Source organism: Pseudomonas sp. PAMC25584 (assembly GCF_058135675.1).
On record NZ_CM176870.1, the window covers coordinates 2,246,380 to 2,304,050 of the forward strand.

Sequence of the window (57,671 nt, forward strand, 5' to 3'; positions counted from 1 at the left end):
CCCAGCCCGTTACGGCCGTTCAAGTGCATGTCGCCGGTCTGCGTCAGTTGCCCGGCGGGGCCCTGGAATAACAGGATAAAGTGCTCGCAGCCCTGGGTACTGGTGACGCTGAAGGGTTTGCCGCAGTCGACCAGGAGCATTTCGTCCGGCGCGACGCTGCTGTTTTGCTGACCTTGCTCGAAGTGGCTGACGCCGGCGACTTGCAGTATCAACATCCGCGGCGTGTCGACGACATCGAGCGCCTTGCTCAGGTGGCGTGAATAGCGATGGGCACTGGCGGTCAGGCGGCAGAAACGCAACTGGCCCAAGTCACCGTATTCCAGGCGGCCCTGGAAGTTGCCGTTGTGCAACGGGTCGATGTTGGTGGACTCCAGGCGCTTTATATACTCCGGCGTGCGACCCAGGTGATCGCTCATGAACTCCTTCCACTTCATCAGCCGATCAGAGCGAACGACCTGATCGGTGGACACGCAGGCTAGATTATTCATTGTTTCGCCTTTTGTTTTTTGTTTTGGGCTGAAGGGGCAAGGTGTGAGCCTTGCCCGCTCCGGACAGACGATCAGAAAGGGTAATTATGGCTCCCGGCTTGCCAGGTGACCCAATGGGCCCGGGTAAACTCATCCAGGGCATAGTGACCGTTGAAGCGCCCAAGGCCGGAATTCTTTTCGCCGCCAAACGGTGCGTTGGGCTGATCGTCGACGGTGATGTCGTTGATATGGGTCATGCCCGCCACGATGCCACGGGCAAAACTCAGGCCGCGCGCCATATCACGGGTAAACACCGCGCTGGACAAACCGTACTCGCTGGCGTTGGCCAACGCCAGGGCATGGGCCTGGTTGTCGGCGATCAGCAGCGGCAGCAACGGCCCGAAGGTTTCATCGCGGGCCAAAGCCTGGTCGGGGCTCACTTCGCCGAAGACATGGGCCGGCAGCACCAACCCGCGAGCCTGGCCGCCACACAACTGCTTGAGGCCGGCGCGCTCGGCGGCCGCGATCTTCCCCAACAGACCGTCGAGCTGGCTCTGGTTGACCACCGGCCCGATCACCGTGTCGGCCTTGGCCGGGTCACCGGTCTTGAGTTTGCGTACACGCTCCACCACCAGGGCCGCGAAGTCGGCATACAGCGAGCGGTCGACAATGACCCGGTTGACGCTCATGCAGATCTGGCCCTGATGCAGGAAGCGTCCGACGACTGCGGCATGCGCCGCTATCTCGATGTCCGCATCTTCCAGCACCACCAGCGGCGCGTTACCGCCCAGCTCCAGGGCCACGCGCTTGATGTGCTTGCCGCCGGTGGCGATGCGCCCGACATTGCGTCCCACATCGGTGGAGCCGGTGAAGGAGATCAGGCTCGGTATCGGGTGCTCGACGAACGCATCGCCAATCTCCGAACCCGCGCCGACCACCACGTTCAGCGAGCCCGCCGGGAACCCGGCCTCTTCGAACAGATGGGCAATCAACAGGCCGCCGGTAACCGCCGTATCACTGGCGGGCTTGAGCACCACGGTATTGCCCAGCGCAAGGGCCGGCACCACCGAGCGCATGCTCAGGTACAGCGGGAAGTTCCATGGGCTGATCACACCGACCACCCCCAGCGGCTCGCGAAACACGAAGCTCTGTTCGCCAGGCTTGTAGCTGGTCAGGATCCGGCCTTCAACCTGCATCGGCAGCGTTGCACACTCGCGAACCAGGTTGAGGGTGAACTGCCATTCCATGCCCGCCTTGATGCGGGTACTGCCGGACTCGCGGATCAGCCAGTCGATGATTTCTTCGCTGCGGTTCTGGATGACCTGGGCGAGTTTTTCAAGCTGCGCACTGCGCTGGGTCGGGTGCAGCGCTGCCCAGTCGGTTTGCGCGCGCTGGGCAGCCTGGTACGCGTCATCCAGGTCGGCCACCGAGGCCAGGGGCATTTCCAGCAAGGGTTCGTCATTGAAGGGGTTACGGTCGTCCAGGCGTCGTGCAGAACGACCTGCACGCCAGGTGCCGTTGATGTATTGATCGCCGTTGATGGCGTAGGCCGCGAGTATTGGAGTTGTCATAGTCTTACCTTAGAGGCAGGTAGCCGCGTCGATTGAGGGTGGGTGAGGGCAGACCCTTTAGGTTGTGCGTATTCAGCTTCGGATCCAGGCGCGTCCCCAGGAGTTGAGGGTGTATTCCTCCTGCGGCCAGACGCCAGGCGGGCGCGTGGCCTCGGTAATCTCCAGCTCGGCCGAGAACTCCAGGCGGTTGCGATCGGCATCGACCACCATGAAGAACAGGTTGTTGCCTGGGCCATGGCGACCCGGGCCGAAGAACAAGGTGATCCGTTCCTTGGCGAAGCGGTCGCCCCAGTCGCGAATGTCGTTCCATTCGTTGGTTTCGTAACAGTGGTGATCCCACTCGTTTTTCGACCCACGGAAGAACGCCAGCGAATGGTGTTCGTCGTCCGAACGCAGGAAGCAGGTGGTGAGCTGGCCGCTTGGCTCGTCGACGACATTGTCCGAGACGGTGAAGCCCACGGTGTTGACGTAGAAGTCGATCATCGCTTCCAGCTCCGTGGTCTGGAACACCACGTGCTGCAGGCGGCCCGGCATGCCGTTGCGGTCGAGCGTGGACGCGCCGCGAGACACGCCAAATACGGTTTGCCGACCCTGGGGGTCACGGATTTGAAAGGCGCCCGCTTCCAGCAGCGGCGAGTCGAGCGCTTCGACGTTACAACCGTTGCCGAGCAGGCGCGTGCGCAGTGCGCTCAAGTGCGCTTGGCTGCCCAGGTCATACGCCGCCGCGAGCAGGCCGCTATGGTCGGCGGGCGAGATCAGCATGGCCCGTTGAGGCCCCTGGAGCAGCCAACTGCCGTCAGCCTGCGCCAGGCCGTCCATGTCCAGCAGGCGCCGATAGAAGTCGACTTGCTGCTGTGGATCTTTGCTCGCCAGGTGCAGGTAGCACAGGCGGGCGGGGGTGGAAGTCTGCAAGGTTTGCATAAACACCTCTGGGTCTGAAGGTTCAGGGGTAGACGGGCGCCATGCCCGGCTCAGCTGCGCAGTGGCTTGTCAGCGTGATGCCGAACAACGCCTGCAAGGATTCGGCGACCTGATCGTGCGTGGTCCTGTCGAAGATGGCGGCGACATAGCGATCCGGGCGCAGCAGCAGAAACTTCTGGCTGTCGCCGAGCAGGTCCTTGAGCGCACTCTCACGGTCTTGCAGCACGGTGCAGCCGGGGATCGACGGCAGCGTCTGAACGTGCGCGGGCAGGATCAGGATGCGTTTGGCCTCCAGGTGGTCCCACAGACCGTGCCGTAGTTCATCAAGGCGTTGGTGGGTCGGGTCGCCATAGTGGATCAGGGCAAAACCGGCACCGATGGTCGTGTCCAGCAGTTGTGTGTGGCCTTGGGCATCGGTCAGCAATGGCTGAGGAAACATTTGCCCGCAGGCCAGCTTCCCGGCCTTGCCTTCGGGCAATACCAGGCCTTTGGTAAACCGCGGTTTGGGCTTGAAGCGCATTTGCAGGAAATAGTCGCGCAGCGGCGGCACCAGGCCGATTAGCGCGAATGCCGTGCTGATCAGGCGAGCCCGCAGCACGGTGGCCGGCGCCATGACCACGCCAAGGTTCAGGGCCAGCTTGATCAAGGCCCAGGCATGGTCGCGCCGCTCGCTTTCGTAAGACAGCAGGGCGGTCGCGGCCATTTGGCCCTTGAGCACGGCGATCAGCTTCCAGCCCAGATTGTGCGCATCGCGAACGCCGCTGTTCATCCCTTGCCCGGCGTAGGGCGGGGTCAAGTGCGCGGCATCGCCGGCAAGAAATACGCGGCCGACCTGCCAACGCTCGGCGACGCGGGCATGAAAGGTGTAGACCGTCTTGCGCACGATGGACACCGGGGCATCGCCCTTGAACGGACGCAGCAGCGTGTGCAGGCATTCGGGGCTGAGCACCTGCGCATCGGTTTCGCCCGGCTTGAGCTGGAACTCAAAGCGCCGAGTACGGTGCGGGCCGGGCACTTCCACCACCGGGCGCCGAGCATCGCAATACACGCGGGTCTGCCAGAAGGGGTCGTCATCCTGGTCGGTATCGACCACCAGCCAGCGTGAGGAGAAGCTCGACCCTACCATCTCGACCCCCAGTTGCTTGCGCACTGGGCTGCGCCCGCCGTCGCAGGCGATCAGGTAGCTGGCCTTGACGTCGAGCAGTTGGCCATCGGCATCCTTGATCAACGCGCGCACGCCATGCGGGTCTTGAGTGAACTCGAGCAGTTCGTGATTGAAGCGCGCTGTCAGGTTTGCAAAACGTTCAAGGCCGACCTTCAGCGTGCTTTCGAACAGCGGCTGGCGAAACGCATTACGCTTGGGAAACCCATATAACCTGCCAGTGGGCTCGACCTTGCCGAAGCAACGCCCGCCCGCGCGGGTGAAGTAATGCACGCCATAACCGGGCACCACATCGCGCAACACGGCGTCATCCATCCCGATGGCTTGCATGGTGCGCAAGGATTCATCGTCGATCGAGACGGCGCGCGGTTCAGTCACAGTGCCGGGTTTGCGGTCGATGATCAGGGTGTCCACATTGGCCTGGCCGAGGAGGTTGGCCAGGGTCAGTCCGGTAGGCCCGGCACCGATGATCAAGACTTGGGTGCTGACGCTGTTGAGGGTTGTCATTGTTATTCCCTTCCAAAGTTTTCAGTCTGGCTACGCGGGGCGATGGGGGAGTGTCGCCATGCGCTGCGACAGGGCCTGCGCGAGGGCCTGCATGTGTGCCCCTTGTTGCGCTTCCTGTGCGTTGTCGCGCTCCTGAGTCGGACGAAGGCAACTGATGCTGCCGACCACCTTGCCGTCGCTGTCGAAGATCGGTGCCGCGAGGCCGTAGACGCCGGGATCAATTTCAGCCGCGCTGGCGACGTACCCCTGGCGGCGCAGTTGCTGCAGTGAGCGGCGGAACTGTTCCCAGGTCTGCCCCAGATGGCTGGCGCGCACTTCATCGGGGTTTTCCAGAAACAGCTGACTGTGCTGGCGCGACGTCATGTTGGCGAGGATCGCCTTCGAGGTTGCGCCAAGGAACAGCGGCCTGGGTGAACCACGGGAGTAGCTGACCTCGCTGAACAAGTCGCCATGCTGGTGGATACACACCACCTGGTCCTTGAACAGCCGGCAGATCAGCCACACCTGTTGCTTGCTCCAGCGTGGCAGGTCCTGCTCCAGGGCGTGTGCTGCGCGCACCAGAGGGTCGCTCAGGCGCAGTTGGCGATCCCAGGTGATGATCCGCGCGCCCAGCGCGTAGCGGCCTGCTTCGACCTGAAACAACAGGTTCGCCTCGGCCAACTCGCGTACGTAGCGGTAGATGGTCGACCGCGTGTAACCCAGCGCAGCGCCCATCTCGTCGACCGCCCAGATCGGGCTGGCCTCGGTAAATAAATCCAGCACCCGCAGCATGCGCTCCAGGCTTGAGCCTTTGCTATCGGCGTCCTGCTCGGGCAGGTGCTCTGATTCAGGCAATAGCTTCATGGCTTACTGCTCATCGGCGATGCTGTTGCGCAGGATGCCGATGCCCGAGATCTCGACCTCGACGGTATCGCCGGGCTTCATCCATACCGGCGGTTCGCGGAAGGCGCCGACGCCACCGGTGGTGCCGCTGACAATCACATCGCCGGGCGCCAGTTCGGTGAAGGTGGAGCAGTATTCGATCAGGTGACGCACGTCGAAAATCATGTCGCTGGTGCGGGTGTGTTGCATCACTTGGCCGTTCAGGCGCGTGGTCAATTCCAGGTCTTGCGGGTCGCCGATCTCATCACAGGTCACCAACCAGGGACCGAAGCCGCCGGTGCACGGGAAATTCTTGCCCGGCACGAACTGGATGGTGTGCTTCTGCCAGTCGCGGACGCTGCCATCGTTGTAGCAGGCATAACCGGCCACATACTCCAGCGCATCCGCGGCCTTGACGTGGCGCGCGGTTTTGCCGATGACCACGGCGAGTTCGCCTTCGAAATCGAGCTTATGCGAAGCCTTCGGACGAATGATCGGTTGCAGGTGCGCAACCTGGCTGTCGGCGAAACGCGTGAAAATCATCGGGTAGGTCGGCATTTCACGACCGGTTTCACGCACATGGGTGGCGTAGTTGATGCCAATGCACAGCACTTTGCCCGGGTTCTCGATCACCGGCAGGAACGTTACGTCCGCCAATGCGACGCGTGGCAGCGGGGCCAGGACGGCTGGCGTCAGTTCACCCAGGCGATTGATGGCGATGGCCTGCTTGAGGTCGGTGCCAAAGGTGGTTTTGACCGATTCCAGGTCAATCACCTGATCAGCTTCAACCACGCCGTAGGTGGTACGGCCTTGAACGATAAAACTCGCGAATTTCATGAAGTGTCCTCTCGGAAAGGGGAGCGGGGATGGGCTGCAATGGACTTAATCTAGTCTTGCGAATTAATCCTGTAAAGTGAGATTTTTGTATAAATCCTGCATTTCGGAATAAGTATGATTTTTCTGTTCGGTGATCGGATCGCGGCCTGAAACGCCAAACAGCCCGTGCCATTCCAGCAAGTGGATGGCTACGGGCGTGGCGATTGGAGGAGGGGGGGAACGCTATGCCGCTTTAGCGCGGTGCCCAGCAGCCGTGCAGCGACATGCGCATACGGAATGGGACTTTGATGCGGGCGATGGGGCCGGCCGCCATGTCAGTGGCGTCCAGCACCACCAGCTCGCTGCGGCCTTCGGCAATGAGGTTGAGCAGGCAGACCACGTAGCCATCGCCTTCAGCGGCCTCAGCTGTGCGTGGAATGAAAATGGGTTCCTGAAAGCACCCGCTGTCACCGGGAAACCAGGCATCGGTGACGCCGGTTGTCAGGTTGATGTGCGCCAGCAGGTTAAAGAATTGAAACGGCATCGGTCCATTCGCCGAGTTGTAGGGGCGCTGCGGATCAAAGGCGAGCAGGAATCCGTGTTCATACTTGCGACCTATGTAACGGTCATCGCAACGGGGAAATTCACAGGGATAGTCCGTCAGCGCCTGCGGTTGCAGTTCGTCCTGTGCGCTGCTCAGGTCAAAGACCCAGCGCATCAGGCTGGCCGCCAGGGTTTCCGGCGGCGGTACGAAACCGTCCGCCTGGGGGAAGAAGTAGAAGATGTTGCCGCCGGTGACCGGCATGTCCAGATAGACCTTACCGTCTTCGTCGAACGCATTCAGGGTATGGCCTTGGAAGCCGTCCTTGGGCCCTTTGAACCACCGCACGTCGCGCGCGTCGCCGTGGCGCGGCACCACGGCAAACAGTTGGGGCAGCTCTGGCTGCCACTGGAAATGCTGGCCGCCTTTTTTCATGCGCTCGACGTCCACCGTCAGGGGGATCAGCGGGAACACCACATAGTGCTCGGTGACCGCGAAGTCGTGGACCATAGCGGCGTAGGGCGCCTGGAACCAGATCTCGTGCAGCAGTTTGCCTTGCGGCGAAATTTCGAAATACGCCATGTCCGGTGTGCCGTCGCCTTTGGCTTCGTAGCTGAAGGCCAGCAGGTTTCCGGTCAGCGGGTCGAGCTTGGGATGGGCGGTGAAGGTGGCTGAGTCGATCTGCCCGTCGAAATTCCACTCGCCGAGGGTTTCCAGCGTCTGTGGGTCCAGCGCCCACGGCATGGCATCTTCCTTGAGTGCCAGCAGGACGTTGTTGTGCGGGATCACGGAGGTGTTTGCCGTGGTGTTGTTTTTTGCCGCCAGCGGGTCATTGGTGTAGGCATTGCGATAGACGCCGTTGAGCGAACGCCCTTCACGGCGCTGGGCGACCAACCGATCGGTGAGCACATAGCGCCGACGCAGCGAGACCCGGCCATCGGCAAAATAGAAGCCGCTGACCATGGCGTCGCCGTTGAAGAAAATATCGGTGCCCAGCATGGGCGGGTATTGCGGGTCCGGCGAGACTTGATAAAAGGTACCGCAGATCGCTTCAGGCACAACGCCTTCGATCTCCAGGTCGAACACCTCGCCCTCTACGCGGCTGGGGGCGTACAGCGCGCCGGAAAACTCGGGGGTTTGGGGAAATGGAATATTCATTGCGTCATCTCATTGATCCAGTGGGTTCACGTCAGGGCAGGGTATTCAGGCAGATTGCGGCGACAGGGCCGGTGTGCGCGGTTTTACGCCTCGACGAAAGCACGCCACCACCAGGCACGAAATGATCAAGGCCACGACATACGCCGAGGCTGCCAGCCATCCCACCGCCCGAAAATGCCCTTCGCCGACCACCAGCGCGGCGCCAAACGGGCCCAGCCCTTGACCGACAAAAATCGCCGCATTGCCCAGGCCGGCCAATCGACCGGAAGGGTCCAGTTCGGCCGCCATCGACAGCAGGTAGGGCAGGCTGAAAAACCACACCATATGGATCAGGCACGCCGTGGCGGCAAACGCGACGGTACTGTCGCCGTAGACCATGACCAAGGTCGCCAACAACGCAGTACCAAAGCTCAGCAGTTGCGGAAACAACAGACCCAGGCGGCGCCCCAATAGCCCGGAGAGCCCGGCGCCCAGAGCACCGGCAAGGATGCTGCCGCCGAGGATGGCGCCGATTTGCTGGGGTTCCAGGCCAATGCTTTTGCCAATGCGTTCCTGATACACCCACAGCGCGGAGTGCCCGAAAAACAACAGTGCAAACAGCATGATCAGCAGCACGGCGGTCAGCCCGAACGGCTGAGCCGCACCATGGGCGATGCGATGGGCATCGGGGTAGTGCCTGGGGATTTTCCAGCAACCCAGCGCCGCGAGCAGGCTGGTGATGGCCAGCAAGCAAAACGCGCCCTGCACACCAAACGCCTGCAAGAGCGTGGGCATGGACGTCACCAGCAGCATGCCCCAGAGCAGGTTACCGATATTGATCACGGCAAACGTCGCGTCTTTCGACCTGCGCAGCGCAGCGGTCGCATACACCACCGCCATGACCGCGCCACCGCTGGCGCCGCAGATGATCCTGAACACCACCAGCCAAGCCTGGCTGTGCAGTTGCGTGCTTGCCAGGTTGCCGGCGGCCAGGATCAGCAAGGCAACCAGCGCAAAGCGGCGGCGGTCGACCCGTGCCATAAACAGCGCACAGACGCCGCAAGCCATGGCCATCGCTATCAGCTCGGCGGCGAAGATCGCGCCGATGGCATTGAGCGGCAGCCCCAGTTGATCAATCAGCGCGCCGCCCAGGATCGGCTGGATCTGCAGCGTTCCCAGGGAAATGACCATCATCAGGCAAATAGCGCCCAGTGATTTCTTGCTGTCGATGGAGTCGAGCGCATTCATCACACATCACCTCAGTCAGAACTTGTGAACATAGCGGACTTGCACGGCGTAATCCGTTTTGCTGCGGTTTTCCACGCCGGTCTCTTTATAGGTATTGAGCCAGAAGGCCTTGTCTTCGGTCATTTTCCAGAACAGGCCAGGGCCAATGCCCAGGACTTTTTCGCGAGAATTACTCAGGCGGTCGCCGTTGACCTGGTCATCCGAAATCTGCCTGAAGTAATAGCCGTTGATCCCGACTGAAACCTTCGGGAACACCTCATACGAAGCCGTAAAGTTGGCCCAGGCCGATTGCCCTGATTGGGTGTCGTGCACCGGCCGTCCTTCAAAAACCTGCGTCGAACTGCTTGCCGGGTCGTTGTTCTTGAAGTTGTACAAGTAATTCAGGCGCCAACTCACTTCCCAGCGCGGTGCCGGCATCAAGGTCGCGGCCCAGTAGGGGTTGAAGGAGAAGTAATTGGAGCCGGGATTCAAGTCCTTGTGTTTGTCGTACTTGCCGGTGGGCAGGATCGTATCGAACGCCACGCGCTGCACAAACACCGGCCGGCCTTCGGCGTTGACGATCGGATCGAACTGGATCTGCGGGCCGACGGTGACGTCACCCAGGCCGACGCCGTTGTCCTTGAGCTTGACGCCGTTGTCGCCAAAGTTTCCGTCCAGGGAGACCACCGGTACCAACAGGCTCCAGCCCAAGTGCGCGCCGCCGCCGATGGTGTCGGGTGAGTAATAGCTGAACTGGTTGATCAAGGTAATGACATTGATCGTCGGGTTATCGAAGTTGCGGTTGTCCTTGCCGCCATTGTCACGAATGCTGCTGGCCGTACTGAACTTCAGATAGGTCTGATGCGTCAGCCCGGGTGGTCCGGCGAACCCGTCGTAGAAGCTGGTGCCGCCTAGGTTGATGCCGCTGGGTTGGCTGACCGTGGGCGGTGGTGGGCCATCGGCGGCGTGCACGGTAAAGGCGATGAGGCTGAGTGCCAGGCAAGCCGGCAGGGATCGAGTCAAGTTCATTGCGATGGCTCTATTATTGGAATTGTGAGCGGGGGTTAACACCCCTGGCACTTCGACTGTAGTGCCCGGACACACGCAATGCTTGAGTGCAACGGCCAGATTTGACTGAGCGTGCCACCGGCAGGCGGTAAAACGCGCAGGCACTGGCGCCTGCGGTAGAGAGCGTGGTTGAGGCGGCGACTGGTTGACGCGGATCACCGACCCGAAGGGGGTGGGCACGCCGCCAATGAGCGTTGAAAAAAGGTCTGGGCCACTGGCCCAGACCTGCTCGACGTCATCTACTAGTAAAACGTCCTGTCGCTGAACGCTGACTGCGAGCAACCGGCTGATATCCGCACCGAGGGCAACCAACGGCTGCTCGATTGGCCACGCACATTCTAGGCTTTAGTGTGCCCGGCAGTGCCAAGTTCGGGCAGGTTCAGTGGCGCCTTACGCACCATGACGGTGATGATGGCCAGCGCCGCGATCGCCACCCCGGGGGAGGTCGCCAGCAGGACTCCCGTGGTGCCCGCACCTGCGGCGAGCAGTTGTCCAGCCGCCAGCGGTCCGGCCACCGAGCCCAGCCGGCCGATGGCCACGGCTGCACCGACGCCGGTGGCACGCACCGCCGTTGGATAGGAAGGCGGTGCCGACGCATAGAGCACCAACTGCGCGGCCATCACGAACAAGCCTGCGGCGAAACCCGCGATGGCCATGGGCACGATGCCCACCGACAGCCCGACCCCGGCCAAGGCGGCGAGCAACCCGGCATACACGAACAGCACCACTTTGAAGGGATTGCAGCGGTCCAGCAGGACACCGCCGAGCAGTGAGCCAAGGGCGCCGCCAATGTTGAACAGCATCTGCACCATGCCCGCCTGGGGTTTGCTGAAACCTTGTTCGAGCAACAACGACGGCAGCCAGTTCAGCAGCATGTACATCACAGTCAGGGTGAAGAAGTAGCTGAGCCACAACGCCAGCGTGGTGCGTGCGCGGCCTTCGCCGAACAGCGCCTGGCGGGTGGAGGGGCGAGCACTGAGGGTCTTGTCGAGCTGTTGGCGAAAGGCGTTGGACTCGGGCAGCAGCAGGATCATCAGTGGCACGGCCAGCAAGGGCGCCAGGCCGCCGATGATAAAGGTGGTCTGCCAGTGTTCACTGGAAAACATCGCCACCAACGCCGCCAATGCGCCGCCCAATGGCACGCCGCAGTACATGACACTGATGGCGGTGCCACGGTTGCGTTCGCTGGCCGCTTCGGCGCACAGGGCGATCAGGTTGGGTAGCGCGGCGCCCAGCCCCAGGCCGGTCAAAAAACGCACCAACAGCAGGCTCGAGTAGCTTTCGACAAACGCGGTGCAAAGGGAGAACAGCCCGAACAGCAGCACGGCGATCACCAGGATTTTCTTGCGCCCGATTCGGTCGGCGACCCAGCCGCCGAAGAACGCCCCCGGCAGGAGGCCAATGATCCCGATGCTGAATACCCAGCCGAGCATCTTTGGGTCCAGGGCAAAACTCTGACGCAACCCTGCGGCGGTGGTTCCGGCGGCTTGCAGATCGAACCCCTCGATCAGCGCAACGATAAAGCACAACGCGATAGTCAGCGTCGAACGACGCGATGGACTGTCCATGGGCAAACCTCATTGTTGTTGTTTTTGTTGTGGTGGCAAGCGCAAGTGGCTGCTGCGATTAAGATAACAAATATAACTAAAAAATGAATGGCGTATTAAAAATGCAAAAATCGATAAATAAGTACTTTAAATTCATAGTGTTGAGATATGTATCTGTGCTGATCTGAAAAGTAGATAGCTTTATTAATGTTCGATTATCGGTCATTTGCGGTTGACGAGCACCGTCGGCTGTTTCCATTCTCTGTTCGCGAAGCCGACTGGGCCGAGCGTGTGTCACCCCAAAAACAACAACAACAAATGGACAATGAACATGCCAAAACTCCCTATGAAGGACGCCGTTGCTGTGGCGTCCGTCTCCTGTGTGTCGAACCCCAAGCCGAGCCTGGTCATGGCGTTGCTGGCCTTGAGCGTGCTGCCCACCCAGCTGTGGGCGGCAGGGTTTGTCGACGACAGCCACGGCACCCTGACCCTGCGCAATTACTACCTGGACCGCGACTACAAGGACGACGGTGCGAAGACCGCTGCGCGGGAATGGGCTCAGGCGTTCATCCTCAACCTGGAATCGGGATACACCCCAGGGCCGGTGGGCTTTGGCCTGGATGTGCGCGGGCTGATGGGGGTCAAGCTCGACTCTTCGCCGGACCGCAGCGGCACCGAGTTGTTGCCGGTGTCGGCCAGCGACAAGCGTGCCGCCGATGAATACTCGCGCCTGGCGCCGACCGCCAAGCTGCGGTTTGCACAAACCACCGTGAAGACCGGTGACGTGTCGATCTTCCTGCCGTTCGCCTTTGCCAGCCCGTCGCGCCTGCTGCCGCAAACCTTTCGCGGCACCACCTTGAGCTCCAAGGATATCGACGGCCTGACCCTTAATACGGGCTACATCGACCGCATCAACAAGCGCGACTCCACCAACTACGAGGCCATGACCATCGCCTCGCCCAACCGGCGTTTCAATGCCACCGCCACCACCTCGCACCTGGCTTACGTCGGCGGTGACTACCAGGTCAACAAAGACCTCAGCCTGCGCGTCTATCACTCGCAGATCGCCGACCTCTACCAGCAGGACACCCTGGCGTTGCTGCACACTATGCCTCTGGGCGATGGCGTGCTCACCAGCGACCTGCGCAGTTTCTTCAGTCGCGAGGACGGCAGTGCCAAGGCGGGGAACGTGGATAACCGCAATCTCTCGGCGTTGTTTGGCTACCGCCTGGGCGGTCACAAATTCAGCCTGGGCTACATGCATTCCAGTGGCGAGACGGCCACGCCCTATATCTCGGGGACTGAGCTGATGGGCATGAGCGAACTGACCATGAGTTCGGACTTTCTCAATGCCAAGGAACGCACCTGGCAGGCGATCTACGACTATGACTTCGCGGCATCCGGTTTACCGGGCCTGAAGGGCCGGCTGCGTTATGTGCGCGGCGATAACATCGAGCTGGCGGCGTTCAATGCCGAGGATCGCAAGGAGCGCGAGTTCCAGATGGAACTGGGCTACGTGATCCAGAGCGGCCCGCTGAAGAACGTCGGGCTGATGGCGCGCAAGTCGATCTATCGCAATGACTTCCCGAGCGGCGCGGCGTTTCGCGATGAAAACCAGACCCGTTTCCTGGTGCTCTACACCGTGGCGCTCTGGTAGGCCTGTCAGTCCTGATACACCTTCTTCAGCAAGCGCAGCAGCTCTGCACGTTCTTGACCGTCCAGGGCTGCGGTGGCGTCAAGGTCACTCTGTGCGGCGATCTCTTTGAGCGTCTTGAGCAGGGTTTCGCCGGTCTTGCTAAGGAAGATCCCATACGAGCGCTTGTCCGGCTTGCAGCGCACACGCACGGCGAGGGCGCGGCTTTCCAGCTTGTTCAGCAGCGGCACCACCTGGGGCGGCTCAATCGCCAGGGCGCGGGCCAGGTCGGCCTGCATCAGGCCGGGATTCTGCTCGATGATCGCCAGGGCCGAGAACTGAGCCGGGCGCAGGTCGTGTTCGGAAAGTCGACCGATCAGGTTCTGGAACAGCTTGAGCTGGGCGCGACGCATGGCGTAACCGATCAGGTCGTCCAGGGCCGAATCCAGCGGCGCGCGCCCCTCGGTGGTGTCGGGCAGGGCCAGGTTGGCGTCGGCGAGGTTGGAAGGCTTGGCCATTGACAGTGCAATCCTCAGAAGGTGGAGGTTAAGAAAGCTATCTAGTTTGCCGAGGTTGGCGAGCCATGGCTATGCCGGCTTTTCATAACACCCGAGCAGCTTAGGTTTTACAGGGGCAGAATATTTGTTATCAAGGTTAATAGTTAATTGACATAACTATATTTGCGGTTTAATTTCGAATCATCTTCCAACCCAGAACAAGAGCGTACCGTCATGAGTAATTACGAAGGCCGTTGGACCACCGTCAAGGTTGAAATCGAGGAAGGCATTGCCTGGGTCATTCTCAATCGCCCGGAAAAACGCAACGCCATGAGCCCGACCCTGAACCGCGAAATGATCGACGTTCTGGAAACCCTGGAGCAGGACCCTGCCGCTGGCGTGCTGGTCTTGACCGGTGCCGGCGAAGCCTGGACCGCCGGCATGGACCTCAAGGAATACTTTCGCGAGGTGGATGCCGGCCCGGAAATCCTCCAGGAGAAAATCCGCCGCGAAGCCTCGCAATGGCAATGGAAACTGCTGCGCATGTACGCCAAGCCGACCATCGCCATGGTCAATGGCTGGTGCTTCGGCGGCGGCTTCAGCCCCTTGGTGGCGTGCGACCTGGCGATCTGTGCCGACGAAGCGACCTTCGGTCTCTCGGAAATCAACTGGGGCATCCCACCGGGCAACCTGGTGAGCAAGGCCATGGCCGACACCGTAGGCCATCGCCAATCGCTGTATTACATCATGACCGGCAAGACCTTCGGCGGGCAGAAGGCCGCCGAGATGGGCCTGGTCAACGAAAGCGTGCCGCTGGCCCAACTGCGCGAAGTGACGATTGAATTGGCGCGCAACCTGCTGGAGAAAAACCCGGTGGTGCTACGGGCGGCCAAGCATGGCTTCAAGCGTTGCCGCGAACTGACCTGGGAGCAGAACGAGGATTACCTCTACGCCAAGCTCGATCAGTCGCGTTTGCTCGACACCGAAGGCGGCCGCGAGCAGGGCATGAAGCAGTTCCTCGACGACAAGAGCATCAAACCCGGCCTGCAGACGTACAAGCGCTGAGGCTTGCCGGCGAATAGCGGGCCGCATCCCGCTGTTCGCGGCCTCACGCTGGCGCTACTGTGACATCGCTTGAATGCATTCCCCATAAAGACAATAAAGAGGAATCACCATGCTGGACGTGCCCCTGTTGATCGGCGGCCAGTCGTGCCCCGCCCGTGACGGTCGAACCTTTGAGCGTCGCAACCCGGTGACCGGTGAAGTGGTTTCGCGGGTTGCCGCCGCGACCCTGGAAGATGCCGACGCCGCCGTGGCGGCGGCCCAGGCGGCTTTCCCCGGCTGGGCCGCACTGGCGCCCAATGAACGCCGTACCCGCTTGCTCAACGCTGCCGAGCAATTGCAGGCGCGCAGCGCCGAATTCATCGCCGCCGCCGGCGAAACCGGCGCCATGGCCAACTGGTATGGCTTCAACGTGCGCCTGGCGGCCAACATGCTGCGTGAAGCGGCGTCGATGACCACCCAGATCACCGGTGAAGTGATCCCCTCCGATGTCCCCGGCAGTTTCGCCATGGCCCTGCGTCAGCCTTGCGGTGTGGTGCTGGGTATCGCGCCGTGGAATGCCCCGGTCATCCTCGCCACACGCGCCATCGCCATGCCGCTGGCCTGCGGTAATACCGTGGTGCTCAAGGCCTCGGAGCTGAGCCCGGCGGTGCATCGCCTGATTGGCCAGGTGTTGCAGGATGCCGGCCTGGGCGACGGTGTAGTCAACGTCATCAGCAATGCCCCGGCCGATGCCGCCGCGATTGTCGAACGGCTGATCGCCAACCCGGCCGTGCGCCGGGTCAACTTCACCGGCTCGACGCATGTCGGACGGATTGTCGGCGAACTCTCGGCGCGTCACCTCAAGCCGGCCTTGCTCGAGTTGGGCGGCAAGGCGCCGTTGCTGGTGCTCGACGACGCCGATCTGGATGCGGCGGTTGCCGCAGCGGCGTTTGGGGCCTATTTCAACCAGGGCCAGATTTGCATGTCCACCGAACGCCTGATTGTCGATGCCAAGGTCGCCGATGCGTTTATCGCCAAGCTGACCGCCAAGGTCGCCAGCCTGCGCGCGGGTGACCCCGCGGCGGCGGATTCGGTCTTGGGTTCGCTGGTGGACGCCAGTGCCGGCACACGCATCAAGGCGCTGATCGACGATGCCCTTGCCAAGGGCGCCCGGCTGGTCGCGGGCGGCCAGTTGGAGGGCAGCATCTTGCAGCCGACCCTGATCGATGGCGTCACCGAGCACATGCGCTTGTACCGCGAAGAATCCTTCGGCCCGGTGGCGGTGTTGCTGCGCGGTGACGGTGATGAAGCACTGCTGCGCCTGGCCAACGACTCCGAGTTCGGCCTGTCGGCGGCGATCTTCAGTCGCGACACCGGGCGTGCGCTGGCGTTGGCGCAGCGGGTGGAATCGGGCATTTGCCACATCAACGGCCCGACCGTGCATGACGAGGCGCAGATGCCCTTTGGCGGGGTCAAGTCCAGCGGTTACGGCAGCTTTGGCGGCAAGGCGTCGATTGAACACTTCACGCAATTGCGCTGGGTGACCTTGCAGAACGGGCCGCGGCATTACCCGATCTGAGTCGGCGGCGCCGCTTCGCGTTGGCCATACCTAACAATAACAAGGCGGCAGCCTCAGGCTGCCCAGCCGCGCCACGAGCCGCCCCCAACCGGGTGCCCGTAGACGTGCCTTGATGGAGGAGAACCCTGTGAGTTCCGAATTCAGACCGCAACCCCAGCCCGAGCCGCGTGCGCCGCGCTACCGCGCGGTGTCCATCGGCCATGCGCCGGTGGAGGTCACTGAAGAACAGGGCGTGTTGCATATGCGTTCCCTGGAGCCATTGGCCGAGTTGCCGGCGCGCTTGCTCGATCGTCTGGTGCATTGGGCTCGGGTACGTCCCGAGCAGACCTTTATTGCCGCGCGCCAGGCCGATGGTGACTGGCGTCGCGTCAGCTACGCGCAGATGCTCGAGAGTGTGCGGGCGATTGCCCAGGCCCTGCTGAGTTACGGCCTGTCGGCAGACAAGCCGCTGGCGTTGCTGTCGGGCAACGACATCGAGCATTTACAGGTGGCCCTCGGCGCCATGTACGCCGGTATCCCTTATTGCCCGGTGTCGCCGGCGTATTCGTTGTTGTCCCAGGACTTCGCCAAGCTGCGGCATGTCTGCGACCTGCTGCAACCAGGGCTGGTGTTCGTCAGCGATGCAGCGGCCTACCAGCGTGCGATCGACGCGGTATTGCCGGCCGAGACGCCGCTGATCAGCGTGCGTGGCCACGTGCCCGGACGCGCCCAGGTCAGCTTCGCGAGCCTGCTGCAAACCCCAGGCGGCAGTGCGGCCGATCAGGCGTTCAATACCACCGGCCCCGACAGCATCGCCAAGTTTCTGTTCACCTCGGGCTCGACCAAGTTGCCCAAGGCGGTGATTACCACGCAACGCATGCTCTGCGCCAACCAGCAAATGCTGTTGCAGACATTTCCGGTGTTCGGTGAAGAGCCGCCGGTGTTGGTGGACTGGTTGCCGTGGAATCACACCTTCGGTGGCAGCCACAACGTCGGCATCGTGCTCTACAACGGTGGCACCTTTTACCTCGACGCTGGCAAGCCCACGGCCCAGGGGTTTGCCGAGACCCTGCGCAACCTCAAGGAGGTGTCGCCCACGGCCTATCTGACGGTGCCCAAGGGCTGGGAAGAATTGGTCAGCGCCCTGGAGCAGGACGCCGAGTTGCGCGAGTGCTTTTTTGCGCGGATGAAATTGTTTTTCTTCGCCGCCGCCGGCCTTTCGCAAAGTGTCTGGGACCGGCTCGACCGCGTGGCCGAGCAGCACTGCGCAGAACGCATCCGCATGATGGCCGGGCTGGGCATGACCGAAGCCGCGCCGTCCTGCACCTTCACCACCGGGCCGCTGTCCATGGCCGGGTATATCGGTTTGCCCGCGCCGGGCTGCGAGGTGCGCCTGGTGCCGGTGGACGGCAAGTTCGAAGGGCGCTTTCGCGGGCCGCACATCATGCCGGGGTACTGGCGGGCGCCCGAGCAAACCGCCGAGGTGTTCGATGAGCAGGGGTTCTACTGTTCGGGTGACGCGATCAAGCTCGCCGATCCGAATCAGCCGCAACTGGGGCTGATGTTCGACGGGCGCATTGCCGAGGATTTCAAACTGTCCTCCGGGGTGTTTGTCAGCGTCGGGCCGTTGCGCAATCGTGCGGTGCTGGAAGGCTCGCCCTATGTGCAGGACCTGGTGATTACCGCGCCGGACCGCGAATGCCTGGGCGCCCTGGTCTTCCCCAGGCTCTACGAATGCCGCCGGCTGGCGGGCTTGAACGCCGACGCGAGCGACGCCGAAGTACTCGCCAGCGCGCCGGTGCGCGAGTGGTTCGGCGACTGGTTGCAGCGCCTCAATCGCGACGCCACCGGCAATGCCAGCCGTTTGGAATGGATTGCCTTGCTCGACGAGCCGGCGTCTATTGACCGTGGTGAAATTACCGACAAGGGCTCGATCAACCAGCGTGCGGTACTGCAATGGCGCGCGGCCAAGGTCGAGGCGCTGTATCGCGGTGAAGATGTTGCGATCCTGCGCGCCGAGCCCAGGCCTTGAGCGGCGTCGGGCAGTATTCGGCGTTTGCCGACGTGGCGATTTACGCGGCGGTACGCACGCCGTGGGTCGACCTTGGTGGCGCCCTGGCCCAGGTGTCGCCCATCGACCTGGGAATCAAGGTCGGCCGTGAAGTCCTGGCCCGTGCCGGTGTCGACCCGCTGGCGGTGGACAGCGTACTGGCTGGGTCCATGGCCCAGGCCAGCTTCGATGCGTATTTGCTGCCGCGACATGTCGGCTTGTACAGCGGCGTGGCGCAATCGGTTCCGGCGCTGGGGGTGCAGCGCATCTGCGCCACGGGCTTCGAGCTGTTGCGCCAGGCCGCTGAGCAACTGCGCGACGAGGTGCAACTGGCCTTGTGCGTGGCCAGTGAGTCCATGTCACGCAACCCGATTGCGGCCTACACCCACCGGGATGGGTTTCGTCTGGGTGGCGAGGTGCAATTCAAGGATTTTCTCTGGGAAGCCCTTTACGACCCGGCCCCGGGACTGGACATGATCGCCACCGCCGACCACCTGGCGCGCCGCTATGGCCTGAGCCGCGAGGCCGTGGACCGTTACGCCTGCGAGAGCCATCAACGCGCATTGCAGGCGCAGCGTGACGGCGCTTGGGCTGAAGAGATCGTGACGGTCGATAACCAAGTGTTCGAGCTTGAGGGGTACCAGCCGCGAGGCATCAGCCTGGCGCGCCGGGCCGCTGCCGTCACCCAGGACAGCCACCCACGGCCCACCGACCTGGCGGCGCTGTCGCGCTTGCGCGCCGTGCATGCCAATGGGGTGCAAACCGCCGGCAACAGCTGCGCGGTGGTTGATGGCGCGGCGGCGGCTCTGGTCGGGCGCGCTTCGGCCTGCACGCGTCCGGCCCTGGCCCAACTGCTGGCCAGCGCGGTGGTCGGCGTGGCGCCGGAGTTCATGGGCATCGGCCCGGCACCGGCGATCCGTCTGCTGCTGCAGCGCAGCGGGTTGAGCCTGGATGAGATCGGCCGTTTCGAGATCAACGAAGCGCAGTCGGCCCAGGTATTGGCAGTGGCCCAGGAGCTGCAGCTCGACAGCGCTCGGCTCAACGTCCAGGGCGGTTCGCTGGCGGTGGGGCATCCACTGGCCGCCACCGGCCTGCGCTTGGTCATGACGCTGGCCCGGCAATTACGCCGGCACAACCTGCGCTACGGGATTGCCGCTGCGTGTGTCGGCGGTGGGCAAGGCATGGCGTTGTTGATCGAGAACCCGGCCTATCGCGGTTGAGCGTTCAACGGTGTAACTCCTTTTTATTCGATGAGGTTTGCCATGTGGAGCTATCAGGCGCCGCTGCGCGATATGCAATTTGTGCTTGAACATTGGCTGCAAGCCCCCGAGGTGTGGAGCCAATGTTCGGCGTTCGAGACGTTGGACATGTCACTCGCCGTGCAGGTGTTGGAGGAAGCGGCGCGCTTCAGTCAGCGGGTGCTGGCGCCCCTGAACGGCAGCGGTGATCGTCAAGGCTGTCGCTGGAACGCCGGCCAGGTCAGCACGCCGGACGGTTTCGCCGAGGCCTATCGCGCCTATGTCGACGGTGGCTGGCCGGCCTTGGCGTGCGCCGAAGGGCAGGGCGGCCAAGGGTTGCCGCAACTGCTCGACGCGGCGCTGCAAGAGATGCTCTACGCCAGCAACCACGCGTGGGCCATGTACACCGGGATCGCCCACGGTGCCTACCTCTGCCTCAAGACCCACGCCGCACCCTGGTTGCAGGCGCGCTACTTGCCCGAGATCGTCAGTGGGCATGCCTTACCCACCATGTGCCTGACCGAGCCCCAGGCCGGCAGCGATGTCGGGCTGCTGCGCTGTCGCGCGACCCCCGAGGGCGACGGCCGTTATCGCCTGCAGGGCAACAAACTGTTTATCTCCGGCGGCGAGCACGACCTCACGGCCAATATCCTGCACCTGGTGCTGGCGCGCCTGCCCGATGCGCCGCCGGGCAGTCGTGGCATTTCACTGTTCCTGGTGCCCAAGCTGCTGGACGATGGCCAGGCCAACGGTGTGCATTGCGACGGTATTGAACACAAGATGGGCATCAAGGGCAGCGCCACGTGCTCCCTGGTGTTCGACGCCGCCCAAGGCTGGCTGATCGGCGACGCCGACCGTGGCTTGGCGGCGATGTTCGTGATGATGAATTCGGCGCGCCTGCATGTCGGCCTGCAAGGCCTGGGGCATGTCGAGGCGGCTTGGCAGAACGCCCGCCAATACGCCGCCGAGCGCGTGCAAATGCGCGCGCCAGCAAGGCCGCAAGGGGTGCCTGCGCAAGCGGCTGACCCCATCCTTTATCACCCGGCCATGCGCCGCGTGTTGCTGGAGTTGCGCACAGCCAGCGAGGGGATGCGCGCCATCGGCTATTGGGCCGCGCATTTGCTCGATCAGGCCGAGCATGATCCCAACCCGCAGGCGCGGGAGCGCGCCGGCCAATTGGCGCAGTTGCTGACGCCGATCATCAAGGCGTTTTTCACCGAACAGGGGTTTCGTCAGGCGAGCAATGCGTTGCAGGTCTTCGGCGGTTACGGCTATGTCGCCGAGTTCGCCATCGAGCAAACGCTGCGCGACAGTCGCATCGCGATGATCTATGAGGGCAGCAACGAGATCCAGGCCAATGACCTGCTGCTGCGCAAGGTGCTGGGGGATGAGGGACGTGCCTTCGGCCTGCTGCTGGCAGTGCTGCGCGACGAGGCCGGGCAGGGCGGCCAATGCGCCGCGTGTGCAGGTTTCGCCCAGGCGCTGGACACCCTGTGTGACGCGCTGGCCAGTGTGGTCGAGGCCATCCGTGAACGGTCGCGGGAGGACAGCGAGTACCCCTATCGGGCCGCGCCGGACTTTCTCCAGTTATGTGGCGTGGCCCTGCTGGCCCTGGCATGGGCGCGGGCCGCACGGGTTTCCAGGGCATTGCCCGAAGACGATCCGTTGCGCGCCGCCAAGCTGCAAAGCGCCGGGTTCTTTTTCGATTACCTGCCATCCCGGTTGGCGCAGCACCTGGGCGCGATAGACGCGGCGCGCGCGGCGTTGGCGTTCGTCTGACGGGGGCGGATGCTTGCGGTACTACTTGCGGTACTACTTGCGGTACTACTAGCGGTACTATGGCGGCCCACGTTTTCTGGAAGTTGCCTGGATGAGTAAACCCGGCCAATTGGTGCTGGTTGCACTGCGCAAGATGATCGCCAGCGGCGAGTTGGCGGCGGGCGAGCGGCTGATGGAGATTCCCACTGCGCAACTGTTCGGTGTGTCACGCATGCCCGTGCGCATGGCGTTCCGCACCCTCGAGCAGGAAGGGCTGCTGGTGCCGTTTGGCGGGCGCGGGTATCAGGTGCGTTCGGTCAGCCCGGACGACATTGCCGGCGCCGTCGAAGTGCGTGGCGTGCTCGAGGGCCTGGCTGCGCGTCAAACTGCCGAGCGCGGTTTGTCCGACGCGGCGCGTGCGACGCTTGAGCGCTGCCTGGTGGAAGGCGATCAACTGTTCGACAAGGGCTACGTGACCGAGGACGACCTTGAGGTCTATCACGACCTGAACATGCGCTTTCACCACGTCATCGTGGAAGGCAGCCACAACCCGGCGATCGCCGATGCGCTGGCACGCAATGATCACCTGCCGTTCGCGTCGGTGACCGCACTGGCGGTGGATCGCGAGGACATGGTCCGCGAATACCGGCGTTTCAACTATGCCCACATGCAACATCACTCGGTCTTCGATGCCCTGGTCAATCGCCAGGGCGCACGGGCCGAAGCGATCATGCGCGAGCACGCCAACGCGACCTTGCGTTATGCCGAGATCTTCGGTTCGGCGACCGCCAACGCGCGGATGAAGGTCATTTTGCCCACGGCGTGACGCCTTTCAGAGATCGAGCACCAGCAGCGGGGTTTTTGCGCGCGAGCAGCAGGGGGTGAACTGGTCGTTCTGCGTTTGCTCCTGCTCGGTGAGGAACAGGTCGCGATGCTCCGGGATGCCTTCCAGCACGCGGGTCAGGCAGGTTCCGCAAATTCCTTGTTCGCACGACACGGCAATCTCGATACCGTGGCTTTCCAGGACCTGGACCACGCTCCGGTCGGCCGGTATGTCGAAGACCTGGCCGCTGCTGGCGAGCTTCACCGAAAAACTCCCGTCGAGGCGGCTATCCACTGGCGCCGCCGCGAAGTATTCGCGATGCAGGCATGCCTCCTGCCAGCCCTGGGCCCGAGCGCTGTCGAGCACATGCTGCATGAAACCGCCGGGGCCGCAGACATACAGGTGGACGTTGGCGTCGGGCGCCGCCAGCACCTGGGCGGTGTTCATTGCCGTAGGGGGCTGCTCGTCGAAATGCAGGAACACGCGCTCGGCGAACGATGCGTCCTTGAGGCGTTGCACAAAGGCTGCGCGTTCACTGGCGCGGGCACAATAATGCAGTTCGAAATCGGCGCCGACATGGGCCAGGCGCTCGGCCATGCACAGGATCGGGGTGATGCCGATGCCGCCGGCGAACAGCAGGCTGCGTCGGGCTTCGTGCGCCAGCGGGAACAGGTTGCGCGGTTCGCTGATCTGCAGGCGGGCGCCGGGGTGTATGTGTTCGTGCAGGCAGCGGGAGCCGCCACGAGAGGCTGGATCCTTGAGCACGCCGATCAGATAGCGATGCTGTTCTTCAGGGTGATTGCACAGGGAATATTGGCGGATCAGCCCGTCCGGCAGATGCACGTCGATATGTGCGCCGGCGCTGAAGGCCGGCAGCGCTTGGCCATTGACGCTGGCCAATTCAAAGCTGCAAATGTCCTGGGCTTCGTTGTTTCGCGATACCACCACCACATCGATCATGTTCAGTCCTCGTAGAGTTATCGCGCTGTTCAGGCGCTGGTGGTGGCGATCAGTTGCGCTGCGAGGGCGCGTTCCTTGGCGATCAGCCGCTCGAGGATCTTGCGTGACTGCACGCCGCCGGCATCGATATTGAGCTTGAGCAGATTGCGCGTCGGGTGGGCCAGCAGGTTTTGTTGCTGGCGTTCAAGCATCTCCAGGTCTTCGCTGAAAATCTTGCCCTGGCCTTCGCGAATGCTCGCGGTCAGTGCCGGGTCATGAGGATTGAAGCTGCGCGCCATGCCCCAGAAGTACCAGATCGACGTCTCGGTTTGCGGGGTGATGAAGTCCACCACGATACTCGCGGCCTTGTGCTCGGGCGCGGCGTGGTAGCCGCCCTTGCCAGCGTGGGCCACGCCGACTTCGATCAGTACGTGGCTGGGCGGGGTGAAGCGGCAGATCTGCCAGCGGTCCACCGGCACGTCATCGGCGAGGTTATTGCCACGCAGGGCCATGCGCCAGAACGGCGGGGCCATGATGTTTTCCATGTGGCGGGCGGTGACGACTTCATCGCCTTCGACTGTGGTCACGGGGGGCGCTTCGTCGATTTCCTTCTGGCCGATGCTGGAGGCGTGGACGTAGGTTTCGTGGGTCAGGTCCATCAGGTTGTCGATCATCAGGCGGTAGTCGCACTGGATGTCAAACAGGCCGCCGCCATAGGCCCACTGGTCACTCTCGGCCCATTCCAAGTGGTGGATCAGCGCGGGGTCGGCCAGCGCCTGATCGCCGGGCCACACCCAGATGAAACCGTAGCGTTCCACTGCGGCGAAGGTCTTGTTGCAGGGAAAACCGCGCACCCGCTGCCCAGGCATTTCGACGGTCTTGCCGTCGCCACCCATGACCAGGCCGTGGTAGCCGCAGACCAGCTTGCCGTTTTCGACATAGCCCAACGAGAGCGGCGCGCCGCGATGCGGACAGAAGTCCTCGACAGCCACGACGGCGCCTTCCAGCCCGCGATAAAACACCATTTTTTCACCGCAGATCTGCCGACCCAGCGGCTTTTGCGCGACTTCATCGGGGGTGCAGGCGACATACCAGGTGTTCTTGGGGTACATGGTGACTCTCCGGGCGAGTGATTGTTCTTATTTAATGGATCCATTAAATGAAGCGCGTCACGTCGAGTCAACATGTGGTGTGGTTTTATCGAGATTTATTTGGGCGATTATCGATCATCTTTGTATTTTTGGATCCATTGATTGCGTCTTCGCAGAATGAGTAACCCGGCGCGAGGCCGGGTTTTCTGTGCGTTCGCAAGGCCTGTGTGACGGACGAGTTCGAACGATCCACCTAGCCCAGGTGGATCACGGGGCATTCACTCACCAGAGCTTCCAGGTGTAATCGACATTCACCCGTAGCTCATTGTCATCCCGATGGCTGGCCTGGGCGATGAAGTCATTGCGGTACCAGGCGTTGCGCACACGCAGATTCAGGCCTTTAAGGGGCGTGCCCTGAAGCACATAGTTCAGTTCGATGTCTTTTTCGCTTTCCTTCAGGTTGCTGCCGCCCAGCTTGGGTAGCTCAATGTTGTCGCCGCTGACGTAGCGCAGCATGCCATTGAGCCCGGGCAAGCCCAGCGCGACAAAGTTGTAGTCATAGCGCACCTGCCAACTGCGCTCCTTGGGGTTGAGGAACTCCGAGCTCAGCGTGCCTTCGGTGATGACCAAGGGCTCTGTGCCGAACAGGTAAGGCATGGCGGTCTTGCCGGTCAGTTGCATGTAGCCGGCGCCGAACCTGTGCGCGCCCAGGCTGTAAGTCAGCATCAGCGCGGCGTTGCGGTTGTCCACCGGGCCGGCCTTGGCCGCGCCGTTCTCGCCGGTGACGAACAGGCGAACGTCGCTTTTCAGGCTGCCGGGGCCCATCGGGCGATTGTCGACGAAGCCGTAGAAATCCTTGCGGTAAAGGTCAGCCAGTTCGGCGTGGTAGTACTTCAACGTCAGTTGCGGCGACCAGGCATAGTCGCCGCCGAGGAAAGTAAAACGGTCGGATTCGGCGGCGCCTTTGAAGCGGCCGTTGGGCGAGGCTACCGACATTTTCTGGTAGTTGGTGGAGTCGCGCAGGTTGATGCGATCGAGCCAGCCGACGTGCAGGGTCAGGTTGTCGATTTCCTGGGACTTAAGGTACGCGCCGCGAAAAGTCTGCGGTAGCAAGCGGGTAGGGCTGGCGAAGGCGATTGGCAAAAACGTGCTGATGGTACCCAGTTGCAACTCGCTCTTGGAGGCCCGGGCCTTGGCTGTCAGGCCCAGCTCCGAATATTCACTGGCCGGTTCACGGGTCTGGGGGTTGTACGATAGCAGGCCGGTCCCCGTGCGCGCGGGCGAGGAGTCCAGACGGACCCCCAGCAAACCCTGGGCGTCCAGACCGAAGCCGACAGGCCCTTCGGTATAACCCGAGCGCATGTTGAGAATGAAGCCCTGCGCCCACTCGCGGGCAGCCGCCTGCGGCGTGGCGTTCACGTAATTGCGATCGAAGTAATAGTTGCGTATCGCCAGATCGGCATGGCTGTCGTCGACAAAACCGGCGGCGCACGCCTGGCCTACGGAAAAAACGCAGGTGCAGGCGCTGACGCCCCGAAAGAAATTCCTGAGCATGGCAGTGTTCACTTTTATTGTTGTTGGAGTAACCCCCGCGCCATCGTGGCGCGGAAGTGGAGTGCGAATTGGCGGTCAGTCAGCCGGCGAGCGGTTGCGGCGTACCGACAGGTAAAACATCGCCAGCGCCGCAATCACAATGCCGGGTGCCGAGGCCATCATCACGCCGGCGGTGCCCGTGCCCAGTGCGAGCATTTTGCCGGCCACCAACGGCCCACTCATCGCGCCCAGCCGGCCAATGGCGACGGCGCTGCCGACGCCCGTGGCGCGAATTGACGGACGATAGAAATGCGGGGCCAACGCATACAGCACGCATTGCCCGCCCGTGGCGAAGAAACCGGCGACGAAGCCGGCCGCGAGCATGCTGTGCCATTGGGTGGCCATGCCCAGGGCGGTCAGTGAGGCGAGAATGCCGAGGTAAATCAGCGCCGACAACGCCCAGGCGGGCAGACGGTCCATGACCCAGCCCAGCAACAACGTGCCTGCCGCCGCGCCAAATTGCAGCGCGAGCATCACCCAGCTTGCCTGAGAACCGCTGAAACCCTGGCCGACCAACAGGCTTGGCAGCCAGTTGATCAGGATGTAAACCACCATGAGCGTAAAGAAGTAGCTGACCCAGATCATCAAGGTCGGCCATGCCGCGCCCCCGCGGAACAGGCCGCTGACCACACTGATCGGCGCGGCGTCGCGCACGCTGCGAAACGCCGCGGACTCCGGCAGATAAAGGCCCAGCAGCGGCACGATCAGCAACGGCACGATGCCACCGACGTAGAACACCACTTGCCAGCCACCGGCCAGTTGCGCAATGCCAATGCTGGCCGCCAGCGCCGCGCCCAGGGGCACGCCGCAATACATCAGGCTCACGGCGCTGCCACGCAGGCGTGGGCCAGCCACTTCACTGCTCAGCGCGATCAAGTTAGGCAGCGCCGCGCCCAGGCCGACGCCCGTGAGGCAGCGGGCAACCAGCAGGCTGTTGAAGTCCCAGGCCATGGTCGTGACCAGCGAGAACAATCCGAACAGCGCAACCGAGGCCATCAACACCCGTTTGCGGCCGATCCGATCAGCCAGCAAACCGCCGAGAAACGCTCCGGGCAGCAGGCCGAAAATGCCGGCGCTGAAGACCCAGCCCATGTGTAGTTTGTCCAGTTGGAACGCGACCGCCATGCCTTGGGCGGCGATGCCCGAGGCTTGCAGGTCGAGGCCTTCCATCAGGGCGACGAGGAAGCACAGACCGATGGTCCGCGCCATGTACAACGGTGTCAGCACGTTTAGCGATGTCATGGGAAATACCCGTTTTATTGTTGTAATGGGCACAGCAAAACCGTCCGGTCGCTGCGTGGGCGACCGGACGGGGGGATGCACGGTTCAGCGTTTGAGCAGGTCCAGCGCGACGTCGACGATCATGTCTTCCTGGCCGCCGACCATGCGCCGTTTGCCCAGCTCGACGAGGATGTCCACGGTCTTCAAACCGTACTTGGCTGCGGCGATTTCGGCATGGCGCAGGAAGCTCGAATAGACCCCGGCATACCCCAGCGCCAGCGACTCGCGGTCGACCCGCACCGGCCGATCCTGCAACGGCCGCACGATGTCGTCCGCTGCGTCCATCAAGGTGTAGAGGTCGGTGCCGTGGTTCCAGCCCAGGCGTTCGGCGGCGGCGATGAACACTTCCAGCGGCGCGTTGCCGGCCCCGGCGCCCATGCCGGCAAGGCTGGCGTCGATGCGGTCGCAGCCTTCCTCGACGGCAGTGATCGAGTTGGCCACGCCGAGCGAGAGGTTGTGGTGGGCGTGCATGCCGGTTTCGGTGTCGGGTTTGAGCACGGCCTTGAACGCACGGAAGCGATCACGGATGTCCTGCATGTTCATCGCGCCACCGGAGTCGGCCATGTACACGCAGGTCGCGCCGTAGCTTTCCATCAGCTTGGCTTGGGCGGCGAGCTGCTCGGCGGGGATCATGTGGCTCATCATCAGGAAGCCGACGGTGTCCATGCCCAGTTCGCGCGCGTATTCGATGTGCTGTTTCGACACGTCGGCCTCGGTGCAATGGGTGGCGATGCGCACCACCCGGGCACCGGCGTTGTAGGCCGCCTTGAGGTCATGCACGGTGCCGATGCCGGGCAGCAACAGCGTGGTGATCTTGGCGTGGCTGATCACGTCGGCGGCGGCTTCGATCCATTCCAGATCGGTGTGCGCCGCGAAGCCATAGTTGAAGCTCGAGCCTTGCAGGCCGTCGCCGTGGGCGACTTCGATCGAGTCGACCTTGGCCTTGTCCAGCGCACGGGCGATGTCCTGCACGTTTTGCAGCGAATACTGATGACGCACCGCATGGCTGCCGTCGCGCAGGGTCACGTCGGAGATGTAGATTTTCTTACCGTTCATGTCGCTCTCCTCAGGCCTGTTGCATCGACTGCGCCATGCGCTCGGCGGTAGCCAAGGCAGCGGAGGTCATGATGTCGAGGTTACCGGCATAGGCCGGCAGGTAATGGGCGGCGCCTTCTACTTCGAGGAACACCGAGGTTTTCAGGCCGGAGAATTTGCCAAGGCCGGGAATGTTCAACGGCGCGTCTACCGGGATCACGTCGAACTGCACGCTTTGCTTGAGGCGATAGCCCGGCACATAGGCCTGCACGGCGGCGGCCATCTCGACGATGGAGGCTTCGACCAACGCCTGATCCGCCGCTTCGGACAGCACAAACACCGTGTCGCGCATGATCAGTGGCGGCTCGGCCGGGTTCATCACGATGATCGCCTTGCCCTTGGCCGCGCCGCCGATCACTTCGATGGCCTTGGAGGTGGTTTCGGTGAATTCGTCAATGTTGGCGCGGGTACCCGGGCCGGCGGATTTACTGGCGATCGAGGCGACGATTTCGGCGTAATGCACCTTGGCCACGCGCGACACCGCAGCGACCATCGGGATAGTCGCCTGGCCGCCGCAGGTGACCATGTTGACGTTGAGCTGATCGAGGTTCTGCTCCAGGTTGACCACCGGCACGCAGTACGGGCCGATGGCCGCGGGCGTCAGGTCGATCAGGCGGATGCCGGGTTTGATCGAGCGCAGGAACGCATCGTTCTTCACATGCGCGCCGGCCGAGGTGGCATCGAAGACGAAATCGATGTGCTGGAACACGTCCATGCGGGTCAGGCCTTCAACGCCTTCGTGGGTGGTGGCCACGCCCATGCGCTGGGCGCGGGCGAGGCCGTCGGAGGCCGGATCGATACCGACCATCACCGCCATTTCCAGGTGTTTGGCATTGCGCAGGATCTTGATCATCAGGTCGGTGCCGATGTTGCCGGAGCCGACGATGGCGACTTTGAGTTTATTCATTGTTATTGCCTCATATGCACGCAAGTCGCCGATCACTCGGCGCGACTGTCTACCGAGAAGTTCACACCAACCCGGCCAATGCCCTCGATCTCGGCCTCGAACCGATCACCGGCGGCGACCGCCACCATCGGCCCCAGCGCGCCGGTGAGAATGATGTCGCCGGCCCGCAGCGGATCGCCCAGGCGCGCCATGGCGCAGGCCAGCCAGACCGCCGCGTTGAGCGGATGACCGAGGCATTCGGCGCCACTGCCGCTGGACACTTCTTCAGCGTTGCGGGTCATCCGCATGCTGGCCTGGCGCAGGTCGAGCCCGTCGATACGTCGAGCCGGGCCGCCCAGTACGAAACAGCCGCTGGACGCGTTGTCAGCCACGGTATCGACGAAGCGGATGTTCCAGCCCTGGATGCGACTGCCGACGATTTCCAGTGCCGGGACGACCCAGCCGGTGGCCGCCATCACGTCGGCGAATGTGCTGTCGGCGCGGGGCAGGTCGCGTTCGAGGATCAGGGCGATTTCAGCCTCGATCTTCGGTTGCAGTACGCGGCCGGTTGGCACGGTGGCGTTGTCGCCGTAGCACATGTCGGCAAACAGGGTGCCGAAGTCCGGTTGGTCCACGCCCAACTGGGCCTGGACTTTGGGGTTGGTCAGGCCGATCTTGCGGCCCACCACGCGGCGCCCGTTGGCCACGCCGTGGTCGACGTTGAGGCGCTGGATGGCATACGCGGCGGTGGCGTTGTCTTCACCGATCCGCTCGCGCAGCGGCCCGATGGCTTCGCCGTGGTCTTCGGCCTGGCGCAGGTCGGCGGCGAGTTGTTGCAGGGTGTCTTGAGTCAGCGTCATGTCAGCCTCGGTGATCAGTGGGTCAGGAAGTCGAGGACCATCCGGTTGAATTTCTCGGCGTGTTCCCACTGCGCCCAGTGGCCGCAACGGTTGAACACGTGCAATTGCGCCCTGGGCAGGCCGGCCAGCAGGCGCAAGCCGGTGTCCATCGGCACGAAGCGGTCCTCGCGGCCCCAGACGAGCAGGGTGTCGGCGTTGATTTCGTGCAGGCGGTGGCTGAAATCCGGAAATTGCTTGGGGTTGAGCGTGCTGCTCTTGACGAAGTTTTCCAGGTGATCGCGGCGCGACAGGAGGTTGTCCAGGCGGGTCTGGAACAGTTCGTCGGTGAGGCCGCTGGCGTCGAAAACGAAGACGTTCATCATCTTCTTCAAGTTCTCGATGGTCGGGTCGCGGTACAGCGCGCCGATCAGTTTGATGCCTTCGGTGGGCTGCGGCACGAAGGCGCTCGGGCCGCCGGTGCCGCCGCCCATCAGGATCAGTTTGCCGATCCGCTCAGGGTATTCCAGGGCGAAGGCGACGGTGCTGTGGGCACCCATCGAATTGCCGATGATGTGGACGCGCTCCAGCGCCAGCACATCGAGCAGGCCCTTGAGTGCTTGTGCGTTGAGGTTCGAGCGCGAGCCTTCGTTGACGATCGTGTCGCTTTTGCTCCAGCCCGGGCAATCCATCAGGATCACGCGAAAACCGGCATTCACCAGCGGCTCGATATTGCGATTGAAGTTGGCCCAGCCGCTCGCGCCCGGCCCGGAGCCGTGCAGCATGACCACGGTTTCGGCACCTTCGCCAAGGTCGTTGTAGTGCAGTTGCAGGTCCAGGTCGCCTTCCTTGATACGGGCAAAGCGGCTGGTGGAGGCTTCACTGAAAGCAGTGGCGGTCATGGCAGTATTCCTTGAATTCATGGGTGAGGGTTCAGCGGCTGTGCGCCAAGCGCACCGAAACCTGCGATCCACTCGGGAATCGGGCGGTAGTAGCGGCCTTCGCTCCGATACGGGCCGAAGGCACTCAGGGCGGCGAAGGCGGCGACCCAGGTTTTCACTTCGTGGGTCGACTTGCCGGCCAGCATCGACAACTCGTCGTTGTTCAACGAGTCGAGGTCGCGCATACGGCCCTGTTCGAGGGTGTCGAGAAACTGCTGATCCCAAGCCGGGTTCAGCGGGTGCAGGCTGTGCGGGTCTTCGACGAAGTCTCGCGCGGCTTGAATCACCCGGTTCTGGCGGGCCTGTCGTTCATCGGCGGGGAGCTGACGCCCGCTGCCCATCAGGCGGTCAGCCATGCGCGCGTCGACCTTGGCCAGTTCCGGTACCGGCGGTTGATGGGACAAGCCGCCTGAGGCCAGGAACAGCACGCGTTTATCCAGCGCTTTGGCCCATTGGCCGATCGCCTCACCCAACAGTCGGGCCCGTTTGAAACTGGGCAGCGGCACGGCCACCGAGTTGATAAACACCGGAATCACCGGGCAGCTCTGCAAGCCGCCGAGCAACAGTTCCAACGGTTGCGCGAACGCATGGTCGACCTGCATGCGATACGACACAGCGGTATCGACACCGGCATCCAACACCGCCTGGGCGCAGGATTCGGCCAGCGCTTTGGGCACGTCCAGCGGGCCGGCGGCGGTGTCGAAATCACCAATCGCATCGGCCGCCATGCCGATGCAAAAGGCCGGCATCACGTCGTAGAAAAACCCGTTGTAATGGTCGGGGCCGAACAGCACCACCAACTGCGGGTCGAAGCGGGCGATGCGCTCGCGAGCGGCGTTGATCACGCCATCGACTTCGGCCAACACGTGCGGCGCCGGATCGACGTAGCCCACCAACGGCGTATGAGACAAACAATGCAGAAAGGCGCTCATGTCACGCGACCTTGCTGACAACAGCGTTCGCTGAGGTCGGTGGCAGGGTTTTGAGCGCCCGGGCCAGTTCATCGCAAGCCTGGCCAACGGTTTGCGGGATGGCCAGCCCGGCGAGGAAGCGGTCCGGACGCACCAGGGCGATGGACGACGTGCCGAGCGCGAACCATTCTTTCAACCGACCGCTGCTGTCGCCCACGCGGATCACGTCTGGGCCGGCATCGCTCGGTACTCTGAGCTGCACGTCTGGCAACACTTGGATGAAGCGTGTGCCCAGGGCTTTCCATTGCGCGATTTGCGTGGCCGAGAGGCCCCAGGTCGGATCGCAGCCCCAGGCGATAATCGCAAAGTTTTCGCCAATCACTTCATCCAGCAGCACCGTGGTGCCGGCATCCGTCAAGACCTTGGGCTGAATGAACATCTTGCCGACCGGCGAGCCCTTTGCACTCGGCACGATCAACGCGCCCCGGGTGTATTGCGGCATCGGTTTGAAGCGCATTTCGACGAAGTAGCGCTTGACCGGCGGCAGGTAATTGAGCAACCACGACACCCCATCGCGCAGGGTGCCTTGCCAGCGTTTCGGCGGCGCCAACACGTGGCCGGCGAGCACGGAGAGATTGATCATCGCTTTGGCGTGGTCGCGGCGTTCCTCTTCGTAGCTGTCGAGCAGGTTATCGGCGGCCAGGCCCTTGATCACCAGCGCGAGTTTCCACGCCAGGTTCGAGGCATCGCGCATGCCGCTGTTGTACCCCTGGCCTTGCCATACCGGCATGATGTGCGCGGCATCGCCGGCCAGCAGCACTCGGCCCTGACGGAACCGACCGGCCAGACGCGCGTTATGGGTATAGACGCGGCTGCGGATCAGCTCGATGTGGTCGGGGTTCGGCAATACTTTGCTCAGCAGCTTGCGCAGGTTCTCGGGCTTGCTCAGCTCGGTCTCGGTTTCGCCGGGCATCACCATGAACTCGAAACGACGCACGCCATGGGGCAGGGCGGCGGACACGTAAGGCCGCACCGGGTCGCAGCACAGATAGACATGGGGCGTGGCCAGCGGGTCGTTGGCAATGTCGACCACGATCCACTGATTGGGCGCGGTCTTGCCCTCGAAACTGATGTCCAGGCTGCGCCGCACCAGGCTGTTGCCACCGTCGCAACCAATCAGGTAGCGCGCATTCAGGCGTTCGCTGCGGCCATGCTGATCCTTGAGGTTGAGCACCACCGCGCTGTCGCTTTGTTCAAAACTGCTGAGCTCACGGCTGAACAGCACCTTGACGTTGTTGAAACGCTGCAGGCCGTCGAACAGCACCCGGTCGGCCAAGGGCTGAATGAACGCGTTGCGGCGTGACCAGCCGAACTCGTCGGTTTTCGGTTGAATATCGGCAAAGCAACGACCCTTGGGGGTCAGGAAGCGCATGGCGTGCCAAGGCGTGGTATGCGGCAGCACCTCGTCCGCCAGACCGACGGCCTGGAATGTGCGCAGGCTTTCGTCGTCCAGGCCGATGGCGCGGGGGTAGTCGATCAGGGTGTCGAGCTTTTCCACCAGGGTGACGTTCACGCCACATTGCCCCAGGTAGTTGGCGATCATCAAACCGACAGGGCCGGCGCCGACGATAGCAACGTCGGTGGTCAGCTCCAATGTGGAAGGAGTGGGTGCAAGACTCATGGGTATCTCCGTACAGCGTTTTTGGATTTCTTGTGGGGCGCAGTATGGAAATCACGAGGCTGGTGGACAACGAAAACCCCTGCTAGGGTGCACTAGGTGCACAGCCTTGATTTTAAAAGAGAATGGAGCGTCCATGAGCGAAACAGAATACAAGAGCGTTCGTGGGCTGATGCGTGGTTTGGCCCTGATCAATGGCTTGAATCGTTTTGATGGCGGGGCCAGTACGGCGCAGTTGGCCGAGCAAAGCGGGCTACATCGGACCACGGTTCGTCGATTGCTGGAGACCTTGCAGGCCGAGGGTTACGTGCGCCGCAGCGAGTCGGATGACAGCTACCGCCTGACGTTGAAAGTCCGTGAATTGAGCGAGGGGTTTCGCGACGAGCAATGGATTTCTTCGATTGCTGCACCGCTGCTCGGCGAGCTGCTCCAACAAGTGGTCTGGCCCACCGACCTGTGTACGCTGGACGGCGATGCCATGGTGATACGCGAGACCACGCATCGCTTCAGCCGCCTGTCGTTTCACCGCTCCATGGTCGGCCGGCGTTTACCCTTGCTCATGACCGCCACGGGGCGCGCGTACTTTGCGTTCTGCCCGCCGGCCGAGCGCGAAGAGCTGATCGAGTTGTTGATCAGCCGCGAAGATGAACAGTCGGCGCTGGCGGCGGATCGCGGCTTTGTCGATCGGCTGGTGGAGCACACCCTCGGCAAGGGCTACGGCGAAAACAACTCCCATTGGGGCCTCGAGCGCAAGATCGCCGCGATTGCGATTCCGGTCATGCACGAGGAGCGGGTGATGGGCTGCCTGAATCTGGTTTACATCGCCAAGGCGATGTCGGTTGAGGAAGCCGCCCGCCGTTATCTGCCGGCGATGCAGGGTGTGGTGGAGAAAATCAGGGCTCAGTTGGCGTAGGGGGGGGCTTGGTTTTGTGGGACTCGATGCCGGTGCGACCCCATCTGCAAAATAGGAATGGCCTGATTTAACCTCATAACATCGCTGATCGAGGCGGGTGACAAGCTGATTGAAGGCCTGCAGCAGATGATGCCGGGTGTGCGGATTGGGAGTTCGTTGGTGGGGCCTGGCGCGCATTGATCGTAAACGCGCCACCGCAATGGCGACCGCCTGCCGATTCGCGAAAAATCGTCACGCCGTCGCCCTGTTTGACGCCCGACTATTGTTTCTGCGGATCGAACTGCTTATCCCTGATGAACATCGCCGGAATCACGCCGCAGATGAAGTACGCCGCGCCCATCACGAGAAAGCCCACGCCAATCGAGCCATGGGACGCCAGAAAGCCAATCGCAGCGGGTGCGACTGCGGCCCCCAGGCGGCCAATATTGTAGGCGCCACCCACCGCGGAGCCGCGGAACTTGGCCTCGAAACTTTCGGTCATGTAGGTCGCATTGACGCCATACGGAATTCCATACAGAAAGCCGAACACGATCAGCATCCACAGGATGTTTTCCTGGCTCTGGAACAGCACGATCACCGGCAGAAATACGGCCGTCCCCAGGGCACCAAAGGCGAACACGGTGCGCCGACCGATACGATCGGCGGCCATGCCTGCGAGGACTTTGCCGAGGATCATGGCGGTGTAGGTGCCGACCATGTAGCTGGTCATGGACTTGAGGTTCATGCCCAGTTCGCTTTCCAGGTAGGTCGGCATCCAGTTGTTCACGCCGTAGTAGCCGAACTGCAGAAAGCCCGCGGTCAGCGCCCAGCAGATGAACATGCGGCGCGATTGCGGGTCAGCGAAAATCTGTTTGTACATGCTGTCGCGCTTTTGCGCCGAGCCGCTGCGTATTCCAGCGAGTGTTTGCTTGGCGCGCTCGGCCTGGGCGTTGATCCAGGCTTGGGGTTCCGGCACGAAACGTTGCATCACCAAGGCAAGAACCACTGGGATGATCGCGATGTAGAACAGCCAGCGCCAACCATGGTTGGGCAATATCCAGCCGGCCAGCAAGGTCGCGACGATGTAGCCCACCGACCAACCTGCCTGCAGTGTGCCGAGCACCGTGGTGCGGTAGCGGGTGGGCACGTATTCGGACATCAGGGTGTTGCACGCCACGTACAGCGCGCCGATGCCCAGCGAGGCCAGGAATCGGATCAGCGCAAACTCCCAGTAGCTGTGGGTCAGCCCCAGCACCGCGGTGCCGACGGAGAACAGCAAAATACTCCAGACCACGGTTTTCACCCGTCCGAAGCGGTCACAGGCCCAGCCGCCGTAGATACCGCCGATCGCCATCCCGGCCAGGGTAAAACTGCCCAGGCTGCCGGCTTCGACGTTAGTCAGGCCGAATTCAGTCTTCAGGCTATTGAGGCTGTAGGACAGCAGCATCAAGTCGGCGCCGTCGATCAATAATCCGAGAAAGCAAAAAATGAACACCAGCACCCAAGTGCTGGATTTGGCGTGGGCAGTCGCACTTGCCTGAGCAGCAGCGTCCATGGAGTTACCTTTATTGTATTTATGGGGTGGGACTAGAATTGAGTGTTGCGCGCTGATCTAGCGTTGAGCGTCGCGGATCATGTTTCGCGCAATGACGATCTGCTGTATCTGGGTGGTGCCCTCGTAGATGCGGAACAGGCGCACATCCCGGTAGAAACGCTCGATCGCGTATTCGCTGACATAGCCGGCGCCACCGTGGATCTGCACGCAACGGTCGGCGACGCGGCCGCACATTTCGGTCGAGAACATTTTCGCGCAGGAGGCTTCGGTGCTGACGTTACGGCCGTCGTCGCGCTTGCGTGCTGCATCGAGCACCATGCAGCGGCTGGCGTAGATTTCCGCCTTGCTGTCGGCCAGCATCGCCTGGATCAATTGAAATTCGGCGATGGGCTGGCCGAACTGTTTACGTTCCAGTGCGTAGCGCAGGGCATCATCGAGCATCCGCTCAGCCGCACCGACACTCAATGCCGCGATATGCAGGCGACCCTTGTCGAGGACTTTCATCGCGGTCTTGAAGCCTACGCCTTCGACACCGCCAATCAGTTGGCTGGCAGGTACTCGGGCATTTTCGAAGATCACGTCGCAGGTATGGGCGCCTTTGTGGCCCATTTTGTGGTCGGGCTTGCCCAGGGAGACTCCCGGTGTGCCGCGCTCGACAATGAATGCGCTGATACCGCCTGCGCCTTTGATGTCAGTGCTGGTGCGCGCCATCACCGTATAGATGCCAGCGTGCGGGGCGTTGGTGATGAAGCGCTTGGTGCCGTTGAGGATGTAACTGTCACCGTCGCGCACGGCGGTGGTTTTGAGCGAGGCGGCATCCGATCCTGCATCGGGCTCGGTCAGGCAGAAGGAACTGAGCAGCTCACCGCTGGCGAGCTTGGGCAGGTAGTGTTGTTTCTGCTCTTCAGTGCCATCGAGCAGAATGCCGATGGAACCGATCCCGTTGTTGGTGCCGATGTAGGAGCGAAACGCCGGGGAGGTGCGCCCCAGCTCGAAGGCGATATTCACCTCTTCCTCCATCGTGACGCCCAGCCCGCCGAACGCTTCCGGCAGTGTCAGGCCAAACAGCCCCATGGCCTGCATCTGCTCGACGATGTCCTGGGGAATCGCGTCGGTCTCAGCCACTTCGTTTTCACGGGGGATCAGCACTTCGCCGACAAACTGACGAAGGGAATCCAACAGCATCTGCAGGGTTTCGGTATCACGGATCATGTGCGCTCCTAACGCTCGCAGGCGAGCGGTTCTTTATTGGGGCGCCGTTACTCCGTTGCGTCAGCGAGCAGCGGCGCCAATGTTGTTCACCATGTTGATCAGGCGAGGCCCGATATCGTCCATGAGCTGTTCGCGGGGCAGTTGGAAGCTCGGCCCGCCGCAGTTGAAGGTCAACAACCCGTACTGCGGGTGCAGCAACGGCACGGCCACGGAGTTAACGTCGCGATGCCACTCACCGATCGACAGGCAGAAGCCGTAGTCGGCGTAATCCCTGAACGCCCGATCCAACCCTTTGCGAATGGTTGGCCACTGTTCCGATTCGCGCTGGCGAATGTGATCGAGCAAAAACTCCCGCTCGGTCTCCGGCATCGCCGCCAGGCACGCACGGCCTACCGAACTTTGTGCCAGCGGCAAGTAACTGCCGATCTGACGGCGCATGGTCATGTTGCCCTGACCCTGAACCACATCCAGGTACACCATCTGCAGGCGATCACGGGATGCCATGGCGACGGCCGCCTGTGCATGATTGGCCAGGTCCTCCATCAACGGATGAGCCACCGTGCGAATCGCCAGGTTCGACAGCATGGCGTAGCCAAAACCCAACACCCCGACATCCAACTGGTACTTGCCCGAATGCACTTCGCGTTTAAGGCAGCCCAGGCGCATCAGCGTATTGGTCAGCCGCGTCACGGTCGGTTTGGGCAGGCCGGTCATGCGCGCCAGGTCCTGATTGCCCAGCACGTTGTCGCGCGGGGTGAAACACCTCATCAGTTCCAGCCCGCGCGCCAATGCCGTTACAAACTGGCCACTGTTTTCGTCGTCGCTCAATGCGCTGGCGGGATCGAGCATGCCCATCTTCAGTAACCCGATTTCATCCGCTCCCTTTGCCGTGTCAGCGGCCTGCCGATCTGCCTTGATGCGAGCCATGGTAGAACCTCACTTTGAAAAAATGCAAGAAAATAAAACGCAGTTTCGCCTGACGAAATTATATTCGTTGTTTCTTTAAAAACCAACGGGTTTGTTTTGTTGACTTAAAGCCAAGCAATTATTGGGGTTAAACAGATTTTTTGCTTTTTATGTTTACAGGATTTTGTAAGCGTCCTTATGATTAAGCGTAATTACGGTATTCAGTTTCGCCTGACGAAACAATAATAAGAGGTCGCTATGAACTCCCATCCAGAACCGGTCGTGCATGTCCAGATAAGAGAGGATGCCGTCGCGGTCGTCCGCATCGAGCGGCCCGAGGTCAAGAACGCGCTGAACAGCGCCGTGCGCGAACAACTGGCTGACAGCTTTCGCCTGTTGTCTGCCGATGAGCGCGTGCGCTCGATCGTGCTCACCGGCGGCGAGCACTGCTTCGTCGCGGGGGCCGATATCCGCGAGTTCGCCCAGGCCAGCCCGATCGAGATGTATCGCCGTCACACGGAATACCTGTGGGACGCCATCGCACGTTGCCCCAAACCGGTGATCGCTGCAGTGAATGGTTTTGCCCTGGGCGGCGGCTGCGAGCTAGCGATGCACTGCGACATCATCGTCGCGGGGCAATCGGCGCGATTCGGCCAGCCGGAGGTCAAGCTGGGCCTGATGCCGGGCGCCGGGGGCACGCAGCGCCTGATCCGCGCCGTCGGTAAGTTCCAGGCCATGCGCATTGCCCTGACCGGCTGCCTGGTGCCGGCGCCCGAGGCGCTGGCCATGGGCATGGTCAGCGAGGTGGTGAGTGATGAACGCACGCTGCCTCGGGCGCTTGAACTGGCCGCGCAAATCGCTGCGTTGCCACCGCTGGCGGTCGCGCAGATCAAGGAAGTGATGCTGCTCGGTGCCGACTTACCCCTGGACAGTGCGCTGGCATTGGAGCGCAAGGCGTTTCAGTTGCTGTTCGACTCCCGGGATCAGAAAGAGGGCGCCAGTGCCTTTCTTGAAAAACGCAAAGCCAGCTTCTTGGGGGAATGACCCATGACACGTGAAATCAAGCGCATGGCGGTGGTGGGCGCCGGCATCATGGGCACCGGCATCGCCCAGATTGCTGCCCAGGCCGGCATCGAAGTCGTGCTGTTCGACAACCGCGAAGGCGCCGCCGAGGCGGCCCGCGAAAACCTGCGCCAAACCCTGGACAAGCTGGTGAGCAAGGGCAAGATCGCCGACGGCGATGCCCAGGCAACGCTTGAGCGTCTGCGGGTCGCGACGGCGCTGACTGACCTCAGTGACGTTGACCTGGTAGTGGAAGCGATTATCGAGCGCCTGGATGCCAAGCAGGCGTTGCTTGCACAACTTGAAGCCGTCGTGCGCGACGACTGCATCCTGGCGACCAACACCTCATCGCTGTCGGTGACCAGCATCGCCCGTGAATGTCGGCACCCTGAGCGGGTGGCGGGGTTCCACTTCTTCAACCCGGTGCCGCTGATGAAAGTGGTGGAGGTCATCGATGGCCTGGCCAGCGATCCGCGTGTCGGCGATACCTTGCAGGCATTGGCCGCGCGCATGGGGCACCGTGGGATTCGGGCCAAGGACACCCCCGGTTTCATCATCAACCATGCCGGGCGCGCCTACAGCACCGAAGCGTTGCAGATCCTCAAGGAGGGCGTCACGGACGCGGCGGAAGTGGATCGCATCTTGCGCGAAGGCCTGGGGTTTCGCATGGGACCGCTGGAGTTGTTCGACCTCACGGCGCTGGACGTTTCCCACCCGGTGATCGAGTCCATCTACAACCAGTTCTACCAGGAACCGCGTTACCGACCGGCCGCGCTGACCCGCCAGATGCTGGAAGCCGGTTACGTCGGACGCAAGGTCGGGCGCGGCTTCTATCGCTATGCCAACGGCCAGATGATTGATGCCCCCCAAGCCCAGGCGGTACCGGTGGTTGAAGCATTGCCGCCGGTGTGGCTGGGCACCGAGAGCGATGCTGACCGCGCCAGCCTTAGCGCGATGCTGGAACGACTGGGCGCGCAAGTGGAGCAGGGCGCGGCACCCTCGGATGCAGCCTTGTGCCTGCTAGCGCCCTATGGGTTGGACGCGACCAGCGCAGCGCAACGGTTCGCCACCGACCCGACGCGCACGGTCTGCATCGACCCGCTGCTCGACTGCACACGCTACCGCACGCTGATGCTGACACCGGCAACCCGCGTCGACATGTGCAATGCCGCACACGCGCTGCTGGCCCGCGATGGCGTGGGCGTCAGCGTGATCAACGACAGCGTCGGCTTCGTCGCCCAGCGGGTGTTGGCGATGATCGTCAACCTGGCGGGCGATATCGTGCAACAGCGCATTGCCAGTGTCGACGACCTGGACGAAGGCGTGCGCCGCGGGCTGGGCTACCCGCAGGGGCCATTGGCCTGGGGGGATAGCGTCGGCGCCCAACGCTTGCTGACCATCCTGGAACGCATGACGGCACTGACCGGTGACCCGCGCTACCGGCCCGGCCCCTGGCTGCGCCGTCGCGCGACGCTGGGCCTGTCGTTGCGCCACCCCGAACCGACCCTGAAACCTTGACACTTAGGAAACTGCCATGCTCGATGCTTATATTTTTGCGGGGTTGCGCACACCCTTCGGCCGCCACGGCGGCGCACTGGCGCCCGTGCGGCCTGACGATCTTGCGGCCCATGTGATCCGCGAACTGCTGGCCCGCTATGCGATCCCCGGCGACGCCATCGAAGACGTGATCCTCGGCAATACCAACCAGGCCGGCGAAGACAGCCGCAACATCGCGCGCCATGCCGCACTGCTCGCCGGTTTGCCGGTGACGGTGCCGGGGCAGACGATCAATCGGTTGTGTGCCAGTGGACTGGCCGCCGTGATCGATGCCGCCCGCGCCGTCACCTGTAAGGAAGGCGAACTGTTCGTGGCCGGCGGGGTGGAGAGCATGTCGCGCGCGCCGTTCGTCATGGCCAAGGCCGAGAGCGCCTACAGCCGCGATTTTACGATGTACGACAGCACCATCGGCGCACGCTTTCCCAACCCCAGGATCGTCGCCGAATTCGGTAACGACAGCATGCCGCAGACCGGCGACAACGTGGCCCAGGAGTACGGCATCGAGCGCACCCAGGCCGATGGGTTCGCCGCACGCTCCCAGGCCCTTTACGAAGCCGCACGCCAGCGCGGTTTCTTCAACGACGAAATCCTCGCGGTCAGTGTGCCCACCGGCCGCAAGACGCCGCCCAACCTCGTGGAGCAGGACGAACACCCGCGCCCGCAATCCGACCTGGCCGCGCTGACGCGCCTGCGTCCCTTGCACGAAGGCGGTATCGTCACCGCCGGCAATGCCTCCGGGGTCAACGACGGCGCTGCCGCGCTGCTGATCGGCACCGTCGCCGCCGGTGAGCGTCACGGGTTGGTGCCCATGGCGCGCATCCTGTCGAGTGCCGCAGCGGGTGTCGCGCCGCGCATCATGGGCATCGGCCCGGTGGAGGCGATCAACAAAGCCCTGGCCCGTGCCGGGCTGACGCTGGCCGACATGGATATCATCGAAATCAACGAAGCGTTCGCCAGCCAGGTACTGGGCTGCCTCAAGGGGCTGGACCTGGCGTTGGACGACCCACGGGTCAACCCCAACGGCGGCGCGATTGCGCTCGGTCATCCCTTGGGAGCCTCAGGTGCGCGCTTGGCGCTGAGCACCGCACGGGCGTTGCAGGAGAGTGGCAAACGCTATGCGGTGGTCAGTCTGTGCATCGGTGTCGGCCAAGGGCTGGCGATGGTTATCGAGCGTGTGTAAACGCGCTCCAGCAGAGGTGAAATGACATGGGTGCTTTGACTGGATACCGCGTGCTCGACTTGAGCCGCGTGCTTGCCGGCCCCTGGTGCGGGCAAACCCTGGCCGACCTGGGCGCCGAAGTGATCAAGGTCGAACGGCCGGGCGTGGGCGACGACACCCGTGGCTGGGGCCCGCCGTGGATGAAAGGCCAGAACGATGAGCGCACCTCGGAAGCCTCTTATTATCAGTCGACCAATCGCGGCAAGTTATCGGTGGCCCTGAACCTGGCCAGCCCGCAAGGGCAGGAGCTGGTGCGGGCGTTGGCGACCGATTGCGATGTGCTGATCGAAAACTACAAGGCCGGTTCCCTGGCCAAGTACGGCTTGGATTACGCTTCGCTGGCGCAACTGAATCCGCGCCTGGTGTACTGCTCGGTCACCGGCTTCGGGCAGACCGGGCCGCGTGCGGCGGAACCGGGCTACGACTTTATCGTGCAGGGCATCGGCGGGCTGATGAGCATCACCGGCGAGCGCGATGACCTGCCCGGCGGCGGGCCGCAAAAGGTCGGCGTGGCGTTTTCCGATTTGATGACTGGGCTTTATTCGACGGTCGCGATCCAGGCGGCATTGCTCAGTCGCGAAAAAACCGGCCTGGGCCAGCACATCGACATGGCGCTGCTGGATGTGCAGGTTGCCACCTTGTGCAACCAGAGCCAGAACTACCTGGCCTCGGGCAAGGCCCCCGGCCGTTACGGCAACGCCCACGCCAACATCGTGCCGTACCAGGTGTTCCGCGCCAGCGACCAGGACTTCATTATCGCCTGCGGCAACGACTCGCAATTCGTCGCACTGTGCGAGGCCATCGGCCTGACGCACCTGCCCGAAGACCCGCGCTTCACGCGTAACGCCGAGCGCGTGGCCAATCGCGAGGCGATTATCGAGATTCTGTCGGCGCACTTCCTTCAGGGGCGTGCCGAGGAGTGGATTGGTCGCGTGCATCCGCGGGGTGTGCCGATCGGTGCGATCAACAGCATCGCCCAGGCTCTGGATGAACCCCAGGTCAAGGCGCGCAATATGCTGGTGACGATTCCCCATCCGCTGAAGCCGGACTTTGTCACCGTCGGCAGCCCGATCAAACTGTCCGGCACGCCGGTGGAATACCTGCGCCCGGCACCGATGCTCGGTGAGCATACGGATGAAGTGCTCAAGCGTCGGTTGGGGTTGGATGACGAGCGTCTGGCGCAGTTGAAAGCCAGCGGTGTCATTGAGCAACTGGGCGAGCGCTGATCTGCTTTTTCCGGTACTTCGCTGCCGGGGTGAGTCATTTTTTTGTAATGGAGTGCTCCATGAAAGTCCTCGTAGCCATCAAGCGAGTGGTCGACTACAACGTCAAGGTTCGGGTCAAAGCGGACCAGTCCGGCGTCGACCTCGCTAACGTCAAGATGTCGATGAATCCCTTCTGCGAAATCGCCGTGGAAGAGGCTGTTCGTTTAAAAGAAACAGGTCTGGTGACTGAAATCGTCGTGGTTTCCATCGGCCCGACCACTGCTCAAGAGCAGTTGCGTACCGCCCTGGCACTGGGCGCTGATCGCGCCATCCTGGTTGAGTCGGCTGAAGAGCTGACCTCCCTGGCCGTTGCCAAGTTGCTCAAAGCCGTTGTCGACAAGGAACAGCCATCGCTGGTGATCCTCGGCAAACAGGCCATCGACAGCGACAACAACCAGACTGGCCAGATGCTGGCTGCACTGACCGGTTACGGCCAGGGCACCTTCGCCTCGAAAGTCGAAGTGAGCGGCGACAGCGTTGCCGTGACCCGCGAAATCGACGGCGGCGCGCAAACAGTTTCGCTGAAACTGCCGGCCATCATCACCACCGACCTGCGTTTGAACGAGCCGCGCTACGCGTCCCTGCCAAACATCATGAAAGCCAAGAAGAAGCCTCTCGAAGTGCTGACTCCGGACGCTTTGGGCGTTTCCACCGCCTCTACCAACAAGACCGTCAAAGTTGAAGCGCCGGCTGCACGCAGCGCGGGCATCAAGGTCAAGTCGGTGGCTGAACTGGTCGAGAAACTGAAAAACGAAGCGAAGGTGCTTTGAATTGGGGAGCCGAATCATGACTATCTTGGTAATCGCAGAACACGACAACAAGGTACTGGCTCCGGCCACCCTGAACACCGTGGCTGCCGCTGCGAAAATCGGTGGCGACATCCACGTGCTGGTTGCCGGTCAGGGCGCTGGCGCCGTGGCTGAAGCCGCTGCGAAAATCGCCGGCGTGAGCAAAGTACTGCTGGCCGACAACGCCGCTTATGCTCACCAGTTGCCGGAAAACGTCGCGCCTCTGGTAGCTGCTCTTTGTTTAGAGGCGGGTGGTGCTGGCTACAGCCACATCCTGGCCGCCGCCACCTCCAACGGCAAAAACATCCTGCCGCGCGTTGCCGCGCAACTGGACGTTGACCAGATCTCCGAGATCATCTCGGTCGAAAGCGCCGACACCTTCAAGCGCCCGATCTACGCCGGTAACGCCATTGCCACCGTGCAATCGAGCGCTGCGGTCAAGGTCATCACCGTGCGTGCCACCGGTTTCGACCCGGTTGCAGCCGAAGGTGGTTCGGCTGCCGTTGAAGCCGTCTCCGCTGCCCACGACGCTGGCCTTTCCAGCTTTGTTGGCGAAGAGCTGGCCAAGTCGGATCGTCCTGAGCTGACCGCTGCCAAGATCGTCGTTTCGGGCGGGCGTGGCATGCAGAACGGTGACAACTTCAAGCACCTGTACGCCCTGGCCGACAAGCTGGGCGCTGCGGTCGGCGCTTCCCGCGCGGCCGTCGATGCCGGTTTCGTGCCCAACGACATGCAGGTCGGCCAGACCGGCAAGATCGTTGCGCCACAGCTGTACATCGCTGTCGGTATCTCCGGCGCGATCCAGCATTTGGCCGGCATGAAAGACTCCAAGGTGATCGTGGCGATCAACAAGGATGAAGAAGCACCGATCTTCCAGGTGGCTGATTACGGCCTGGTGGCGGACTTGTTCGAAGCCGTACCGGCGCTGCAACAGGCGCTGTAATAACCAGTCGGCAGGCGGGCGAAGAGCGCGCCTGCCGCAGGTTCAGTTGTACGAACCCTTGCCTGGCATTTTGATGCCGTGCAAGTTGACCTTGCGGTACAGCGTTGCACGGGAGATCCCCAGTTCTTGGGCGGCCAAAAGGGGTTTCCATCGATTGCGCACAAGCGTGTCGATCAAAGCCTGGCGCTCCGGGCTGCCGCTGACGGTCTCCTGGCCCTTTACCGGCGCGCTCGCGCCGAGCGTCACCGGCAGATCATCCACCCCGATCACCTGGCCTTTACACACGGCGCACGCGTAACGCAGTACGTGGTGCAGTTGCCGCATGTTGCCGGGCCAGCTGTAGTTCAAGAGCATTTCCAGTGCAGCTTCGCTCAGTTCAAGGCGTTCGCCTGAGCGCTGGCATTCGTCGCCCAACAGTTTGTTGATCAACGCCAGTTTGTCTTTGCGTTCGCGTAGCGGCGGTATATCAAAGCGTGCGCCGCTCAGGCGGAAAAACAGGTCTTCACGAAAGCTGCCGGTTTCAACCAGCGTGGCGATATCGCGGTGGCTGGCGCAAATCACCTGAATATCGATGGACTGGGTGCGAGCTCCGCCCAATGGGGCCACTTCACCCTCGCTGAGCACCCGCAATAGGCGGGTTTGCAGGGGCAGGGGCATATCGCCGATCTCATCGAGAAACAAGGTGCCGCCATCGGCTTGTTGCAACAAGCCACGCATGCCTTTGGTTGAGGCGCCGGTAAAGGCACCTGCGGCATAACCGAACAGTTCACTCTCGATCAGACTCTCGGGAATCGCCGCGCAGTTCACCGCAACAAAGGGTTTGTCACGGCGCTTGCTGGCAGCATGGAGTTGCAATGCAAAGTGTTCCTTGCCTGCACCGGTTTCACCATGGATCAACACTGGCAGGCCACGATCCTTGACCCGTACAGCCAGCTCCAACGCCTGCGCAACCTTGGGGTCGAGCGCTGACGCCGGATGGCTGACCACGGGGGCGCTGATGGGCCGGCGAGGCATCTTGAGGCGCACATGCAGCCCCATCGACGGCAAATAGTGGAGGCTGTCATCCCCGGCGGCGGGCAACTGCGCTGAGGCGAAGGCTTCGTCGATATGCGCGGGGATCCGGCCACAGCGCTGCAACAGCAGGCGCCGCGCGGCAGGGTTGAGCGCTTCAATCCGACCATCACGGTCCCAGGCGAACAGGCATTGAGGCTGGCTGTCGACATAACCTGGCAGGGGGTGAGCACGTAACACCCACAGGTCTTGGGTGCTGTACATGAAGTAGGCATTTTCGAGGTCCGTGGCGCTTTGAATGACCATTTGCCGAATCAAATACTGGCTGCGCCGGTCATCCGGAGCACGAACCGAAGAGACGTCCAATACCGCCAGGATCTCTCCGCGGGGTGAAAATATCGGCGCCGCAGAGCAGGTGTTGCCGATGAACGCCGCACGGAAGTGATCCAGCTTGTGCACGGTGACCGGCAGTTTGTCGATCAACACCGCGCTGACAGCGGTCGTACCTTCTTCCTTTTCCGACCAGCAAGTGCCGACGTCCATGCCGGAGCGGCGGTACTCGCCGCGCAGGGCTGACTCGATCCGGTAGTCGACGGTACAGCCCAGCGTATCGGTGAGCATCACACAGTAATCGGCGTCTCTTACGCGGCTGTGCAACCGTGACATTTCGTCACCTGCCAGGTGCAGGAAGTCGTCGACACGCTGGCGGTGTTCATGGATTTGGTGGGCCTCAAGAACCCTCGGGCCCTGTAATGAACCCGGGTCGAGCTTGTAGTGCTGTACCGAGCGTCGCCAGGAATCGAGGATGGCATTGGGCACCGGCAGGGTCGGTGCATGTTGGGCAGTGCGCAATACGCGACTCACGTGTTCCACATGAGTCTTCGAAAAACCAGAGGACATGGTACCTCCGAAGGTTGGATCTTATTTTTCTGTTGATGGCCATTAAAGGCGGCTTGGCCGATCCCTTCAAGCTGAATCCGTCAGCCGGTGCCGGTGAGACATAACCGCTCAGTATTCGCAGCGTCCCACGCAAGGTACGAGCGGTTATGTCTTGCGCAGGCATTGACGCGGGGTACGTTAATTAAGCTGACGATCCCTCTATTCCGGCCTTTACAGCCAAGTATTACGGTATTGGCATTCGACTTGCTCTGTCAGTCTCAGCAGGCCGCGTCGAACGGTCGCAACTCAACAACAAGAATGACAGAGGCAGTACATGAGCGAATTCAATGCTGTGAATTTCTCCCTGAACGGCAAGGTTGCCCTGGTGACGGGTGCCGGTCGTGGTATTGGCCAGGGCATTGCGCTGAGCCTGGCCCAGGCAGGCGCAGACCTGGTGCTTGCTGACTATGACTTGGGCATCGCCGAAGAGGCCGCCGCCCTGGTACGGGCCTTGGGTCGTCGGGCGGTAGCCCTGCAAGTTGACGTCAGCAAGCCCGAGAGCGTCGTCAGCCTGATCGAGCAAGTTCGGGCAGAATTTGGCCGCCTGGATGTGGCTGTCAACAACGCAGGTGTAGTCAGCCTTGGCCGCGTTGACGAGCTGGCGGTCAGCGAGTGGGACCGCATCATGAACATCAACGCCCGTGGCGTATTCCTCTGCTGCCAGGCCGAGCTCAAGCTGATGCGCGAGCACAACTTCGGCCGCATCATCAACCTGGCGTCGATTGCCGGAAAAGTCGGCTTCCCGGACCTGTCCCACTACAGCGCCTCCAAGTTTGCAGTGATTGGATTTACCAACGCCTTCGCCAAAGAGGTCGCCCGCGAGGGCATCACTGTCAACGCCCTTTGTCCGGGTGTGGTCGGCACCGGCATGTGGCGCGGTGACGAAGGGCTTTCCGCACGCTGGGCCCAGCCTGGCGAAACCGAAGTGCAGTCCTGGGAACGGCACCAGTCCAGCCTGCTGCCCCAAGGCGAAGCGCAAACCGTGGAAGACATGGGCCAACTTGCGGTTTACCTCGCCTGCGCGCCCCACGTGACCGGGCAGGCGATCGCCGTTGATGGCGGCTTCTCGCTTTAGTTGAACCCCGCTTACTTATTGAGTTTACGTCCCCTGAAACCTTGATCCGGGGGAACGGATACGGCTTGCCTGCAGCTTTGTTCAAGCCGCAGGCGCACTGATCGAAACAGGAGAACATAATGACAACTACAGTTCTGGCCAAACGTTCGGTTGGCACCGACATCATCCACTACGACGCCATTGTGATTGGTGCAGGCTTCGGCGGCATTTACATGCTCAAGAAGTTGCGCGATGAACTGGGCTTGAAGGTGCGTGCCTTCGACAAGGCCGGCGGTATCGGCGGCACCTGGTTCTGGAACCGCTACCCTGGCGCGTTATCCGACAGTGAATCGTTTGTGTACTGCTTCTCCTGGGATCGCGAGCTGTGCCAGGAGTGGGATATCACCACGCGCTACCTGACCCAGCCGCAGATTCTGTCCTACCTCAATCACGCGGTTGATCGCCATGACCTGCGTCGTGATATCCAACTGGAAACCGGCATCACCGCTGCGGTATTCGATGAGCACAGCAGCCGCTGGCTGGTCACCGCCGATGACGGCCATCAATACAGCGCCAAGTACCTGGTGACGGCACTGGGCCTGCTGTCGGCGACGAACGTGCCGAAGATCAACGGCCTGGACCAATTCAAGGGGCACATGTACCACACCGCCAACTGGCCGGCCGATGCCGTGCTCGAAGGCAAGCGGGTTGGCGTGATCGGTACTGGGTCCACGGGCTGCCAAGTCATTACCGCGATCGCGCCGACTGTCGGTCACCTCACGGTGTTCCAGCGTTCCGCGCAATACACCGTGCCGGTAGGCAATGGCCCGGTCAGCCGCGAATACGTCGACGACATCAAACGCAACTACGATGCCATCTGGCAAGAAGTGCGTTCCTCGCGGCTGGCGTTCGGCTTCCCGGAGAGCGACATCCCCACCATGAGCGTGGACGCCGCCGAACGCAAAGCCATCTTCCAGCGCGCCTGGGAGGGTGGCGGCGGTTTCCGCTACATGTTCCAGACCTTCAACGACATTGCCACCAGCGAAGAAGCCAACATCGAAGCCCAGAACTTCGTGCGCGAGAAAATCGCTGAAATCGTCCAGGACCCTGAAACTGCCCGCAAGTTGATGCCGCGCGATCTCTACGCCAAGCGTCCGCTGTGCGACAGCGGCTACTACGCCACCTTCAATCGCCCCAATGTGTCGCTGGTGGACGTCAAGGCCAACCCGATTGAAGAAATCACCGCCAAGGGCATTCGCACGGCGGACGGGGTCGAGCACGCGTTGGATGTACTGGTGTTCGCCACCGGTTTCGATGCCGTGGACGGCAATTACAAGCGCATCGACATTCGCGGGCGCGACAACGTCTCGATGAAGGATCACTGGGCTGACGGCCCGTCGAGCTACCTGTCGGTCGCCACCGCCAAGTTCCCCAATATGTTCATGATTCTCGGCCCCAACGGTCCGTTTACCAACCTTCCACCGACCATTGAAACCGAAGTGGAGTGGGTGTCCGACCTGATTGGTTTCATGGAGCAGAACGAGTTGGCCTGCGTGGAACCCTCTGCGCAAAGCGAGCAGGAATGGGGCGTGATCTGCCAGGACATCGCCGACCAGACGCTGTTCGCCAAGACCGACTCGTGGATCTTCGGCGCGAACATCCCGGGCAAAAGCAACAAGGTGTACTTCTACATGGGTGGCCTGGGCGCGTTCAGCGAACAGCTGGCGGCGGTCAAGCACGACGACTACCGGGGCTTCAAGTTCAAGGCCGTGAGTGTCGATGGCGCGCAACCGCGTCGTGTAACGGAGAACCAGCAATGAAGTTGAACAACCCCCAGCTCTTGCGCCATCAAGCCTTTATCGACGGCGTGTGGCTGGCTGCCGACAACGAGGCCACGATCACCGTGGTCAACCCGTCGACCGGTGCGACCATCGGCCAGGTGCCGCGCATGGGCCAGGCGGAAACCCGTCGGGCCATCGAAGCCGCCGAGCGTGCGTTGCCGGCCTGGCGCGAACTCAGCGCCAAGGCTCGCGCCAATGCCTTGCGCCGCTGGTACGACCTGATCATCGAGCACCAGCACGACCTGGCCCATATCATGACCCTCGAACAAGGCAAACCGTTGCCGGAAGCGTTGGGCGAAATCGTGTTTGGTGCGTCGTACATTGAGTGGTACGCGGAGGAGGCCAAGCGCGTCTACGGCGACCTGATCCCCGGCGCGACCGACAAGCGCCTGTTGGTGATCAAACAACCGGTGGGCGTGTGCGCCGCCATTACGCCGTGGAACTTCCCCAGCGCGATGATTACCCGCAAAGCCGGGCCGGCCCTGGCCGCCGGCTGCACGATGGTGATCAAGCCGGCCTCGCAGACGCCATTCTCGGCCTTGGCTTTGGTCTACTTGGCCGAGTTGGCGGGCATTCCCAAGGGCGTGCTGTCGGTGGTCACCGGCGCCGCAGCGGAGATTGCCGAAGAGCTGACCAGCAACCCGGTGGTGCGCAAGATTTCCTTTACCGGCTCCACCGAGATCGGCCGCCAGATCATGGAGAAATGCGCCCACGACATCAAAAAGGTCTCCTTGGAGCTGGGCGGCAACGCGCCGTTTATCGTGTTCGAGGATGCCGATCTCGATGCCGCCGTGGACGGTGCGCTGGCCTCCAAATTCCGCAACGCCGGGCAGACCTGCGTGTGTGCCAACCGCCTGTACGTGCATGACAAGGTGTACGACGCCTTCGTCGATAAACTCGCGTCGGCAGTCGCGGCCCTGAAGGTCGGTGATGGTTTTACCGACGGCGTGACCCTCGGGCCGCTGATCGACGGCAAGGCCGTGGCCAAGGTGCGCGAGCATATCGAGGATGCGCTGGCCAAGGGCGCCAAGGTTGTCCAGGGCGGCGGCGCGCATGCTCAGGGCGAGAACTTCTTCGAGCCCACCATCTTGGTGAACGTGCCAGACAACGTGCGGGTGGCCAAGGAAGAAACCTTCGGCCCGCTGGCGCCGGTGTTCCGCTTTTTTGATGACGCCGAAGTCATCAAAAAAGCCAACGACACCGAGTTCGGCCTGGCGGCGTATTTCTATACCGCCAACCTGAGTCGCGTGTTTCGGGTGGGCGAGGCGCTGGAGTACGGCATCGTCGGGGTCAACACCGGAATCATCAGCTCTGAGGCCGCGCCGTTCGGTGGGGTCAAGGCTTCGGGCGTCGGTCGTGAGGGTTCCAAGTACGGCCTTGAGGATTACCTGGAGATCAAATACCTGTGCCTGGCCGGCATTTGAGCTGATCCATCGCTGTGCGTTTTTTGCTTGATGGCCGTGCGGGCCTTGCCCCGCGGCCCGCTTCACGCTGTGTCGTAAAACATAAAAACAATAGGAAATATCGACATGAACATCGCTTGGAAACTGCCGCTGGGGCTTGGGCTCCTGTCGTGCATTGCTGTACCCGCATCCGCCGCTGACCCTTCCTCGCAATGGGGTACGGGTGATTGGGGCGGGTTACGCAGTGAGCTGCTGGAACAGGGCGTTGACGTGATCGTTGGCTACGTCGGCGAAGGGGCCACCAACGTTCACGGCGGCTACAACCATGACCGCACCGCACGCTACACCGCGCAATGGGCACTTGGCACTCACCTGGACCTGCAAAAGTTGCTGGGCTGGAACGACGCCGAGTTCCAACTGCTGGTGACGGAGCGCAATGGCAATAACCTCTCCAACGAACGCGTCTCCGACCCGCGCGCCCCGCAGCTCAGCTCGGTGCAGGAAGTGTGGGGCAGGGGACAGACCTGGCGCCTGACTCAGATGTGGTATCGCCAGAAGTTTTTCGACAGCGCCCTGGATCTCAAGCTGGGCCGTTTGGGAGTCAATGAAGACTTTGCCAGCTTCCCGTGCGACTTCCAGAGCTTGTCGTTCTGCAGTGCGCCCATCGGTAACGTGGCCGGAGATGTTTGGTACAGCGGCCCCGTCAGCCAATGGGGGGGGCGCGTTCGCTACAACCTGAACGAACAGTGGGCGGTGCAGGTCGGGGCGTATGAGCAGAACCCGTCGTACCTGAGCACCGGCAACGGTTTCAAGCTCAGCGGCAGTGGCACAAAAGGCGCCTTGGTGCCGGTCGAAGTGATCTGGAAGCCAACGGTGGGCCAGCAAGCGTTGCCCGGTGAATACCGCTTGGGCTACTACCACAGCAGCGCCGCCGCCAATGACGTGTACGAGGATATCAACGGCGCACCGCAGGCGTTGACCGGCCAGGCGCCCAAATCCCGTAGCAGCAAACACGGTGCGTGGATCATGGGCCAGCAGCAACTCACCGCCCATCATGGCGATGCATCACGGGGGTTGAGTGTGTTTGCCAGCCTGACCGTGCATGACAAGGCCACCAGCAGCATCGAAAGTTTCCAGAACATCGGTGCGGTCTACAAAGGCCCGTTCGATGCGCGTCCCAAGGATGACATCGGCCTGGGGGTTGCCCGCCTGAAGGTCAACGACGACGTCACCAAGCGCCAGCGCCTGATCAATGACAGCACGGGCATCACCGACTACGACAACCCGCTCTACGTCCCGGTGCAGCACAGCGAATACAACATCGAGCTCAACTACGGCGTGCATGTCACCGACTGGCTGACCGTGCGCCCGAACGTGCAGTACGTGCGCAATCCCGGCGGTGTGTATGAAGTGGATAACGCCTGGGTCGCCGGCCTGAAACTGCAAGCGAGCTTTTAAGCCGTTGTCTGCACCTGAACCGTCAGTCATCGCTGTCCAATATCCCCATCACGATTGAGAAGGAATACAAAAATGAGCAAGTCCTTGGGAAAAGTTGCGTTTGTTACCGGCGCCGGTCAAGGGATCGGTGAGGCCATTGCCGTGCGGTTGGCGGCAGATGGGTTTGCCGTGGCCTGCGCGGACATGAATATTGAAACCGCTCGTCAGGTCGCCGAACGCATCAACAAGGCCGGCGGCAAAGCCCTGGCCATCAGCGTGGATGTGGCCGATCGAGACAGTGTCTTCAAGGCTGTAAAGGACGCGGTGGATGGCCTTGGCGACCTGCATGTGCTCATCAACAACGCCGGCATCGCGCCGATTGCCCCGATTGAAGCGATTACGCCCGAGATGTACCGCAGAACCTTCGATATCAACGTCGGTGGCGTTCTATGGGGCATTCAGGCCGCAGTGGACGCATTCAAAACCCTGGGCCACGGCGGGAAAATCATCAGTGCTTCGTCCCAGGCCGGTCATATCGGCAATCCGGACCTGGCGGTGTATGGCGGGACAAAGTTTGCCGTGCGTGGCATCACCCAGACAGCGGCCCGAGAGCTGGCCCACCTGGGCATTACCGTGAACGCTTACTGCCCCGGCATCGTCAACACGCCGATGATGCGCAAAGTCGCCCAGGATGTCGCGGACAACGCCAATCAAAGCGTGGAGTGGGGGATGGAGCAGTTTGCCCAGCACATTACGTTGAAGCGACTTTCGCAGCCGGAAGATGTGGCGGCCTGTGTGTCATTCCTGTCCGGTCCTGATTCGGACTACATGACTGGCCAGGCCGTGATTATTGATGGTGGGATGGTATTTAACTAAGCGCTGAAGGCGCCAAGTACAACGTGAGGGTAGATAAGATGAATATTACCAAGGGCATTGCATCGCCAGCTAAATTCCTGCTGCAGGCCGACGCATTAATGGATTTATCCCTGCATGGCAAACCGTATGGGGCCAATGCGTATTTGATTTGTGATCAGTTCATTGTTAACCGCGTTCATGAGAAAGCCTTGCCGGGATTCACGAATGAACAGGCAGCTGAACTGGTCGTGTTTGGCGGGCAATGTTCTGATAGTGAAATCAATAAGCACGTTCAGGCAGCTCGTGATTTTGACTACATCGTCGGTATCGGCGGCGGAAAGACGCTGGATACGGCCAAGGCGGCCGCGCATTTCTTGGGTAAACCGGTATTGATACTGCCCACGCTCGCCTCGACAGATGCACCCTGTACGGCGATTTCAGTCATTTACAATGACGACGATACGTTTAACCGCTACTTGTTCTTATCGAAAAATCCTGACGTAGTGTTGGCAGATACCCGGGTTCTGGCAGAACAGCCCCCGCGATTTTTTGCGGCAGGTGTGGGGGATGGCCTGGCCACCTACTTTGAGGCCAGAGCCTGTTTTGCCGCGCAACGCGACAACCTGATCCTGGGCAATGACGGGAACATGCTGAAGCCAACATTGATTGGTTTTGCGATTGCCCAAACCTGCTACGAAACCATCAAGAAATACTCGGCGCAGGCGGCTTATGCCGTTGAGAACAAAGTCATTACGTCGGCGCTGGAAAACACCATTGAAGCGACCATTTATATGTCTGCGGTGGGCGCCGAGTCGGGTGGTTGTGCGGCGGCGCATGCGATTCATAACGGAATGACCACCGTGCATGATCTTCATGGCGCACAGCATGGTGAAAAGGTGGTATTCGGCTTGTTCACGCAATTGGTGATGGAGGCTGCCTCCATGGAGGAGATCGAGGAGGTCGTGGATATCGCGATTGCAGTTGGCTTGCCGTTGACGCTGGAGGACCTGGGCCTGAAGACCTTCAAAGAAGAGGAGTGGCGCAAGGTGGCTGAGGTGGCCTGTGATAAAAACGACACGATTCACAACATGCCGTTTACGGTCACGCCCAATCTGGTCTATGACGCCATAGTGGCAACGGATGCAATGTTGCGCGCCTTTAAACAGAAGAAGTGTGCGCACTAGTTTTCAGCGCGCCGGCGTCGTCAATCGGGTTGAGTGATTGACGACGCCTCAAGGCGGGTTGCGCTATTGAGGCGTTTCAGCGGCAGGCTGAGTGCCACCAGCGGCATCAGTCCAGTAAGTCCGCAATCGATTCGGCGGCCAGTTGGTAGGAGCGGCAGCGCGCTTGGGGGTCATAGATCCGCGCATCGATGATTACCTCATCCGCCTGGGTGGTGTCGATGAACTGACGCAGCCAGCTACCCACATCATCCTGGTCACCTACGGCGGTACAGGCCATCGCCTGGGCCAGGCTGTAGCGGTCACGTTCGGTAAGTCGCTCCATGTAGCCCTCCTCGGGGTGTGGTAGAGGCCCCGGTTTGCCTGCATACAGGCGGCTGACCCACTGGCGGTGGGAACTCGCCAGGTACTCGCCTTCAGCGCGAGTAGGCGCGGCGAAGACATTGGCGCCCACGATCACGTAGGGTTGCTGCAACGTGGCGCTGGGGCGGAAGTTGTTGCGGTAATACGCAATGGCATCCATCAGGTTATGCGGGGCGAAGTGCGAGGCGAACGCATAAGGCAGCCCTGATTTTGCCGCGAGTTCGGCACTGTTCAGGCTCGAGCCCAATAGCCAGAGAGGGACATTGTGTTTGCCGGGGATCGCCCTTACGGGCTGACGACCTTCATCGGCCAGGTAGTCGGTCAACTGGCGGATGTCCTGGGTGAAGTCGCGCTCCGAGGCATCGCCGCGCAATGCCCGGATCGCCGGCCCGGCTGAACCCGGTGCGCGACCGATTCCCAGGTCGATACGCCCGGGGAACAGGGTGTCCAGGGTGCCGAAATGTTCGGCCACCGTCAGCGGCGAATGATTGGGCAGCATGATGCCGCCAGCTCCCACGCGCAGGGTCGTGGTGTTCGCCGCCAGGTGTTGGATAAGCAGGCTGGTCGCCGACGAGGCGATGCCCGGCAAGTCATGGTGCTCGGCGATCCAGTAGCGTTTGTAGCCGTGGGTTTCCACATGTCGCGCCAGGGCGACCGCTTCATCCAGGGTATGGGCGAAGGTTTTGTCCTCGCCGATCATCATCAGGTCAAGCACAGACAAGGCTGTCATTGCAGGCTCCGTTTCAAGGTGATTGGACAGGCCACTATTTGAGTGGGAAGTCCGCCCAGGAAGGGTGGTGTTCCAGGCGTTGGTCGATATCGCGCAGGGTGGCCAGGCAGCGCTGCAGCTTGAGATAAATGTCACCGCCGTAATCCCAGCCGAGCACGCCAATGCTGCCGGTGTAACCGACGCGGTTCAGGGCGGCGATCAGTGCGAAGTTGTCCATTTCGCCCCGATCGACGGGCTCCATGGTGGCCACGCCACCCCAACCCAGTTGCGACAGCGCGCTGCCGGACGTGACCACTTGCATCAGATAGGGCTTCATCGCCGCCAGACGTTGCTCCAATTCGCCTTCCTGGCTGGCGTACCAGTGGTAGCCGTTAAACGAAGCGCCCAGGCGCGGGTGTGCGAAGTGCTGGCAGATCTCGACCACCTGCGCGGTGGTCTGGGTCACGTGGTGCAAGTGCGGATACAACGCGATGCGTAAGCCGCGACGTTCGGCAATCGGCAGCAGCGATTCGATGAAGCGCATGATCGCGGGGTGGCCGTTGACCGACGTCTGCACGGCCAGTTCTATCAGTTCGACGCCTTCGACCGTTTCGACCAGGCGTCGGATCAGCGCGTCGTTGCGTCCTTCATGCAGCACCAGGTACAGCCCTTCGATCCGCAGGCCATGTTGTTCCGGTACGTGGGGTAGCCGCGTAAGGTCGGTCAGCGGCGTGCCGCCCCAGGCCGCGACGGTAATGCCGTCATAGCCGAGTTCGGCGAGCATTTCGCACTGGGTCTGGAAGGCATAGACGCCCATGGACGAGTAAAAGAACGAATCAAGTGCGTGGATACGATGAGTCATGGCGGCTCTCCTGACTCAATAAGGCGCGTCGGCGAGGACAGCCCATTCGGGGTGGGCGGCCAAGCGCTGTTCCATGCCACGGAAGGCCGTGACCGAGCGGCGCAGATTGCCGTAGACGTCACCGCCCATGCTCTCCCAGCCAAGCACGCCGAAGCATCCTGCAAAGCCCCGCCGTTCGAGGGCGCCGAGCAGCACGAAGTTGTCCATTTCACCTTCGTCCAACGGTTCGATGGTGGCCAGGCCGCCCCAGCCGAGTGGGGAGCGACGCGTGCCGGCGATGTTCACCTGTTTGAGCCAGGGCCACAGGGCGTCGAGGCGCTGCTCCAGGGCCTTTTCCTCCATTGCGTACCAGTGGTAACCGTTGAAGACGATGTTCAAGCGCGGATGGTTGAATTCCTTGCACAACGCCACCGCTTGAGTGGTGGTTTGCAGGCCATAACGTGCGTGTGGGTAAAGGTTGATCTCCAACCCACGGCGCTCGCAGATCGGCAATAGGCGCTCGAGCATCCGGCGATCAAAGTTCGTGACGTCGTCGCCGGAATGCAGGGCCAATTCGATGGTGCTGCAGCCTTCGAGGGTCTCGAACACATTGATCACAAAGGCTTCGAGACCCTTGCGATAGATCAGGTACACCGCGCCCACATCTAGGCCCCACGCAGGTTTTACTTGGGGGATCGACTTCAGGTCTTTGCTCCACGCGGACATGGTCAGGCCCTGGTAGCCGAGCTCGGCGAGCATTTCGCATTGCGCGGCCAAGGGATAGGTGCCCAGGGTGGTCTGGAAGATGAAATCCATATGATGCAACGTGCGATTCATGAGTGGGCCTGTGCTGGCGATGGCTCGACGGGTAAGACGGCGCTGGGAAAGTGCGGCAGCAGGTATTCACCGAGCTCGTCGATGACTTCCGCGGCCGGGCGGCGCTGGGGCTTGAAGTGCAGGG

The 57,671-nt window shown here is 62.1% G+C and carries 49 protein-coding genes (2 of these 49 only partly in view); 20 read left to right on the forward strand and 29 right to left on the reverse strand.

Translation table 11 applies throughout. The annotated features are described in order from the left end of the window. The 10 genes from ACS5Q8_RS10505 to mhpT (ACS5Q8_RS10550) form a co-directional block, all read right to left on the reverse strand. On the reverse strand, window positions 1-488 hold the 5' end (the start) of the coding sequence (locus ACS5Q8_RS10505; RefSeq protein WP_247396543.1) for a helix-turn-helix domain-containing protein. It extends 511 nt beyond the left edge of the window; only the first 488 of its 999 coding nucleotides appear in the window; the start codon lies at window positions 486-488; the stop codon falls past the left edge of the window. Between the two features lie 71 nt (window positions 489-559). Continuing rightward, on the reverse strand, window positions 560-2,038 hold the full coding sequence (locus ACS5Q8_RS10510) for an aldehyde dehydrogenase family protein (RefSeq protein WP_443693900.1): 1,479 nt from the start codon (window positions 2,036-2,038) through the stop codon (window positions 560-562). 72 nt (window positions 2,039-2,110) lie between these two features. Continuing rightward, window positions 2,111-2,959, reverse strand: coding sequence for a VOC family protein (locus ACS5Q8_RS10515; RefSeq protein ID WP_276197421.1), 849 nt, complete (start codon window positions 2,957-2,959; stop codon window positions 2,111-2,113). Window positions 2,960-2,981: 22 nt separating this feature from the next. After that, entirely contained in the window at window positions 2,982-4,628 is a 1,647-nt protein-coding gene (locus ACS5Q8_RS10520; protein ID WP_443700578.1) for a bifunctional 3-(3-hydroxy-phenyl)propionate/3-hydroxycinnamic acid hydroxylase, read from the reverse strand. A gap of 30 nt (window positions 4,629-4,658) precedes the next feature. Beyond that, entirely contained in the window at window positions 4,659-5,471 is an 813-nt protein-coding gene (locus tag ACS5Q8_RS10525; protein ID WP_465160139.1) for an IclR family transcriptional regulator, read from the reverse strand. A 3-nt stretch (window positions 5,472-5,474) separates the two neighbouring features. Next, entirely contained in the window at window positions 5,475-6,326 is an 852-nt protein-coding gene (locus tag ACS5Q8_RS10530) for a fumarylacetoacetate hydrolase family protein (protein ID WP_465160140.1), read from the reverse strand. Window positions 6,327-6,558: 232 nt separating this feature from the next. Beyond that, a complete protein-coding gene (locus ACS5Q8_RS10535) occupies window positions 6,559-8,004 on the reverse strand; it encodes a carotenoid oxygenase family protein (protein ID WP_276197424.1) in 1,446 nt (481 codons plus the stop codon). 45 nt (window positions 8,005-8,049) lie between these two features. Beyond that, the gene (locus ACS5Q8_RS10540) at window positions 8,050-9,231 is read right to left on the reverse strand and encodes an MFS transporter (RefSeq protein ID WP_465160141.1); all 1,182 of its coding nucleotides are present in this window, start codon (window positions 9,229-9,231) and stop codon (window positions 8,050-8,052) included. Between the two features lie 15 nt (window positions 9,232-9,246). Then, complete coding sequence (locus ACS5Q8_RS10545; RefSeq protein WP_465160142.1) at window positions 9,247-10,239, reverse strand: SphA family protein; 993 nt, start codon at window positions 10,237-10,239, stop codon at window positions 9,247-9,249. 377 nt (window positions 10,240-10,616) lie between these two features. Continuing rightward, a complete protein-coding gene (mhpT, locus tag ACS5Q8_RS10550; RefSeq protein WP_465160143.1) occupies window positions 10,617-11,846 on the reverse strand; it encodes a 3-(3-hydroxy-phenyl)propionate transporter MhpT in 1,230 nt (409 codons plus the stop codon). A gap of 310 nt (window positions 11,847-12,156) precedes the next feature. On the opposite strand from mhpT (ACS5Q8_RS10550), the gene ACS5Q8_RS10555 reads away from it, so the two are divergent. Continuing rightward, window positions 12,157-13,482, forward strand: a complete 1,326-nt coding sequence (locus ACS5Q8_RS10555) for an OprD family porin (protein WP_276197428.1) — start codon at window positions 12,157-12,159, stop codon at window positions 13,480-13,482. A 5-nt stretch (window positions 13,483-13,487) separates the two neighbouring features. Here the strand turns inward: ACS5Q8_RS10555 and ACS5Q8_RS10560 are convergent, their stop codons facing one another. Further along, a complete protein-coding gene (locus ACS5Q8_RS10560; protein ID WP_276197429.1) occupies window positions 13,488-13,976 on the reverse strand; it encodes a MarR family winged helix-turn-helix transcriptional regulator in 489 nt (162 codons plus the stop codon). Window positions 13,977-14,189: 213 nt separating this feature from the next. Between ACS5Q8_RS10560 and ACS5Q8_RS10565 the strand changes: the two genes are divergently transcribed. From ACS5Q8_RS10565 to ACS5Q8_RS10590, 6 genes are all read left to right on the forward strand, one after another. Then, a complete protein-coding gene (locus tag ACS5Q8_RS10565) occupies window positions 14,190-15,020 on the forward strand; it encodes a p-hydroxycinnamoyl CoA hydratase/lyase (RefSeq protein WP_046483783.1) in 831 nt (276 codons plus the stop codon). 109 nt (window positions 15,021-15,129) lie between these two features. Continuing rightward, entirely contained in the window at window positions 15,130-16,578 is a 1,449-nt protein-coding gene (locus ACS5Q8_RS10570) for an aldehyde dehydrogenase (protein ID WP_276197430.1), read from the forward strand. A 127-nt stretch (window positions 16,579-16,705) separates the two neighbouring features. Next, window positions 16,706-18,589 (forward strand): feruloyl-CoA synthase, encoded by a 1,884-nt coding sequence (locus ACS5Q8_RS10575; protein ID WP_465160144.1) that lies wholly within the window; start codon window positions 16,706-16,708, stop codon window positions 18,587-18,589. Then, the gene (locus tag ACS5Q8_RS10580) at window positions 18,586-19,827 is read left to right on the forward strand and encodes a thiolase family protein (protein ID WP_426101107.1); all 1,242 of its coding nucleotides are present in this window, start codon (window positions 18,586-18,588) and stop codon (window positions 19,825-19,827) included. Before ACS5Q8_RS10575 ends, ACS5Q8_RS10580 begins: the two co-directional genes overlap by 4 nt. A 42-nt stretch (window positions 19,828-19,869) precedes the next feature. Beyond that, on the forward strand, window positions 19,870-21,624 hold the full coding sequence (locus ACS5Q8_RS10585; RefSeq protein ID WP_465160145.1) for an acyl-CoA dehydrogenase family protein: 1,755 nt from the start codon (window positions 19,870-19,872) through the stop codon (window positions 21,622-21,624). 91 nt (window positions 21,625-21,715) lie between these two features. Then, a complete protein-coding gene (locus ACS5Q8_RS10590) occupies window positions 21,716-22,429 on the forward strand; it encodes a GntR family transcriptional regulator (protein ID WP_247406362.1) in 714 nt (237 codons plus the stop codon). A gap of 6 nt (window positions 22,430-22,435) precedes the next feature. Here ACS5Q8_RS10590 and ACS5Q8_RS10595 read toward each other — a convergent pair whose 3' ends face one another. From ACS5Q8_RS10595 to ACS5Q8_RS10640, 10 genes are all read right to left on the reverse strand, one after another. Next, window positions 22,436-23,386, reverse strand: coding sequence for a PDR/VanB family oxidoreductase (locus tag ACS5Q8_RS10595; protein WP_465160146.1), 951 nt, complete (start codon window positions 23,384-23,386; stop codon window positions 22,436-22,438). Between the two features lie 29 nt (window positions 23,387-23,415). Next, on the reverse strand, window positions 23,416-24,477 hold the full coding sequence (locus ACS5Q8_RS10600) for a Rieske 2Fe-2S domain-containing protein (RefSeq protein ID WP_465160147.1): 1,062 nt from the start codon (window positions 24,475-24,477) through the stop codon (window positions 23,416-23,418). Between the two features lie 261 nt (window positions 24,478-24,738). Further along, window positions 24,739-26,010: an OprD family porin gene (locus ACS5Q8_RS10605; protein ID WP_465160148.1), complete on the reverse strand. Its 1,272-nt coding sequence runs from the start codon at window positions 26,008-26,010 to the stop codon at window positions 24,739-24,741. A gap of 75 nt (window positions 26,011-26,085) precedes the next feature. Further along, on the reverse strand, window positions 26,086-27,291 hold the full coding sequence (mhpT, locus tag ACS5Q8_RS10610; RefSeq protein ID WP_465160149.1) for a 3-(3-hydroxy-phenyl)propionate transporter MhpT: 1,206 nt from the start codon (window positions 27,289-27,291) through the stop codon (window positions 26,086-26,088). Window positions 27,292-27,375: 84 nt separating this feature from the next. Continuing rightward, window positions 27,376-28,386, reverse strand: coding sequence for a 4-hydroxy-2-oxovalerate aldolase (dmpG, locus tag ACS5Q8_RS10615; protein ID WP_247408211.1), 1,011 nt, complete (start codon window positions 28,384-28,386; stop codon window positions 27,376-27,378). A 10-nt stretch (window positions 28,387-28,396) separates the two neighbouring features. Beyond that, window positions 28,397-29,332, reverse strand: coding sequence for an acetaldehyde dehydrogenase (acetylating) (locus ACS5Q8_RS10620; RefSeq protein ID WP_443701076.1), 936 nt, complete (start codon window positions 29,330-29,332; stop codon window positions 28,397-28,399). Between the two features lie 32 nt (window positions 29,333-29,364). Continuing rightward, window positions 29,365-30,171 (reverse strand): 2-keto-4-pentenoate hydratase, encoded by an 807-nt coding sequence (mhpD, locus tag ACS5Q8_RS10625; protein WP_465160150.1) that lies wholly within the window; start codon window positions 30,169-30,171, stop codon window positions 29,365-29,367. Between the two features lie 14 nt (window positions 30,172-30,185). Beyond that, window positions 30,186-31,049 carry an alpha/beta fold hydrolase gene (locus tag ACS5Q8_RS10630; RefSeq protein ID WP_463858788.1) on the reverse strand — a complete coding sequence of 288 codons (864 nt, stop codon included), beginning with the start codon at window positions 31,047-31,049 and terminating at the stop codon, window positions 30,186-30,188. A gap of 17 nt (window positions 31,050-31,066) precedes the next feature. Continuing rightward, window positions 31,067-32,020, reverse strand: a complete 954-nt coding sequence (gene mhpB / locus ACS5Q8_RS10635; RefSeq protein WP_465160151.1) for a 3-carboxyethylcatechol 2,3-dioxygenase — start codon at window positions 32,018-32,020, stop codon at window positions 31,067-31,069. A 1-nt stretch (window position 32,021) separates the two neighbouring features. Then, a complete protein-coding gene (locus ACS5Q8_RS10640) occupies window positions 32,022-33,680 on the reverse strand; it encodes a bifunctional 3-(3-hydroxy-phenyl)propionate/3-hydroxycinnamic acid hydroxylase (RefSeq protein ID WP_465160152.1) in 1,659 nt (552 codons plus the stop codon). A 133-nt stretch (window positions 33,681-33,813) separates the two neighbouring features. Between ACS5Q8_RS10640 and ACS5Q8_RS10645 the strand changes: the two genes are divergently transcribed. Beyond that, complete coding sequence (locus tag ACS5Q8_RS10645; protein WP_253394844.1) at window positions 33,814-34,590, forward strand: DNA-binding transcriptional regulator; 777 nt, start codon at window positions 33,814-33,816, stop codon at window positions 34,588-34,590. Window positions 34,591-34,849: 259 nt separating this feature from the next. Here the strand turns inward: ACS5Q8_RS10645 and ACS5Q8_RS10650 are convergent, their stop codons facing one another. The 3 genes from ACS5Q8_RS10650 to ACS5Q8_RS10660 are packed head-to-tail and all read right to left on the reverse strand — an operon-like array spanning window position 34,850 to window position 38,263. Further along, window positions 34,850-36,124 (reverse strand): MFS transporter, encoded by a 1,275-nt coding sequence (locus ACS5Q8_RS10650; RefSeq protein WP_247403983.1) that lies wholly within the window; start codon window positions 36,122-36,124, stop codon window positions 34,850-34,852. A 57-nt stretch (window positions 36,125-36,181) separates the two neighbouring features. Then, entirely contained in the window at window positions 36,182-37,336 is a 1,155-nt protein-coding gene (locus ACS5Q8_RS10655) for an acyl-CoA dehydrogenase family protein (RefSeq protein WP_058822687.1), read from the reverse strand. Window positions 37,337-37,396: 60 nt separating this feature from the next. Continuing rightward, window positions 37,397-38,263 carry an IclR family transcriptional regulator gene (locus tag ACS5Q8_RS10660; protein WP_247403980.1) on the reverse strand — a complete coding sequence of 289 codons (867 nt, stop codon included), beginning with the start codon at window positions 38,261-38,263 and terminating at the stop codon, window positions 37,397-37,399. 237 nt (window positions 38,264-38,500) lie between these two features. Between ACS5Q8_RS10660 and ACS5Q8_RS10665 the strand changes: the two genes are divergently transcribed. Genes ACS5Q8_RS10665 through ACS5Q8_RS10690 form a run of 6 tightly spaced genes read left to right on the forward strand, consistent with a single transcriptional unit; the run spans window position 38,501 to window position 45,076 of the window. After that, window positions 38,501-39,286: an enoyl-CoA hydratase gene (locus ACS5Q8_RS10665; protein WP_058822689.1), complete on the forward strand. Its 786-nt coding sequence runs from the start codon at window positions 38,501-38,503 to the stop codon at window positions 39,284-39,286. Window positions 39,287-39,289: 3 nt separating this feature from the next. Next, on the forward strand, window positions 39,290-40,822 hold the full coding sequence (locus tag ACS5Q8_RS10670) for a 3-hydroxyacyl-CoA dehydrogenase (RefSeq protein ID WP_465160153.1): 1,533 nt from the start codon (window positions 39,290-39,292) through the stop codon (window positions 40,820-40,822). Between the two features lie 16 nt (window positions 40,823-40,838). Further along, window positions 40,839-42,041: a 3-oxoadipyl-CoA thiolase gene (locus tag ACS5Q8_RS10675; protein ID WP_465160154.1), complete on the forward strand. Its 1,203-nt coding sequence runs from the start codon at window positions 40,839-40,841 to the stop codon at window positions 42,039-42,041. Between the two features lie 26 nt (window positions 42,042-42,067). Beyond that, window positions 42,068-43,306, forward strand: a complete 1,239-nt coding sequence (locus ACS5Q8_RS10680) for a CaiB/BaiF CoA transferase family protein (RefSeq protein ID WP_465160155.1) — start codon at window positions 42,068-42,070, stop codon at window positions 43,304-43,306. 59 nt (window positions 43,307-43,365) lie between these two features. Further along, on the forward strand, window positions 43,366-44,115 hold the full coding sequence (locus ACS5Q8_RS10685; protein ID WP_465160156.1) for an electron transfer flavoprotein subunit beta/FixA family protein: 750 nt from the start codon (window positions 43,366-43,368) through the stop codon (window positions 44,113-44,115). A 16-nt stretch (window positions 44,116-44,131) separates the two neighbouring features. Next, window positions 44,132-45,076: an electron transfer flavoprotein subunit alpha/FixB family protein gene (locus ACS5Q8_RS10690; RefSeq protein ID WP_253397299.1), complete on the forward strand. Its 945-nt coding sequence runs from the start codon at window positions 44,132-44,134 to the stop codon at window positions 45,074-45,076. 42 nt (window positions 45,077-45,118) lie between these two features. Here ACS5Q8_RS10690 and ACS5Q8_RS10695 read toward each other — a convergent pair whose 3' ends face one another. Continuing rightward, the gene (locus ACS5Q8_RS10695; protein ID WP_253397297.1) at window positions 45,119-46,987 is read right to left on the reverse strand and encodes a sigma-54-dependent Fis family transcriptional regulator; all 1,869 of its coding nucleotides are present in this window, start codon (window positions 46,985-46,987) and stop codon (window positions 45,119-45,121) included. A gap of 313 nt (window positions 46,988-47,300) precedes the next feature. Between ACS5Q8_RS10695 and ACS5Q8_RS10700 the strand changes: the two genes are divergently transcribed. The 6 genes from ACS5Q8_RS10700 (at window position 47,301) to ACS5Q8_RS10725 (ending at window position 54,800) form a co-directional block, all read left to right on the forward strand. Beyond that, window positions 47,301-48,101, forward strand: a complete 801-nt coding sequence (locus tag ACS5Q8_RS10700; RefSeq protein ID WP_058822696.1) for an SDR family NAD(P)-dependent oxidoreductase — start codon at window positions 47,301-47,303, stop codon at window positions 48,099-48,101. 119 nt (window positions 48,102-48,220) lie between these two features. After that, window positions 48,221-49,900: a flavin-containing monooxygenase gene (locus tag ACS5Q8_RS10705; protein WP_465160157.1), complete on the forward strand. Its 1,680-nt coding sequence runs from the start codon at window positions 48,221-48,223 to the stop codon at window positions 49,898-49,900. Further along, window positions 49,897-51,345: an NADP-dependent succinate-semialdehyde dehydrogenase gene (gene gabD, locus ACS5Q8_RS10710; RefSeq protein WP_465160158.1), complete on the forward strand. Its 1,449-nt coding sequence runs from the start codon at window positions 49,897-49,899 to the stop codon at window positions 51,343-51,345. The genes ACS5Q8_RS10705 and gabD overlap by 4 nt, the downstream gene beginning before the upstream one ends. Before the next feature lie 105 nt (window positions 51,346-51,450). Beyond that, window positions 51,451-52,782, forward strand: coding sequence for a carbohydrate porin (locus ACS5Q8_RS10715; protein WP_247398129.1), 1,332 nt, complete (start codon window positions 51,451-51,453; stop codon window positions 52,780-52,782). 72 nt (window positions 52,783-52,854) lie between these two features. Beyond that, window positions 52,855-53,637, forward strand: a complete 783-nt coding sequence (locus ACS5Q8_RS10720; RefSeq protein WP_465160159.1) for a (S)-acetoin forming diacetyl reductase — start codon at window positions 52,855-52,857, stop codon at window positions 53,635-53,637. A 38-nt stretch (window positions 53,638-53,675) separates the two neighbouring features. Further along, entirely contained in the window at window positions 53,676-54,800 is a 1,125-nt protein-coding gene (locus ACS5Q8_RS10725) for a glycerol dehydrogenase (protein WP_247398127.1), read from the forward strand. Between the two features lie 106 nt (window positions 54,801-54,906). On the opposite strand, the gene ACS5Q8_RS10730 is transcribed toward ACS5Q8_RS10725, so the two are convergent. The 4 genes in view from ACS5Q8_RS10730 to ACS5Q8_RS10745 are tightly spaced (at most 34 nt apart) and all read right to left on the reverse strand, a layout consistent with a single transcriptional unit that may run on beyond the window. Next, on the reverse strand, window positions 54,907-55,890 hold the full coding sequence (locus ACS5Q8_RS10730; protein WP_247398125.1) for an LLM class flavin-dependent oxidoreductase: 984 nt from the start codon (window positions 55,888-55,890) through the stop codon (window positions 54,907-54,909). A gap of 34 nt (window positions 55,891-55,924) precedes the next feature. Then, window positions 55,925-56,731, reverse strand: coding sequence for a sugar phosphate isomerase/epimerase family protein (locus ACS5Q8_RS10735; protein WP_247398121.1), 807 nt, complete (start codon window positions 56,729-56,731; stop codon window positions 55,925-55,927). Window positions 56,732-56,746: 15 nt separating this feature from the next. Continuing rightward, on the reverse strand, window positions 56,747-57,547 hold the full coding sequence (locus ACS5Q8_RS10740) for a sugar phosphate isomerase/epimerase family protein (protein ID WP_465160160.1): 801 nt from the start codon (window positions 57,545-57,547) through the stop codon (window positions 56,747-56,749). Next, window positions 57,544-57,671, reverse strand: partial view of an LLM class oxidoreductase gene (locus ACS5Q8_RS10745; protein ID WP_465160360.1) — the end only. 889 nt of this gene lie beyond the right edge of the window; the window shows 128 of its 1,017 coding nt (coding positions 890-1,017); the start codon falls outside the window, past its right edge — the gene reads right to left on this strand; the stop codon is at window positions 57,544-57,546. Before ACS5Q8_RS10745 ends, ACS5Q8_RS10740 begins: the two co-directional genes overlap by 4 nt.

Coding starts and splice junctions, on each gene's coding strand:
- ACS5Q8_RS10510 (WP_443693900.1), bottom strand. CDS start 2,038: ATGACAACTCCAATACTCGCGGCCTACGCCATCAACGGCGATCAATAC.
- ACS5Q8_RS10515 (WP_276197421.1), bottom strand. CDS start 2,959: ATGCAAACCTTGCAGACTTCCACCCCCGCCCGCCTGTGCTACCTGCAC.
- ACS5Q8_RS10520 (WP_443700578.1), bottom strand. CDS start 4,628: ATGACAACCCTCAACAGCGTCAGCACCCAAGTCTTGATCATCGGTGCC.
- ACS5Q8_RS10525 (WP_465160139.1), bottom strand. CDS start 5,471: ATGAAGCTATTGCCTGAATCAGAGCACCTGCCCGAGCAGGACGCCGAT.
- ACS5Q8_RS10530 (WP_465160140.1), bottom strand. CDS start 6,326: ATGAAATTCGCGAGTTTTATCGTTCAAGGCCGTACCACCTACGGCGTG.
- ACS5Q8_RS10535 (WP_276197424.1), bottom strand. CDS start 8,004: ATGAATATTCCATTTCCCCAAACCCCCGAGTTTTCCGGCGCGCTGTAC.
- ACS5Q8_RS10540 (WP_465160141.1), bottom strand. CDS start 9,231: ATGAATGCGCTCGACTCCATCGACAGCAAGAAATCACTGGGCGCTATT.
- ACS5Q8_RS10545 (WP_465160142.1), bottom strand. CDS start 10,239: ATGAACTTGACTCGATCCCTGCCGGCTTGCCTGGCACTCAGCCTCATC.
- mhpT (WP_465160143.1), bottom strand. CDS start 11,846: ATGGACAGTCCATCGCGTCGTTCGACGCTGACTATCGCGTTGTGCTTT.
- ACS5Q8_RS10555 (WP_276197428.1), top strand. CDS start 12,157: ATGCCAAAACTCCCTATGAAGGACGCCGTTGCTGTGGCGTCCGTCTCC.
- ACS5Q8_RS10560 (WP_276197429.1), bottom strand. CDS start 13,976: ATGGCCAAGCCTTCCAACCTCGCCGACGCCAACCTGGCCCTGCCCGAC.
- ACS5Q8_RS10565 (WP_046483783.1), top strand. CDS start 14,190: ATGAGTAATTACGAAGGCCGTTGGACCACCGTCAAGGTTGAAATCGAG.
- ACS5Q8_RS10570 (WP_276197430.1), top strand. CDS start 15,130: ATGCTGGACGTGCCCCTGTTGATCGGCGGCCAGTCGTGCCCCGCCCGT.
- ACS5Q8_RS10585 (WP_465160145.1), top strand. CDS start 19,870: ATGTGGAGCTATCAGGCGCCGCTGCGCGATATGCAATTTGTGCTTGAA.
- ACS5Q8_RS10590 (WP_247406362.1), top strand. CDS start 21,716: ATGAGTAAACCCGGCCAATTGGTGCTGGTTGCACTGCGCAAGATGATC.
- ACS5Q8_RS10595 (WP_465160146.1), bottom strand. CDS start 23,386: ATGATCGATGTGGTGGTGGTATCGCGAAACAACGAAGCCCAGGACATT.
- ACS5Q8_RS10600 (WP_465160147.1), bottom strand. CDS start 24,477: ATGTACCCCAAGAACACCTGGTATGTCGCCTGCACCCCCGATGAAGTC.
- ACS5Q8_RS10605 (WP_465160148.1), bottom strand. CDS start 26,010: ATGCTCAGGAATTTCTTTCGGGGCGTCAGCGCCTGCACCTGCGTTTTT.
- mhpT (WP_465160149.1), bottom strand. CDS start 27,291: ATGACATCGCTAAACGTGCTGACACCGTTGTACATGGCGCGGACCATC.
- dmpG (WP_247408211.1), bottom strand. CDS start 28,386: ATGAACGGTAAGAAAATCTACATCTCCGACGTGACCCTGCGCGACGGC.
- ACS5Q8_RS10620 (WP_443701076.1), bottom strand. CDS start 29,332: ATGAATAAACTCAAAGTCGCCATCGTCGGCTCCGGCAACATCGGCACC.
- mhpD (WP_465160150.1), bottom strand. CDS start 30,171: ATGACGCTGACTCAAGACACCCTGCAACAACTCGCCGCCGACCTGCGC.
- ACS5Q8_RS10630 (WP_463858788.1), bottom strand. CDS start 31,049: ATGACCGCCACTGCTTTCAGTGAAGCCTCCACCAGCCGCTTTGCCCGT.
- mhpB (WP_465160151.1), bottom strand. CDS start 32,020: ATGAGCGCCTTTCTGCATTGTTTGTCTCATACGCCGTTGGTGGGCTAC.
- ACS5Q8_RS10640 (WP_465160152.1), bottom strand. CDS start 33,680: ATGAGTCTTGCACCCACTCCTTCCACATTGGAGCTGACCACCGACGTT.
- ACS5Q8_RS10645 (WP_253394844.1), top strand. CDS start 33,814: ATGAGCGAAACAGAATACAAGAGCGTTCGTGGGCTGATGCGTGGTTTG.
- ACS5Q8_RS10650 (WP_247403983.1), bottom strand. CDS start 36,124: ATGGACGCTGCTGCTCAGGCAAGTGCGACTGCCCACGCCAAATCCAGC.
- ACS5Q8_RS10655 (WP_058822687.1), bottom strand. CDS start 37,336: ATGATCCGTGATACCGAAACCCTGCAGATGCTGTTGGATTCCCTTCGT.
- ACS5Q8_RS10660 (WP_247403980.1), bottom strand. CDS start 38,263: ATGGCTCGCATCAAGGCAGATCGGCAGGCCGCTGACACGGCAAAGGGA.
- ACS5Q8_RS10665 (WP_058822689.1), top strand. CDS start 38,501: ATGAACTCCCATCCAGAACCGGTCGTGCATGTCCAGATAAGAGAGGAT.
- ACS5Q8_RS10670 (WP_465160153.1), top strand. CDS start 39,290: ATGACACGTGAAATCAAGCGCATGGCGGTGGTGGGCGCCGGCATCATG.
- ACS5Q8_RS10675 (WP_465160154.1), top strand. CDS start 40,839: ATGCTCGATGCTTATATTTTTGCGGGGTTGCGCACACCCTTCGGCCGC.
- ACS5Q8_RS10680 (WP_465160155.1), top strand. CDS start 42,068: ATGGGTGCTTTGACTGGATACCGCGTGCTCGACTTGAGCCGCGTGCTT.
- ACS5Q8_RS10685 (WP_465160156.1), top strand. CDS start 43,366: ATGAAAGTCCTCGTAGCCATCAAGCGAGTGGTCGACTACAACGTCAAG.
- ACS5Q8_RS10690 (WP_253397299.1), top strand. CDS start 44,132: ATGACTATCTTGGTAATCGCAGAACACGACAACAAGGTACTGGCTCCG.
- ACS5Q8_RS10695 (WP_253397297.1), bottom strand. CDS start 46,987: ATGTCCTCTGGTTTTTCGAAGACTCATGTGGAACACGTGAGTCGCGTA.
- ACS5Q8_RS10700 (WP_058822696.1), top strand. CDS start 47,301: ATGAGCGAATTCAATGCTGTGAATTTCTCCCTGAACGGCAAGGTTGCC.
- ACS5Q8_RS10705 (WP_465160157.1), top strand. CDS start 48,221: ATGACAACTACAGTTCTGGCCAAACGTTCGGTTGGCACCGACATCATC.
- gabD (WP_465160158.1), top strand. CDS start 49,897: ATGAAGTTGAACAACCCCCAGCTCTTGCGCCATCAAGCCTTTATCGAC.
- ACS5Q8_RS10715 (WP_247398129.1), top strand. CDS start 51,451: ATGAACATCGCTTGGAAACTGCCGCTGGGGCTTGGGCTCCTGTCGTGC.
- ACS5Q8_RS10720 (WP_465160159.1), top strand. CDS start 52,855: ATGAGCAAGTCCTTGGGAAAAGTTGCGTTTGTTACCGGCGCCGGTCAA.
- ACS5Q8_RS10725 (WP_247398127.1), top strand. CDS start 53,676: ATGAATATTACCAAGGGCATTGCATCGCCAGCTAAATTCCTGCTGCAG.
- ACS5Q8_RS10730 (WP_247398125.1), bottom strand. CDS start 55,890: ATGACAGCCTTGTCTGTGCTTGACCTGATGATGATCGGCGAGGACAAA.
- ACS5Q8_RS10735 (WP_247398121.1), bottom strand. CDS start 56,731: ATGACTCATCGTATCCACGCACTTGATTCGTTCTTTTACTCGTCCATG.
- ACS5Q8_RS10740 (WP_465160160.1), bottom strand. CDS start 57,547: ATGAATCGCACGTTGCATCATATGGATTTCATCTTCCAGACCACCCTG.